Here is a 57,671-nt window from a genome sequence, read left to right as displayed (position 1 = left end):
CGCCGGCAAGGCCTTTGGCTGCTCACGCCGTCAATTGCTCTCGCGCATTGAACTGCCCTACGCCATGCCGAGCATTGCCGCCGGCATTACCCAATGCATCATGCTCTCGTTATCGATGGTGGTGATCGCCGCCCTGGTGGGCGCGGACGGCCTCGGCAAGCCCGTGGTCAACGCGTTGAACACCGCCGACATTTCGCTGGGCTTTGAAGCCGGCCTGGCGATCGTGCTGCTGGCCATCATGCTCGACCGCATTTGCAAACAACCCGATGCCAAAGTAGGGGGTGATGCATGAGCATTATCCGATTCGACAATGTCGACGTGATCTTTTCCAAAGACCCACGCGAAGCGCTCAGCCTGTTGGACCAAGGCCTGAGCCGCAATGAAATCCTGAAAAAGACCGGGCAGATTGTCGGCGTGGAAAACGCCAGCCTGGATGTCGAGAAAGGCGAGATCTGCGTGCTGATGGGCCTGTCGGGTTCCGGCAAGTCGAGCCTGTTGCGCTGCATCAACGGCCTCAACACCGTCAGCCGTGGCCAGCTGTTTGTCGAGCACGAAGGTCGACAGATCGACATCGCCTCGTGCACCCCGGCGGAGCTGAAAATGATGCGCACCAAACGCATCGCCATGGTGTTTCAGAAGTTCGCCCTGATGCCGTGGCTGACGGTGCGTGACAACATCAGCTTTGGCCTGGAAATGCAGGGTCGCCCCGAGAAGGAGCGGCGCAAGCTGGTGGATGAAAAGCTTGAATTGGTCGGCCTGTCCCAGTGGCGCAACAAGCGGCCTGACGAACTCTCCGGCGGCATGCAACAGCGCGTCGGACTGGCGCGCGCACTGGCAATGGACGCCGACATTCTGTTGATGGACGAGCCCTTCTCGGCCCTCGACCCGTTGATCCGCCAAGGTTTGCAGGATGAACTGCTGGAGCTGCAGCGCAAGCTGAGCAAGACCATTGTCTTCGTCAGCCACGACCTGGACGAAGCGCTGAAACTGGGCAGTCGTATTGCAATCATGAAAGACGGCAAGATCATCCAGTACAGCGTGCCGGAAGAGATCGTGCTGAACCCGGCCGATGAGTATGTGCGCACCTTTGTCGCGCATACCAACCCCTTGAACGTACTGTGCGGCCGCAGCCTGATGCGCACCTTGGACAACTGCAAGCGGGTCAACGGTTCGGTATGCCTGGATCCGGGTGACGATTCCTGGCTGGACCTGGCCGAGGGCAACACTATCAAGGGTGCCCGACAGAATGGCATGCCGATGAACCTGCAAAACTGGGCACCGGGGCAAACCGTGGAAGGCCTGGGCCGCGTACCGACGCTGGTGGATTCGAATATCGGCATGCGCGATGCGTTGCAGATTCGCTACCAGACAGGCAACAAGCTGGTGCTGCATGACAACAACAAGGTGGTGGGGATCTTGGGAGACAGTGAGCTCTACCATGCTCTCCTAGGTAAAAACCTGGGCTAGCCCTTGATCGTCCGCCCATCACTGTAGGAGCGAGCGTGCTCGCGAGAAACGAATAAGCGACACGGGCTGCCAGATATCGCTGCGTTATCGTTGACGTTTTTCGCGAGCAAGCTCGCGCCTACAGTGAAGCGGTGGTGTCAGGGAGACACCACCGGCGTTTCGATTATCAGCTATACACCCGGCCGAGGAGTTGCCGATGGCTTTCAAACTGATCGAGTACATCCCGGGTAATCTGTTCCGGGGTGAAGCCCATCAGGTCGTATTCCTGAGGCCCGTTGTACAGGTAGACCTCGGCGCGGTAGTAACGGCTGCGTTCTTCCTCAGGCAGATCGCCAGGCGCCGCCGTGTAGCCATCCAGGCTCACTTCATAAACAAACGGATTGCCTTCCTGCATCTCGATCCGCACACCAATGCAACGCTTGGACTTACCCAACAAGGTCTGCACTTCCAGCCCTTGGTCCCGCAACGTAACAGCCGCTTCTTCCAACGCTGGAGTGACCTTCTTGTCCATGAAGCGCTGCACGATAGCCTGACTCGGTTGCAACTCCAGCGCGGTCAAACGCTCACTGAAACCACGCCGACCACGTTCAGCCAGTTGCGCTTGCTCCTGTTCGATCGCCACATCCTGGCGCATGGCCTTGTGCAGGCCGAACATGAAGCAGATCAGTACCACCGAGAACGGCAGTCCGGCCAGCACCACCATGGTTTGCATGGCTTCAAAGTTACCGGCAAACAGCAGGCCGACGGTCACCAGGGTGATCACCGCCGACCAGAAAATCCGCAGCCAGTGCGGCGCATCCTCGTCAACACTACCGCCCTTGCAGGACAGGTTCGCCATCATCACCGCGCCAGAATCCGCAGGCGTCAGGAACAATACAAAACCGACAAAGATCGAAACACCGATCACTACTTTCGACGCGGGGTAATACTCCAGCAACTGGTAAATCGCCATGGATGGCTGTTCCAGCGCCGTCTTGCCCAACTCCACCGCGCCATGGTTGAGCACCAGGTCCAGGGCCGAGTTACCGAAGATCGACAGCCACGCCAGGGTAAAGCCCAGCGGGATCAGCAGCACGCCGGCCACCAGCTCACGCACGGTACGACCACGGGAAATACGGGCGATGAACATCCCCACGAATGGCGCCCAGGAAATCCACCAGGCCCAGTAGAACAGGGTCCACAAGCCCATCCAGCGCTCGGATGCCTCTCCGTCGCCTGCGTACACATACAAGTCGAAGGTTTTCAGCACGAGGCCGTTCATGTAGTCGCCGATGTTCTGCACGAAGCCGTTGAGCAGATGCAGGGTCGGTCCGAACAGCAGCACGAAAATCAGCAGGCCACTGAACAACACGATGTTGAGGTTGGACAGGCGACGAATGCCGTTTTCCACCCCCGACACCGCCGCGATGGTCGCCACGCTACTCATCACGATGATCACGATCAACAGGTTGGTGTTGCTGTGTGCCATGCCGAACAGGTTCTCGAGCCCCGACGACACTTGCATCGCGCCGATTCCCAGGTTGGTCACCAGGCCCAACAAGGTCACGAACATGCCGAAGCCGTCCACCGCGTGACCGGCGGCGCCCTTGACCCAGCGCTCGCCCACCAGCGGGTACAGCGCCGAACGCAACGCCAGCGGCTGGTTATGACGGTAGGCAAAGTACGCCACGGCCAGGCCGACCAGCGCGTAGATCGCCCAGCCATGCAGGCCCCAATGCAGGAACGTCAGTTGCAGGGCCTGGCGCGCGGCCATCTGGGTCGCGGCCGCGCCTTCGGGCGGGTTGTAGTAGTGGTCCAGCGGTTCGGATGCACCGAAGTACAACAGCGAAATACCGATCCCAGACGAGAACAACATGCCGGCCCAGGCACCGTAGCTGAAGTCCGGTGTGTCGTCCTTGCTGCCCAGCTTCAACTTGCCATAGGACGAAAACGCCAGCCCCACCACGAATACCAGGTAGGTGGCGATGACCACCATGTAATACCAGCCAAAGCTTTTCGAGAGCCAGGTCTGGGCCACGCCAAGCAGCCTGCCGGCCTCTTGCGGGGCCACAATCAAAATCGCAGTCAACAGCAGAACCAGCGCGGTAGAGGTGTAGAACACCCAACCGTTGACCCGTACCTTTTCCGGCGGGGTCTTTATAAGAGAGGCAGAACTCATGGCACAGATGCTCCAGGCAGTGCGAGAGAGGAACGCAAGACAGCGCTTGACCCATGCCATCGTTTTTTCGGCAGCCGACGGACGGGTGATATAAAGACACCCCGAAAATCGTTGAGCCCCAGCGAAGCTGTGACTTCGGGCGTTTCAAAGGTTTTTCAGGTGTCAGATGTCGCCGTCCGCGGGTAGGCAATACCTGCAGGCAGCGACCATTTGTCGCAGATCTTATTCTTTGTTGATTGAACGTTCAATCAAAACAAAATAGACTGGCCCACAAGCCGACGGACGTTTATCGCTCGTCGCCAGGCCTAAGGAGACGTGCTACATGCCCAAGGTCGGTATGCAACCCATACGCCGCCAACAGTTGATTGAAGCCACATTGACGGCCATCGATCAGGTTGGGATGGGAGATGCCAGCATTGCGCTGATCGCCCGTCTGGCCGGTGTTTCGAACGGCATCATCAGTCACTACTTTCAGGACAAGAATGGCCTGATCGCCGCCACGATGCGGTACCTGATGAATGTGCTGATCGAGAACGTCCACGAACGACGGCGTGACCTGAGAGATAGCAGCCCACGGGCGCATCTTCAGGTGATTATCGGAGGCAACTTCGACGCGAGCCAGGTCAACGGCCCGACGATGAAAACCTGGTTGGCCTTCTGGGCCGCCAGCATGCACCACCCGTCTTTGCACAGGTTGCAGCGGATCAACGATCACCGTCTGTATTCCAACCTGTGTTGCCAGTTCCGCCGCGTGTTGCCACTGGCCGATGCACGCAGCGCTGCCCGCGGCCTGGCGGCCCTGATTGACGGTTTGTGGTTGCGCGGCGCCCTGTCGGGAGACGCTTTCGACACGGAGCAGGCGCAACGGATCGCGTACGAATACATGGATTTCCAATTGGCCAAGCAGGTGAGTTAGAGCACACATAAACGCTCACCCCCCTGAACATCCGCCGATCAGTGCTGCCACCACACAATGGCCCACTTTTCAGCGGGTAACGCCAACCACTTATGCACTTGCGAGGACTTTATGGCCCGTTTCGAACTGCAAAAACTCTACATTGACGGCGGCTACAGCGACGCTAGCAGCGATGCCACCTTCGAAGCCATCAACCCGGCTAACGGTGAAGTTCTCGCCAACGTGCAACGCGCCACCTTCGATGACGTTGAGCGTGCCGTGGCCAGCGCCGAAAAGGGCCAGAAAATCTGGGCCGCGATGACCGCCATGGAACGTTCGCGCATCCTGCGTCGCGCCGTCGACATCCTGCGCGAGCGCAACGATGAACTCGCCGCGCTGGAAACCCTGGACACCGGCAAGGCGTTCTCCGAAACCAAATATGTCGACATCGTCACCGGCGCCGACGTGCTGGAATACTACGCAGGCCTGGTGCCCGCCATCGAAGGCGAGCAAATCCCGCTGCGTGACACCTCCTTCGTCTACACCCGTCGCGAACCGCTGGGCGTGGTCGCCGGTATCGGCGCCTGGAACTACCCGATCCAGATCGCTCTGTGGAAATCCGCGCCAGCCCTGGCGGCCGGTAACGCGATGATCTTCAAGCCAAGCGAAGTCACATCCCTGACCACCCTGAAACTGGCCGAGATCTACACCCAGGCCGGCGTTCCAGCAGGTGTGTTCAACGTCCTGACCGGCAGCGGCCGTGAAGTCGGCACTTGGCTGACCGAGCACCCGCGCATCGAAAAAGTCTCCTTCACCGGCGGCACCGACACCGGCAAGAAAGTCATGGCCAGCGCTTCGAGTTCCTCGCTCAAGGAAGTGACCATGGAACTGGGCGGCAAGTCGCCACTGATCATCTTCGACGACGCCGACCTGGATCGCGCCGCCGATATTGCGATGATGGCCAACTTCTACAGCTCCGGTCAGGTCTGCACCAACGGCACCCGCGTCTTCGTGCCCAAGCATCTGCAAGCGGCGTTCGAGGCCAAGATCGTTGAACGCGTTGCGCGCATCCGCGTCGGCGACCCGCAAGACGACAACACCAACTTCGGCCCGCTGGTCAGCTTCGCCCACATGGAAAGCGTGCTCGGCTACATCGCCAAAGGTAAGGAGCAAGGCGCACGCCTGCTGTGTGGCGGCAACCGCCTGACCGACGGCGATTTCGCCAAGGGCGCATTCGTGGCACCGACCGTGTTCACCGACTGCACCGACGAGATGACCATCGTGCGTGAAGAAATCTTCGGCCCGGTGATGAGCATCCTCACTTACGAAACCGAAGAAGAAGTGATCCGCCGCGCCAACGACACGGACTTCGGCCTGGCTGCCGGCCTGGTGACCAAGGACCTGAATCGCGCCCACCGCGTGATTCATCAACTGGAAGCCGGTATCTGCTGGATCAACGCCTGGGGCGAGTCCGACGCGAAGATGCCGGTTGGCGGTTACAAGCAGTCGGGTGTTGGCCGTGAGAACGGGATCAGCTCGCTGAACAACTTCACGCGCATCAAATCGGTACAGGTCGAGCTGGGCGATTACGCCTCGGTGTTCTAAAGCCGAGCCTTGCGTTGCCTGCGAGGCCGCCATCGCGAGCAAGCCCGCTCCCACATTTTGAGCGTATGAACCCGATCAAATGTAGAAGCTGGCTTGCCTGCGATCGAGTGCGAAGCACTCGCCAGACCTGACCAAATTTCAAAGAGGGTGCATTTATGTCCCAAGAATATGACTACATCATTGTTGGCGCGGGATCGGCCGGTAACACCCTGGCCACCCGTCTGACCGAAGACGAAGGCGTCACCGTCCTGCTGCTGGAAGCCGGCGGCCCGGACTACCGTCTGGATTTCCGTACCCAGATGCCAGCCGCCCTGGCGTTCCCGCTGCAAGGTCGTCGCTACAACTGGGCCTACGAAACCGATCCAGAGCCACACATGGATGGCCGCCGGATGGAATGCGGTCGTGGCAAGGGCCTGGGTGGCTCTTCGCTGATCAACGGCATGTGCTACATCCGTGGCAATGCCATGGACTACGACAACTGGTCGAAACTGCCCGGCCTGGAAGACTGGAGCTATCTGGACTGCCTGCCGTATTTCAGAAAAGCTGAAACCCGTGACATCGGTCCCAACGACTACCACGGTGGCGACGGCCCGGTCAGCGTGACCACGCCTAAAGCCGGAAACAACCCGCTGTTCCACGCCATGGTTGAAGCCGGCGTGCAAGCCGGTTACCCGCGTACCGAAGACCTGAACAGCTACCAGCAAGAAGGCTTCGGCCCAATGGACCGCACCGTGACGCCGAACGGCCGTCGCGCCAGTACCGCGCGCGGCTACCTGGACGTGGCCAAGAAGCGTTCGACGCTGACCATCGTCACTCACGCGCTGACGGACAAAGTCTTGTTCGAAGGCAAGCGTGCCGTGGGTGTGCGCTACCTCATCGGTGCTGCCGAAGAGCGCGTCGAGGCCCGTGCCCGCAAAGAAGTGCTGGTGTGCAGCGGCGCTATCGCTTCGCCGCAACTGCTGCAACGCTCCGGCGTTGGCCCGGCCAAGCTGCTGGAAAGCCTCGACATCCCGGTGGTCCATGACCTGGCAGGCGTCGGCGAAAACCTGCAGGATCACCTTGAGCTGTACCTGCAATACGCCTGCACCCAGCCAGTCTCGCTGTACCCGTCGCTGCTCTGGTACAACCAACCGGCCATCGGTGCCGAGTGGCTGTTCAACGGCACCGGTATCGGCGCCAGCAACCAGTTCGAAGCCGGCGGGTTCATCCGCACCCGTGAAGACTTCGAGTGGCCGAACATCCAATACCACTTCCTGCCGGTCGCGATTAACTACAACGGCAGCAACGGTGTGAAAGAGCACGGTTTCCAGGCGCACATGGGTTCCATGCGCTCGCCAAGCCGTGGCCGCGTGCAACTGAAGTCGAAGAACCCTCGCGACTACCCGAGCATCCTCTTCAACTACATGGCGACGGAACAGGACTGGCAGGAGTTTCGCGACGGCATCCGCCTGACCCGTGAAATCATGCAACAGCCGGCACTGGACCCATTCCGTGGCCGCGAAATCAGCCCGGGCATCGAAGTGCAGACCGACGAGCAACTGGATAAATTTATCCGCGAGCACGCCGAAACCGCGTTCCACCCGTCCTGCTCGTGCAAGATGGGCACCGACGAGATGGCCGTGGTCGATGGCGAAGGTCGTGTGCATGGCATGCAGGGCCTGCGGGTGGTCGATGCCTCGATCATGCCAATCATCACCACCGGCAACCTGAACGCGCCGACGATCATGATCGCCGAAAAAATCGCCGACAAGATCCGTGGCCGCCAGTCACTGCCACGCAGCACAGCCGACTACTATGTGGCGGGCGACGCGCCAGTGCGTGGCAAGCCGATGCGGGAAGTAGGTCCTACTCTGTAAGAGCGAGCTTGCTCGCGAAGCACCTTGGAACACCGCGGGGCACCTGATGCCCCGCGTTATCGTTAACGCCTTTCGCGAGCAAGCTCGCTCCTCATAACCCGCACTACCCTTGATCCCATCCCCCGCGACGGCCTACTCTAATGGTCGCGCAAACGTTTCACCTACCCATCGACCCGCCGGCACTTGCCTGGCCACGAGGCTTTCTCATGTTTGATGTCGTTTCTTCGAGCAAATGGCCTACCGGCTTTCTGATCAATCCAAATGTTGAACCGCTGGACCCGAAATGGCTGAAGGAATTCAGCAAGATCCCGGCCGCTGCTGTCAGCGATTGCCTGGGGCGTAACGTCGGTGGCCTGGGCCTCAAGGCCTTCCATGGCAACGCTCCGATGCTCGGCAGCGCGCTGACCGTGCGCGTGCGTCCAGGTGACAACCTGATGATTCTCAAAGCCATGCAGATGGCCCGTCCGGGTGATGTGCTGGTGATCGACGGCAGCGCCGACCTGACCCGCGCGGTGTTCGGCGGCATCATGCGCGCCATGGCCTTGAAGGCCGGCATCGTCGGCGTGGTGATCAACGGCGCCTTGCGCGACCTCGACGAATGGCAGACCGGCGAACTGCCAGCGTATGCCATCGGCGGCGTACACCGTGGCCCGAGCACCGACGGCGGCGGCGAAATCAACGTACCAATTTCCTGTGCCGGCATGCTGGTGATGCCCGGTGACCTGATGATCGGTGATGGCGACGGCGTGGTGGCCGCGTCCCGCAGCGAACTGCCGGAGTTGCTGGTGCGCTGCCACGACCTGCTGGCCCGCGAGCAGGCTACACTCGCGGCCATCGAAGCCGGCACCCTGGACCCTGATCGTTTTGACGCGATCCTGCGCGCCAAGGGTTGCCCGGTTTAACCCTGTAGGAGCGAGGGGACGCCTAGTTCTTGCTGACGAAAATCGCCAACGATGACGCGGGCATTCTGGAGGCACGCGATGCTCTCTGGCTTTTCGCGAGCAAGAACTAGGCGTCCCCCTCGCGCCTACAGCGATAGGGCCCTCCAGGCCACCACCGCCCACCAGGAAGGCCCTATGTTCGACGCTCACCCGCAACTCAAAAAACACTTCGCGGCCCTGCGCACCACCGCCGAATTCTTCTCTTTGCGCTACGTGCGCGAATCCGGCCAGTTTCTGTCAGTGCGCAAAAACGTCGCCGAACCGCCACACCTGAGCCAGGACCAAGGCGCCATGCTCACGGTGCGCCTCAACGGTGTCGAAGCCTACGCCGCGACCCACGATATTTCCCTGCCCGGTCTGCAAGCCGCGCTGGAGCGCGCCGAACAGCAAGCGCGGCGGATCAAACCGCATGCCCTGCTCGACCTGCGCGAGCAGCCAGTGTCCAGCGAAGTCGCTGATTATTTGTCGCCAGACCTGGATCAGCCCTTCCCGTCCCTGAGCGAGTGCTACCAACGCCTGGGCGCCGAGTCTGCCACCGTGCCCAAGGATGAGCGCTTGGTGAGTTGGGAAGTCAGCCTCGGTACTACCCTCGTCGAACAGATCTACCTCAACAGCGCCGGGGCCGTCCTGCGTCAGGCCCAGCGCTTTGTGTTCCCGGGCATCAACGTGACCGCTTATGACGGCAACGACAGCCAGACCCGGACCTTGGGTGGCAGCAACTTCGGCCAGCAAGGTGGCTTCGAGGTGGTCAAGCGTTTCGGCCTGATGGGCGCCGCCACGGAAATTGCCGATCAGGCATTGCAACTGCTGCTGGCACCGAATACGCCTCAAGGTCCGCGTGACCTGCTGCTGATGCCTGACCAAATGATCCTGCAGATCCACGAGTCCATCGGGCATCCGCTGGAGTTGGACCGCATCCTGGGTGACGAGCGCAATTACGCGGGTACCAGCTTCGTCAAGACCAGCGACTTCGGCCAGCTGCAATACGGCTCCAGACTGCTGAACGTGACGTTCGACCCCGATATTCCCGAGCAACTGGCCAGTTACGGCCATGACGACGACGGCACGCCCGCCCGTAAACAATTCCTGATTCGCGAGGGATTGTTGCTCAAGCCTTTGGGCGGTGCGTTGTCGCAATATCGGGCAGGTTTGGGTGGTGTCGCCAACAGTCGCGCCTGTAGCTGGAACCGCGCGCCCATCGACCGCATGGCCAACCTCAATATCGAGGCCGGCGACCAGAGTCTGGCGCAACTGATCGGTGGCATCGAGCACGGCATTCTGATGTCGAACAATCGCTCCTGGTCCATCGACGATGCGCGCAACAAATTCCAGTTCGGCTGCGAATGGGGCCAATTGATTGAGGACGGCGAACTCAAGGGCGTGGTGAAGAACCCCAACTACCGGGCTATTTCCGCGCAGTTCTGGCGCAAGCTCAGCGCCGTTGGTGACGCCAGCACCTTCAAAGTGTTGGGCACGCCCAACTGTGGCAAGGGCGAACCCAATCAGGTAATCCGTGTCGGCCATGCCGCGCCGGCTTGTGTATTCAGCGATGTCGATGTGTTTGGAGGAGATGCCTGATGCAGGCGTTCAAGGGATTGGTGGATTGGCTGAAGCAGGCCATCACCGAAGAGGAACAGTTTCATCTCGGTTACGCGGCGGAGTCATCCGAATTCGTGCGCTTCAACCATGCGCGCGTGCGTCAGGCTGGCCAGGTGCAACAGGCCAGCGTGAACTTGAAGCTGATCAACAACGGCCGCCATGCCGACCTCGGCATCACCCTGGCCGGGCCCCCCGAACTTGACCGCCAGCGCTTGGCCGAAGGCCTGCAACAGTTGCGCGAAACCTTGCCACTTCTGCAACGCGATCCTTATCTGCTGCTCAACCACAGCGCCTGGCAAAGCCACAACACACAGCTTCAGCCACTGCCGGAGCTGGATCAGGTGCTGACGGACATCAGCCTCGCCGCGAAAGACACCGACCTGGTCGGATTTTATGCTGCGGGCCCCATAAGCCGCGGCTTCGCCAGCTCATCGGGAGCGTTTGGCTGGCATCAGGCGAACAGCTTCAACTTCGACTTCAGCCTGTTCCATGCCAACGGTGAAGCGGTCAAGGCCAGTTATGCCGGCGATGCCTGGAACAGCGCGGCGTTTGCCCAGCGCTTTCAACAAGCCCGCGAGCAACTGGCGTTCCTGGGCCGGCCACTGCATCCACTGACGCCGGGCGAATACCGGGCGTACCTGGCGCCGGCGGCCATGGAAGAGATCATCGGCATGCTCGCCTGGGGCGGTTTTTCTGCCCAGTCCATCGCCAGCAAAAGCAGCCCGTTGCAGCGTTTGTATACCGGCGATCAAACGCTGAGCCCGTTGGTGGGCATGAATGAACAGGTCAGCGGCTCCCTGAGCCCGGCGTTTTCCCGGGACGGTTATCCGCGTAGCGACGTGACCCTGATCAACGCCGGCATGGCCGAGGGCCGCCTGGTCAGTTCGCGCAGCGCCGCCGAATACGGGTTGAGCGCTAATGGTGCCGACAGCGACGAATCTCCCAGCGCCTTTCAGATGGCGGCGGGTGATCTGGCCCAGGCCGACATCCTCGAGCAATTGGGCACAGGCTTGTATATCAGCAACCTGTGGTACCTGAACTACTCTGACCAGCCGGCGGCCCGCCTGACCGGCATGACCCGCTTCGCCACGTTCTGGGTGGAAGACGGCAAGATCAAGGCGCCGGTCAGCACCATGCGCTTTGATGACAGCGTCTACCATCTGCTGGGTTCACAGCTGGAGGCGTTGACGGCCGAACGCGAGTTGCTGCTGTCGGCCAGCACCTATGGCCAGCGCGACACCTCGTCCAACTTATTGCCCGGCGCGCTGATCAAGCGCCTCACCCTGACCTTGTAGGCACCTTAATCCCGGCGATGCTGCGTTGGGTTTTGTGGAGACGCCAAGACACGTCTCCTACAGAGGAATGCCCCGCGTCTTGATGAACCTTCCTTTACAGCAGCCCATTGATTGATGGGTTGTTGTCGCCCGCCAAAAACCTCGATATAAACGTTAGTGGCGTCCCGCCACCCTTCAACCCACTTGCCGCCAAGTGAGGCATGACCTCGCCTGGGAAAGGCGAGCCGGAGCGTTGACATGCACCAAGGAAGTTTTGTCATTGAGAAGCTGTTCAAGCACTACAACGTTCACGTAGAGCGACTCGGCAACGACCCGCAGAGAAAGACCGTGCTGCTGGTCAACGGCGCGCTGTCTACCACCCGCTCGTTTGCCCGCACCAGCAGGTGCCTGGCCGGGCACTTCAATGTGCTGATGTTCGACCTGCCGTTCTCCGGCTACTCGCGCCCCCACAACACCGATCTCGACCTGGTGACCAAGGACGACGAAGTGGAAATCCTCAGGGCGCTGGTGGAACGCTTCGAAGTCAACCACCTGGTATCGGCCTCCTGGGGCGGCATCTCGACGCTGCTGACCCTGGCCCGCAACCCGCCCTCCATCGAAAGCTCGGTGGTGATGGCCCTGGCGCCTCACCTCAACCAGCCCATGCTCGAATACGTGGAGCGCGTGCGGGTACTGATCGAGGCCGACGATAAATCCGCCGTCGGCCACCTGCTCAACGAAACCGTCGGTAAATTTCTCTCGTCCCGGCTCAAGCGCAATAACCACCGTCATCTGTCGAACATGGCCACCACCGAGTACCGGCAGGCGCGCTTTCATATTCATCAGGTGCTGGCCTTGGGCGATGGCAACTACTTGCCGCAATTGCGCCAGATCAAAACCCCTGTGCACTTTCTCAACGGTGCGCTGGACGAATACACCCCCGCCATTGAGGCGCAGTCGTTCAAGCAGTATGTAGGGCGCAGCAGCTTCGCCACCGCCGAACACACCGGGCACTTGCTAGACCTAGAATCCCGCGAAGCAGCGGTCGCCGTGCATCGGATACTGATCGATTTCCTGGTGGGCAAAAACGTCCCGCTCTCCGATATAGACCAACCGCCAATGGGAAATGAGGCAGTGGATGGCGCATAATCGGCACCCCATCGCCAGCTGAGAAAAGGGACCTCATGCCCAATCGTGTCGAGCTAGATGCCAAGACTGCCCGCTGGATTCCTTGGGTGGTGGCAATTGCCTTTTTCATGCAGTCGCTCGACGGGACGATTCTAAATACAGCACTGCCCGCCATGGCGCAGGACCTGGCGGAAAACCCACTGCGCATGCAAGGCGTGATCATCGCCTACATGCTCACCGTGGCGTTGCTGATCCCGGCGTCGGGCTGGATCGCCGATCGCTTCGGTACCAAGAACATCTTCTTCAGCGCCATCCTGCTGTTCAGTCTCGGCTCATTGCTCTGCGCGCTGTCCAACAGCCTGTCGATGCTGATCGGCGCGCGGGTGATCCAGGGCCTTGGAGGCGCGCTGATGTTGCCGGTGGGCCGACTGGTGGTGCTGCGCGCCTACCCGCGTTCGGAGCTGGTGCGAATCATGGGGTTCATCACGATTCCCGGCCTGCTCGGCCCGTTGCTCGGGCCGACCATGGGTGGCTGGATGGTGCAGTACCTGACGTGGCACTGGATCTTCCTGATCAACCTGCCCGTGGGACTGATCGGTTGCTACGCCGTGTGGAAGTTCATCCCCGACCTGCGCGGCAGCGAACGCACGCGCTTCGACAGCCTGGGATTCCTGTTGTTTGGCGCGGCGATGATGTTCATCACCATCGCCATGGAAGGCCTCGGCGAACTGCACTTGCCGCACCTGCGCGTGATGTTGCTGCTGTTCGGCGGCATGGCGTGCCTGGCGGCCTATTGGCTGCGGGCCGGGCACATCGAAAACCCGCTGTTCTCGCCGCGGCTGTTCAAGACCCGGACATTTGCCGTGGGCATTCTCGGCAACCTGTTCGCGCGCCTGGGCAGCGGCGCCCTGCCGTTCCTGGTGCCGTTGCTGCTACAGCTTGCCCTGGGTTACTCGCCCTCCCAGGCCGGGATGAGCATGCTGCCCCTGGCGGCCGCGGCGATGGTCGCCAAGTCCCTCGCACGGCCGCTGATCGAGCGTCTGGGTTATCGCATCGTCCTGACCGGTAACACGCTGGCATTGGGGTTGATGTTGGCGAGCATGGGCCTGGTCAGCGAGCAGACACCTTATCCGTTGTTGCTAGCCATGCTGGCGGTGCTCGGGGCGATCAACTCGCTGCAGTTTACCGCGATGAACACCGTGACCCTGATCGACCTCGATGACGCCCAGGCCAGCAGCGGCAACAGCCTGTTGTCGGTGGTGGCGCAACTGGCCCTGAGCCTGGGGGTGGCCTGTGCCGGCGCCTTGCTCGGCGGCTTTACCGCCGAACCCGGCAACGATGGCGTCAACACCGTGCTGGGAGCGTTCCAATTGACCTTCCTCACCGTGGGCATCATGGCGATGCTGGCGGCGGCGATTTTCCTGCAACTGTCGCCCAAGGATGGCAAACGCGTGGTCAATCGCGAGCACGATGTGGAGCACTAGGGACAGCTACCAGCTTCAAGCTTATGGCTGCCCTCCTCCCCTCGTCAGAACATGCGGGGAATTCCACAGGGGGCTGTTACACTACGCGACATTTTGTTTTGCAGAGCCAGTCCCGTGACCACCATCGCCACCGCTTTTAGTACTTTGCCGCTGTCCGCCGCCATGCTGGCGAACCTCGACTCTCTGGGTTATGCCGAGATGACGCCGATCCAGGCGCAAAGCTTGCCGGTGATCCTCAAGGGACTGGACCTGATCGCCCAGGCTAAGACCGGCAGCGGCAAGACCGCCGCCTTCGGCATCGGCCTGCTGAACCCGATCAACCCGCGCTATTTCGGCTGCCAGGCCCTGGTAATGTGCCCGACCCGCGAGCTGGCCGACCAGGTCGCCAAGGAAATCCGCCGCCTGGCCCGCGCCGAAGACAACATCAAAGTGCTGACGCTCTGCGGTGGCGTGTCCCTCGGCCCACAGATCGCTTCGCTGGAGCACGGCGCGCACGTCATCGTCGGCACGCCGGGACGCATCCAACAACACCTGCGCAAGGGCTCGCTGGTGCTCGACGGCCTGAACACGCTGATCCTCGACGAAGCCGACCGCATGCTCGACATGGGCTTCTATGACGCCATCGAAGACATCATCAGCAAGACCCCGGCGCGCCGTCAGACGTTGCTGTTCTCGGCCACCTACCCGGTCAGCATCAAGCAACTGGCGTCCAAGTTCATGCGCGCGCCGCAGCAAGTGAAGGCCGAGGCGTTCCACTCGGACGAACAGATCGAACAGCGCTTCTACGAAATTTCCCCGGAAGAGCGCATGGACGCCGTGACCAAGGTGCTGTCGCACTTCCGCCCGGCCTCCTGCGTGGCGTTCTGCTTTACCAAGCAGCAAGTGCAGGAAACCGTCGACCACCTGACGGCCAAGGGGATTTCCGCGGTCGGCCTGCATGGCGATCTGGAACAGCGCGATCGCGACCAGGTGCTGGCGATGTTCGCCAACCGCAGTACCTCGGTCCTGGTAGCTACCGACGTTGCCGCTCGCGGCCTGGACATTGACGCACTGGATATGGTGATCAACGTCGAACTGGCCCGCGACTCGGAAATCCACATTCACCGCGTTGGCCGTACCGGTCGTGCCGGTGAAACCGGGATTGCCATCAGCCTGGTGGCACCGTCCGAAGCTCACCGTGCCCAGGCCATCGAGCAACTGCAGAAGTCGCCGCTGAACTGGGACCAACTGGACAACCTCAAGCCGCAAAGCGGTGGTCCGCTGCTGCCACAGATGAGCACCTTGTGCATCGCCGCTGGCCGTAAAGACAAGGTTCGCCCGGGCGATATCCTTGGCGCACTGACCGGCGATGCCGGGATTCCGGGCGCGCAGGTGGGCAAGATCGCGATCTTTGATTTCCAGGCCTATGTGGCCGTGGAACGCGGCATCGCCAAGCAGGCATTGCAGCGCTTGAATGACGGCAAGATCAAGGGTCGTTCGCTGCGCGTGCGAATCCTGTAAAGACACCGCTCGCCCCTGTAGGAGCGAGCTTGCTCGCGAAAAACCTGAGCGCGCGGCGTCAAGCCAGACAGCACGCGTTATCGTTGACGTTTTTCGCGAGCAAGCTCACTCCTACAGGGTCGTATCGATTCCTGTATGAGGACACCGTTTTGCGCTCGACCGAAGTTGTGATCATTGGCGCCGGCGCCGCAGGCTTGATGTGCGCGCTGACCGCCGCGGGGCGTGGGCGCACGGTGATGTTGATCGACCATGCGAACAAGGCCGGCAAGAAGATCCTGATGTCTGGCGGTGGTCGCTGCAATTTCACCAATATGTACACCGAGCCGGCCAACTTCCTGTCGCAGAACGCACACTTCTGCAAGTCGGCGCTGGCCCGCTATACCCAGTGGGATTTCATTGGATTGGTGGCCAAGCACGGCGTGCCGTACCACGAGAAAAAACTCGGCCAGCTGTTCTGCGACAACAAATCCAGCGACATTCTCGGTATGTTGCTGGACGAGTGCATCCAGACCGGCGTGAACCTGCACCTGGACACATCGATCCAGCAGATCGACAAACTCGAATCGGGTTATCAGCTCCAGACCACCCTGGGCGAGCTGCGATGCGAATCCCTGGTGATCGCCACTGGCGGGTTGTCGATTCCTACGCTGGGCGCCACCGGGTTCGGCTATCAAGTGGCCAGACAGTTCGGCCATGAACTGCTGCCGACCCGTGCCGGCCTGGTGCCGTTCACCATCACCGATCAGCTCAGGGAACTGTGCACCGAGCTGTCCGGCACTTCGGTGGATTGCCTGGTGAGCTGCAATGACCAGAGTTTTCGCGAAAACATTCTGTTTACCCATCGTGGCTTGAGCGGGCCGGCGATCTTGCAGATTTCCTCCTATTGGGAGTCCGGCGATACCGTCGAAATCAATCTGCTGCCAGACCATGACGCCCACGCCTGGCTGCAACAGCAACAAGCCGAACGGCCCAACAGCGAACTGAAAACCCTGCTCGGGGAGATTTTCACCAAGAAGATGGCCAATCTGCTGGCAGAACAGTGGTTTGTTTCCAAGCCGATGAAACAGTACACCCATGCAGAATTGGCGGAGATCGCCCACACGCTGGGAAGCTGGCAGTTGATTCCGGCGGGCACCGAGGGTTATCGCACGGCGGAAGTGACCTTGGGGGGCGTGGATACGCGGGAGGTGTCGTCCAAGACCATGGAGTCGTTGAAAAGCCCTGGCTTGTATTTCATCGGCGAAGTGCTGGATGTGACCGGTCACCTGGGCGGGTTCAATTTCCAGTGGGCCTGGGCTTCGGGCTACGCGGCGGCGCAATACGTCTGATCGGAGGTTAGAACCAGCGGGCTCAAGGTGCTTGAAAAGTCCGTGGTATCGGGTTGGTACGCGCTGTCGAGGTCTGTTGGCGAAGTGGGCTTTGTGGTGAATGCTGCGGCGGGCAGTACGATAGGTGGCCGGCTTGAGATCCGCCCCTAACCCTCTCCCGGAGGGAGAGGGGACCGATCGGGGGATATTGGCGGTTTACATCGACCTGAAAAATCGGCTGTGAATCCGCAATCGAAACGGTTTTTCAGATCGCCGATTTTCTTGGCACACTTCGGTCAGTTCCCTCTCCCTCCGGGAGAGGGTTAGGGTGAGGGGCGGATCTCAAGCTCAACACAAAAGAACCATCCACCTCAGATCAAAACAGCTCTTCAGCGTGCTGAGTGACCTCAAAAACCTTGAAAAGGCTTCGCCATCCGGACGAAACTGCAATTAGCCGTAGCCGCGACCCCAAATATGCACCCGCCCCCGCCCCTCTCAAAAACCAGATTGGAATAAAATGTGCTCCTGGATGTGATCGTCACGCTTGCCGTAACGTCATTACTGGCTCAATTTAGCGACATTGTCCCGGAAGACCCCAGACTTCATGTCATCGACCTCGTTCAAGCAGTCCATGCGCCGCCTTTGGGCACTGGATAAGTTCAGTTACAGCGTACGGGTATTCATCGCCCTCACCGGCAGCATGACGCTGTGCTGGTATCAGGATGAAATGACGCTGTTGATTCCGCTGTTCCTGGGGATTATCGCCAGCGCCCTGGCCGAGACCGATGACAGCTGGCAAGGCCGCCTCAACGCCCTGGCAGTCACGCTGGTGTGTTTCAGCGTGGCGGCGCTGTCGGTGGAGCTGCTGTTTCCCTATCCCTGGGTTTTCGCCATCGCCCTGGCCCTGGCCAGTTTCAGCCTGACCATGCTCGGCGCGTTGGGTGAGCGCTATGGCGCGATTGCCTCGGCCACCTTGATTCTGTCGGTCTACACCATGATCGCCGTGGACCAGCGCGGCGGCGCTGTCACCGACTTCTGGCACGAGCCGTTGCTGTTGGTGGCCGGTGCCGCCTGGTACGGCGCGCTCTCGGTGTTGTGGCAGTTGCTGTTTTCCAATCAGCCGGTGCAACAGAGTCTGGCACGGCTGTTTCGCGAGCTGGGGCGCTACCTCAAGCTCAAGTCATCGCTGTTCGAGCCCATTCGCCAGCTGGATGTAGAAGCGCGGCGCCTGGAACTGGCCCAACAGAACGGGCGTGTCGTGGCCGCGTTGAACGCTGCGAAGGAAATCATCTTGCACCGTGTGGGCAATGGTCGACCGGGTTCGAAAGTCAGCCGCTACCTCAAGCTCTACTTCCTGGCCCAGGACATCCACGAGCGCGCCAGTTCCTCCCACTATCCCTACAACGCCCTGGCTGAAGCCTTCTTCCACAGCGACGTGCTGTTCCGTTGCCAGCGCCTGTTGCGCCAGCAAGGCAAAGCCTGCCAGACGCTTGCCGAATCGATCCAACTGCGCCAACCGTTCGTGTATGACGCCAGCTTCGCCGAGGCCCTGGGCGACCTGAATGCGTCCCTGGAACACCTGCGCATCCAGAGCAACCCGGCTTGGCGCGGCCTGCTGCGCTCGCTGCGGGCCCTGGCCGCCAACCTCTCGACGCTGGACCGCTTGCTCAGCGACGCGAGCAATCCCGACAGCCTGGCAGAGGCCAGCGACAGCAATCTGCTGGATCGCTCGCCACGCAACCTCAACGAAATGTGGACCCGCTTGCGCACTCAACTGACGCCCACATCGTTGCTGTTCCGGCATGCGTTGCGCTTGTCTCTGGCACTGAGCGTCGGCTATTTCATGGTGCATCTGATCCATCCGTCCCAGGGTTACTGGATCATCCTCACCACACTGTTTGTCTGCCAACCGAACTACGGCGCCACCCGGCGCAAGCTCGGCCAGCGGATCATCGGCACAGCCATTGGTCTGACGGTGGCCTGGGCGCTGTTTGATCTGTTCCCCAGCCCCTTGGTGCAGTCGATGTTCGCGATCGCCGCCGGGCTGGTGTTCTTTATCAACCGCACCACCCGCTACACCCTGGCCACCGCGGCGATTACGCTGATGGTGCTGTTCTGCTTCAATCAGGTGGGCGACGGCTATGGACTGTTCCTGCCACGCTTGTTCGATACCCTGCTGGGCAGCCTGATCGCCGGGCTGGCGGTGTTCCTGTTTCTACCGGATTGGCAAGGTCGACGCCTGAACAAGGTGCTGGCCAATACCCTGACGTGCAACAGCATCTATCTGCGGCAAATCATGCAGCAATACGCGGCCGGCAAGCGCGACGACCTGGCTTACCGACTGGCGCGGCGCAATGCCCACAACGCCGATGCCGCGCTGTCCACCACCCTGGCGAATATGCTGATGGAGCCGGGACACTTCCGCAAGGAAGCCGACGTTGGCTTCCGCTTTCTGGTGCTGTCCCACACCTTGCTCAGCTACCTCTCGGGGCTCGGCGCTCACCGCGAAACCCAACTGCCATCTGAAGTCCGTGAACACTTGATCGAAGGCGCCGGCAAGAGCCTCGCAGCGAGCATCGACGAGATCGCTGCGGGACTGGCCAACAAGCAACCGATCGCCATTCAGAGCGATGCCGAAGAAGCCTTGGCGGTGGATCTGGAACAGATGCCCGATGAGATCGATGAAGGACAACGCTTGGTACAGACGCAGTTGGCGTTGATCTGTCGGCAGCTCGGACCGCTGCGGACCTTGGCCGCGCACTTGATGAAGGGCTAGAGAGCGCTGCGCCCTACATCCCATGCCGCTTCAGCAGACGCGCATAACTGCCATCTGCCTTCATCCGGGCAATCTCCCGATCAAACCCGGCGACGATCTGCTCATGCTTCGGGTTTTTCAGGCTGACGAGGATATGCAGGCTGTTTTCACTCAAGGTCTTGGGCAAGAACTCCAGCGCGTTACGCACCCGCGGTGACTCCCGCGCCAGGTAATAGCGCGCGACATACTCATCTTCCACCGTCAACCTTACCCGTTCAGCCGCAAGCATGCGCACCGCCATGGCAAAGTTATGCACCGGAATTTTCTGCAACCCGGGCTCCGCGTCGAAGTCCGTCGAATAAGCATAACCACGCACCACGGCAATGGGATAAGCCTGCAGCTGCTGCAGGTTCTGGAACTCCACGGGATCGTCCCGACGCTTGAGGAAACGCACGCGGTTAAGCAAATACTCGGCGGAAAACTGCCCCAACTGCTTACGCGTATCGTCGTACCAGGCATTGATCAGCACGTCATAACGACCGTCCCCCACTCCCATCAACGCCCTGGCCCATGGCACTTGCTTGAAATCACTGGGATAGCCGGCGCGCGCCAGGGCCGTGGTGACGATGTCGGTGGCCAATCCACCATTAAGCAGCGTGACATCGGTAAACGGTGGCCACGCGTCAGCGACCAGGCGCAAGCGTTCCGCTGCCGCTGCCGGGGCCAGCGTCAGCAGTACGAGCACAGCAACGGCACGAGACAATCGCAACATGCTTAATGTCCTTGCACAGCGGGCAGATTGTTGCGGGCGGTGACGCCGGGCCGAAGGGCGGCCAGACTCTGACTGTAGCTTATCGCTCGCACTGTGCAGCAGCTTACACAAAGAGGTCAGCGGTGAAAGTAACCAGTGATATCAATTTGCCTCTATTCACACAATAGTCGATTTCCAGCTGTTTGCACGGCGCCCAAGACAGGCCTCGGTCACGGGCATTACTATCCAGAACAGATTTTTACGCGAGCGGGAACAATGACAATTGACTGGGTTTGCAAACATCACACACAGCTGGGCAAGGAACAGTTGTACGCCATCCTGCGCCTGCGCCAGGAAGTGTTTGTGATTGAGCAGAAATGCCTCTATCAAGACATCGACGACCAGGACCTGGTGGGTGACACCCATCACCTGACGGGCTGGAAAGATCAGCAACTGGTGGCCTACCTGCGGCTGCTCGACCCGACCTCCCACAACGGTGACGTGGTGATCGGGCGAGTGATCGTCGCACCGGTGGCACGAGGCACCGGGCTAGGCCATCAGATGATGGAAGAAACGCTCAGGCAGATCGACGTCATCTGGCCCGAAACGCCGATCTTTCTCTCAGCCCAGGCACATTTGCAGGGGTATTACGCAGGCTATGGATTTGTGGCTGTGGGCGAGGAATACCTCGAAGATGGTATTGCGCACATCGGCATGCGTCGTCAGGGATAATCCAAGACCCGCTTGATCTGCGCCAGATTGCCTTCAATCCAGCGCGGATCGATCGCCCCCCAGCTGCGAATGCGATAGCGTCCGGCATGATTGCGGGCACCGTCTTCCTGCTCGAACTCACACACGATATCCAGGTCCGCCAACGCACCAATCGTGTCCTGTGCCGTGCGGCGCGGCATGCCGGTGATATCGGTCAGGGCCGGGACGCTGCTGGCTAACTGGCGGTCGATCAGATACGCCACATACAGACGCCGGTAGAAACTGCTCTTGGTCTTGCTGACATCCATGCTGCCGTCCTCTTGGGTTATTCCCGCGCCTTGCCTGCCAGGTCCCGATACGTCAGGTAAACCCGCAGGTCAAACTCCACCTGATGATAACCGGGCAACATGTGCTCGCAGAGTTTATAGAACGCTTTGTTGTGGTCCGATTCCTTGAAGTGCGCCAGCTCGTGGACCACGATCATTTTCAGGAACTGCGGCGCAGCCTCCTTGAACAAGGCGGCGATACGGATCTCTTTCTTCGATTTGAGGTTGCCACCCTGCACCCGGGAAATGCTGGTGTGCAGGCCCAGGGCGCGGTGAGTCAGGTCAAGACGATTATCGAACAGTACCTTGTCGATGGCCGGCGCATTGCGCAGATGTTCCTGCTTCAATGCCAGGGCATAGCTGTACAGCGCCTTATCGCTTTGCACGTCATGGCGCTCGGGGTAACGCTGTTGCAGATACTCGCCCAGTTGATCCTTGGCGATCAATTGGCGCACTTGGTCTTGCAAGGCAGCGGGATAAGCCTGGAGGTATTTCAGCGCGGTCATGGGCTCGGACGACGGGGGTGGAATGGTCGCCAGTGTAACCAATTCAGCAAGGGCCTGCGCACAGCTCGAAAGGCTGCGGCCAGAGGCTGATCTCCTCGGCAATCAACGGCAGGGCGATGATCGGCCCCTGGATCAGTTGGCAACCATGGGCCTTCAACCACTGGCATTGCTCCAGGGTTTCAACGCCTTGGGCAATCACCAACAAATCGAAATGCCCACACAACTCGATAATGCTGCGAGCCATCGCCGCATCCCGACGCGAGCCCGGCAGGCGGGCAATCAGTTGGGGCGCGAGTTTGACGGTATCGAACGCGAGGTTTCGCAGATGCGCCAAGGAACAGTGACCTGCCCCGAAATCGTCCAGGGCGAGACGCACACCCACGCGCCGCAACAACTTCAGCTGTTTGGTGGATTGCTCGAGGTTTTGCATCAGGCTTTCTTCGGATATTTCGACTTCCAGTTGCCGGCCGTGCAACCCATGTCGCTCCAGCACCTGCTGCAGTTGGTCGGCCAGATTGGGCATATTGAACTGACTGCTGCTCAGACTCACACTGAGCACCCAGTCATCGCGCATGATCCGCGCCCACGCAGCCCGTTGGGCGGCCACCTGCTGGTAAATCCAACTGCTGAGTTGGCTGATCAATCGCGCCCCTTCAAGCAACGGCAGGAACAACCCTGGCGGCACATCACCGACGCTCGGGTGCTGCCAGCGCAGTAACGCTTCGACGCCTCTTAAATGACCATCCTCGAGGGACACCTGGGGTTGATACACCAACGTGACATCTTTGTTGTCGATCGCTGTGCCCACGCTGTTTTCAAGCATCAGCCGCGAGCGGGCGCGGCCGTTCATCTCCTGATCGTAATAGCGATATTGCTGACGGCCCGCTCGCTTGGCTTCGTACATCGCAATGTCCGCCGCATGCAGCAAGCCGTCCAGATCGTTGCCGCAGTCGGGGAACGTCGCAATGCCGATGCTGGCACCCAGCATGACGTCCAGACCATCGACTTGCTGGCAGATGGATACCCGCTCGATGAGTTTCTCGGCGATTTTTGCCGCCTGCTCCGGATACTCCAGCTCCAGTAATGCGGTGAATTCATCACCGCCCATGCGCCCGAGAATGTCGTAGCCGCGCAGGCAGGTTTTCAATTGCGCCGAGACCCAGCCCAGCATCTGGTCGCCAGCCTCGTGCCCAAGGGAGTCGTTGATCCGTTTGAAACCGTCCAGATCCAGGTACAGCAGTACTAACGTGTGCTCGTTGCGCTCGTTACGTTCGTGGTGCTGTAACACGGTTTCCACGGCCTGATAGAAGCCACGCCGATTGAGCAGCCCCGTCAGCGGATCGGTCACCGCCTGGAACTCCAGTTGCTCGTGCAAATGGCGCACTTCAGACATATCCAGCACGGTGACCACCATTGCCTTCTGCTCATCCGGCAAGGGTGCGCATGACATCGCCACGGGCAGTTGTTGGCCGGGTACGGTGCGCAAAATGGCGTCATGCAAGCGCCAGGTCTCGCCTCGACGATAGCCGGCGTATAACTCGGACTCGCGCCAGTCAGGCACGTGAGGTTTTTGCAGGAAACTCAGCAGCGTCTGGCCTTGCAACTCGCCAACCGGCGCATTGAGCAATCGCGAAATCGCCGGGTTGGCGTAGCTGATGACGCCGTCCTCGCCCACCACCAGAATGCCCTCGGCGGCATTCTCGAGCACCGAGGCATTAAAGGCCCTCGCCAGCTCCAGGTCGTGGCTCAGACGCTGCAACGCCCGTCGGTTGTGCTGATGCTCCAACAGGGCCTGAACCTTGGGCTTGAGAATGAGCGGGTCGAACGGCTTGAGCAGGTAGTCGATACCACCGCTGGCGTAGCCTTCAAGTACCGCCGTCGGAGAATGTGCGCTGGCGCTCAAGAAAATGATCGGCGTCATGCAGGTACGCTGGCTGCCACGCATCATCCGAGCCACTTCAAAACCATCCATACCGGGCATTTTTACATCCAGCAATACCAGGTCTACGTCATGTTCCAGCAGTAACGCCAAGGCTTCGAGACCGGACGCTGCGGTGACCACTTGCCAATCCTCGCACTGCAGAAGCGCGCGCATGCTGATCAGGTTTTCCGGGTAGTCATCGACCACCAGGAGTACCGAAGAGGCTTCGCCGTGCTGGGTTGGAACGCATTCCATGCTGCTTCTTATCCTTGAAGATGTATTCCGGTCACTTTTGAGAGAAAAAGCCGGACAGATCGTGAGGTCTCACTCTAGCCTTGGATCCTGTAAAGCAGAAGTGACGACGGTGCCATCGTTGTGCCAAAGATCACTGAGCCGACTAACGGTCAAGCGCCACAGGCCCCCTGTCATGGGAAAGATGGCTTTTTGACAGACTCTTGACGCCAATAAATCGCCTTAAAGTGATTAACAAACGTTTACCAGCCGCTTATAACGAATAGGCGAACACGCGGGCCAAAGCCTTTTGGCTCTTCTTACGTTTTTAAAAGGCGCACCTCATGATCGACCTGTCCACCTGGAACCTGAGCATTCCCGTCGGAACCCCACCTGCCACAATTAACACTCCCAAGCTGCTCAGTGGTTTCAACGGCAAATACTTCCAGGCCAAAGGCAGCAGCGTGCAATTCTGGACACCCGTTACCGGTACCCGCACCGAAAATGCCATCTATCCACGCAGCGAGCTGCGAGAAACCTACACCGATGGGCGGCTACGCAATTGGACCTATACCGAAGCCGACAACTTCCTGCGCGCCACCTTGGCCGTCAACCAGGTGCCGTCCTCCGGCAAGATCGTGATCGGCCAGATTCACGCCTATGACAGTCAGAAGCCGTTGTTGAAAGTCGAGTACCAGTACAAGGAGAAAACCCAGAGCGGCAACATCGTCGCCAAGGTCCGCATGCGCCCGGATGACAGCGAAGGCCGGGTAATCATCGTCGCCGAAAATGTTCCGCTGGAGCGAAACTTCACCTACGTCATCAATTTGAACAAGGCCGGGCTCTTGAGCGTCCGGGCGGCCAGCGGGCAATGGAATGAACGCATCGGCGCGGCCTGGGGCAAGAAGCCGTTGTACTTCAAGGCCGGGGTCTACGTTCAGGACAACAAGGGCGACAGTAAGGAAGGTGGCAAAGTGACGTTTGCCAAACTGGATATTGATCACGACTGACGTACACCCTGGGCTGCCGTATTTGTTATTGCCGCTGTGCGTGGGAGGCCTTCGGGTCTGTCGGGTCTTAACGCCTCGGTCTGCGAACCCGCGTACAGTTGCCACCCCATTTGTTTCGCAGCAAACGGTGGCCATTCTTCTCTTGAGTGAAGGATTTGCCATGAAGGCACAACTACGCATTCTGGTTCAGGACGTGAGCGATGTGTTCCGGGTCATTGAGCGCCAAGTCACCAGCATTCCATCTCGCGAAAACGAAGCAAATTCCGGCCGAAAAAAAGCCCGCATCGCTGCGGGCTTTTTAAACACCTAAGGCTCAGTTCACCTTGGCGTTCAACTCACCTTTCAAATAACGCTGGTACATCGCCTCCAACGAAATCGGCTTGATCTTCGAGGCGTTGCCCGCCGTGCCAAAGGCTTCATAACGCGCGATACACACGTCACGCATGGCGGTGACGGTGGCGCCGAAGAATTTGCGCGGATCGAATTCGCTCGGGTTGGTGGCCATCAGGCGACGCATCGCGCCGGTGGACGCCAGGCGCAGGTCGGTGTCGATGTTGACCTTGCGCACGCCGTGCTTGATACCTTCGACGATTTCTTCAACCGGTACGCCATAGGTTTCTTTGATATCGCCGCCGTACTGGTTGATGATCGCCAGCCACTCTTGCGGTACCGAGGAAGAACCGTGCATCACCAGGTGGGTGTTAGGGATGCGCTTGTGGATTTCCTTGATGCGGTCGATGGCAAGCACGTCGCCGGTAGGCGGCTTGGTGAACTTGTAGGCGCCGTGGCTGGTGCCGATGGCGATGGCCAGGGCATCCACCTGGGTGCGCTTGACGAAGTCAGCGGCTTCTTCCGGATCGGTCAGCATCTGGCTGTGATCCAGCACGCCTTCGGCACCGATGCCGTCTTCTTCGCCGGCCATACCGGTTTCCAGCGAACCCAGGCAACCCAGCTCGCCTTCCACCGATACGCCGCAGGCGTGAGCCATGGCCACGGTTTGTTGGGTGACGCGCACGTTGTAGTCGTAGTCGGTCGGGGTCTTGCCGTCTTCGCCCAGGGAGCCGTCCATCATCACCGAGGAAAAGCCCAGCTGGATCGAGCGCTGGCAGACGTCAGGGCTGGTGCCGTGGTCCTGGTGCATGCACACCGGGATGTGCGGGAATTCTTCGATGGCCGCCAGGATCAGGTGACGCAGGAATGGGGCGCCAGCGTATTTACGCGCACCGGCCGAAGCCTGGACGATCACTGGAGAGTCAGTCTTGTCAGCGGCTTCCATGATGGCGCGCATTTGCTCAAGGTTGTTGACGTTAAAGGCTGGTACGCCGTAGCCGAACTCGGCTGCGTGGTCCAGCATTTGACGCATGCTGATAAGTGCCATTGTCTCTCTCTCCCGGTCGAGGGTCGTTAATCGTGCAAGCCTGCCGTAGCGGCGACTGCTATTCAAGTTATTGCAGGTCAGGGTTTGCCTAGCTGCCCTGCTGAATCGTTTTTTGTGTATCCGGTTCAACACCGATATCACTTTTGAAACCGAATCAGGTGTGGGAGCGAGCAAGCCCGCTCCCACCCTTGGATCTCATCTATTTTGAAATCGTCTGCTTACTGGGCTTTGCAACCCCGGCCGATCAAATCGTCGGTGGCAACCCAGTAAACCAGGCCTTCCTCACCCTTTGTGTGAAACGCCAGCTGGTCGTTGCTGTACAGCGCCCCCGAGGCGGCCACATCCTGTTTGAGACGATAGACCTGCTCCGCCCCACCCAGGCGTACATCCACCTGGCTGCGGCTGTCATCGACAAACCGCCAGATCACTTGTGCCCGGCTGTCACAGGTCCAGGTCGTCCATGTGTCCTGCGGTTCAGCCTGGTTGCCGAACATGTCCAGGTTGCTGCAGCCGGCCAATAACGCCAGGGCCACCAGGGCGATAACGCCTTTCATTGCCACTCCTCGAACGGCGGCACGAAGCCGCCACTGCTGTCGGTTAGTGAATCAGACCCATCAAGGGCAACCCTGTTCCTTACCTTTGGGCGGAGAATCGTATTTCTCCAGCCTATCAGGCCCTATGCGCTTACTGATCACCGGCAGGGTTTCGGCCTGCCACTCAGATTGATAGCAGCCCGTTTCCGGCTCCGCGCTCTCAGCTTCGGGTGCCGCCTTCGGCGCGCTGCCACAGCCAGCCAACAGGCCCGCCGCGATCACCAGCGCAAACGACTTGATCATGGGAATACTCCTTTTCCAGACCGTGAGCCTTAGCCTTTGGCCCGGCTTTCCAGCACTTCAACCGCGGGCAGGACCTTGCCTTCAACAAACTCAAGGAACGCGCCACCACCGGTAGAAATGTAGGAGATTTGATCGCTGACGCCATATTTATCGATGGCAGCCAAGGTGTCGCCGCCGCCTGCGATGGAGAACGCCGAGCTTTGCGCGATCGCCTGGGCCAGCACTTTGGTGCCATTGCCGAACTGGTCGAACTCGAACACGCCGACCGGGCCGTTCCACAGGATGGTCCGGGACGCTTTCAGCAGTTCGGCGAAGTTGGCCGCAGTTTGCGGGCCAATATCCAGGATCATGTCGTCAGCCGCGACATCCGCAATCAGCTTGACGGTGGCTTCGGCGCTTTCGGCGAATTCTTTGGCGACCACTACATCGACCGGCAGCGGCACGCTGACTTTGCCGGCGATGGCGCGGGCGGTGTCCAGCAGGTCCGGTTCGTACAGGGATTTGCCCACCGGGTGACCGGCAGCCGCCAGGAACGTATTGGCAATGCCGCCACCGACGATCAATTGGTTACAGATCTGGCTCAAGCTGTTGAGCACGTCGAGCTTGGTGGAAACCTTCGAGCCGGCCACGATGGCCGCCATCGGCTGGTCCGGCGCACCCAGCGCTTTGCCCAGGGCCTCGAGTTCTGCGGCCAGCAATGGACCTGCCGCGGCGACTTTAGCGAACTTGGCGACGCCATGGGTCGAACCCTCGGCGCGGTGAGCGGTGCCGAAAGCGTCCATCACGAATACGTCGCACAGGGCCGCATATTGCTGGGCCAGTTCGTCACTGTTGTTTTTCTCGCCCTTGTTGAAGCGCACGTTTTCGAACAACACGATGTCGCCCGCCTTGACGTCAATGCCGCCCAAGTAGTTCGCCACCAGCGGCACTTCACGGCCCAACGCCTTGCTCAGGTAATCGGCTACCGGCTTGAGGCTGTTTTCGGCCGAGAACTCACCTTCGGTCGGACGACCCAAGTGCGAGCAGACCATCACGGCCGCGCCTTTTTCCAGGGCCAGCTTGATGGTCGGCAGCGAAGCCAGGATTCGCGCATCGCTGCTGACAACACCGTCCTTGACTGGGACGTTGAGGTCTTCGCGAATCAGTACGCGCTTACCTTGCAGATCGAGGTCGGTCATCTTCAACACGGTCATGGGTCGCATTTCCTGAGTTACTATTTGTGAGAGACAGAAAGGGCTGAAGCGGTTTGCAGATAATGTTCTGCAACATCCAGCATTCGGTTGGCAAACCCCCATTCGTTGTCGAACCAGGCCAGGATGTTCACCAGCCGTGGGCCGGAAACACGGGTCTGACTGGCATCGACAATTGCCGAATGTGGGTCGTGGTTGAAATCACAACTGGCGTGGGGCAACTCGGTGTAGGCCAACAAGCCTTTGAGCGGGCCGTGGGTAGCGGCTTCGCGCAGGATCCGGTTGACCTCGCTGGCGTCGGTGTCGCTGACAGTCTGCATCGTAATGTCCAGACACGACACGTTCACGGTTGGCACACGCACTGCTTTGGCCTGGATTCGCCCGGCAAGTTCCGGCAGCAAGCGTTCGATACCGCGAGCCAGGCCGGTGGACACCGGAATCACCGACTGGAAGGCCGAGCGCGTACGGCGCAAGTCTTCATGATGATAAGCGTCGATCACCGGCTGGTCGTTCATCGCCGAGTGGATGGTGGTGATCGACACATACTCCAAGCCAATCGCCTGATCCAGCAAGCGCAGCAGCGGCACACCGCAGTTGGTGGTGCAAGAAGCGTTGGACACCAGCAGTTCGGCACCGCTCAGGCAATCCTGGTTGACGCCGTAGACGATGGTGGCGTCGACATCCGCCTCGCTGGCCATCGGCTGGGAAAACAGCACGCGCGGTGCGCCGGCGTCGAGAAAGCGCTGGCCGTCGGCACGCGTGTTGTAGGCACCGGAGCATTCCAACACCAGGTCGACGTCCAGCGTCGCCCAGTCGATGCCCTCGGGCGTGGCACTGCGCAGGACTTTCACGCAGTCGCCATTGATATGCAGACAATCGCCGTCGACCCGCACTTCGCCGGGGAACCGGCCGTGGGTGGAGTCAAAGCGTGTCAGGTATTCGATGCTGGCCATGTCGGCCAGATCATTGATCGCGACAATCTCAAAGCCCGCCGCCGCCCCTCGTTCGAACAGAGCCCGCAGGACGCAACGACCAATCCGGCCGTAGCCGTTGAGTGCAACTTTGTAGCGACGCGGTTGAGGCATGGGGTTCTCGATTACCGTGGTTATAGGGTGAATGTGCCGCCGCCTTCGCGAGCAAGCCCGCTCCCACATTTGGATCGCGATCTAATGTGGGAGCGGGCTTGCTCGCGATGAGGCCAGTACAGCCACCCCAATCTACAGCCTTAGTCTTCCAGCAGCTCTTCAGCCTGGCCCAGGATATTTTCCAGGGTGAAACCGAACTCCTCGAACAGCGCTGGCGCTGGCGCCGACTCACCGTAGGTGGTCATGCCGATCACGCGGCCTTCCAGGCCCACGTACTTGTACCAGTAGTCGGCATGCGCGGCTTCGATGGCGATACGCGCACTGACCTGCAACGGCAGGACCGATTGCTTGTAACCGGCATCCTGGGCTTCGAAGACGCTGGTGCACGGCATCGAAACCACACGCACTTTACGACCCTGCTCGGTCAGCTTGTCGTAGGCCTGGACGGTCAGGCCCACTTCGGAACCGGTGGAGATCAGGATCAGCTCCGGCTCGCCAGCGCAGTCCTTGAGCACGTAGCCGCCACGGCTGATATCGGCGATCTGCGCGTCGCTGCGAACCTGATGTTGCAGGTTCTGACGGGAGAAGATCAGCGCCGAAGGGCCGTCCTTGCGCTCGATCGCGTGCTTCCAGGCCACGGCCGATTCAACCGCGTCGGCTGGGCGCCAGCAATCGAGGTTAGGCGTGGTGCGCAGGCTGGTCAGTTGTTCGACCGGCTGGTGCGTCGGGCCGTCTTCACCCAGGCCGATGGAATCGTGGGTGTATACATGGATCACGCGCTTCTTCATCAGCGCGGCCATGCGTACGGCGTTGCGGGCGTATTCCATGAACATCAGGAAGGTTGCACCGTAAGGCACCAGGCCACCGTGCAGGGCAACGCCGTTCATGATCGCGCTCATGCCGAACTCACGCACGCCGTAGTACATGTAGTTGCCGCTGGCGTCTTCAGCCGATACGCCTTTACAGCCCTTCCACAAGGTCAGGTTGGAGCCGGCCAGGTCAGCCGAACCACCGAGGATCTCAGGCAGCAGCGGACCGAAGGCGTTCAGGGTGTTCTGGCTGGCTTTACGGCTGGCAATGGTCTCGCCCTTGGCCGCGACTTCGGCGATGTAGGCCGAGGCTTTCTCCGAGAAATCGGCAGGCAGGTCACCGGCAAGGCGACGCACCAGCTCGTTGGCCAACTCAGGGAACTCGGCAGAATAGGCGGCGAAACGCTGGTCCCACTCCGCCTCGGCGGCACGACCGGTTTCCTTGGCGTCCCACTCGGCGTAGATGTCAGCCGGAATTTCGAACGGGCCATGGTTCCACTTCAGCGCTTCACGGGTCAGGGCGATTTCCGCGTCACCCAGCGGGGCGCCGTGACAATCTTCCTTGCCCTGCTTGTTCGGCGAACCGAAACCGATGGTGGTCTTGCAGCAGATCAGGGTCGGCTGCTCGCTCTTGCGCGCGGTTTCGATGGCGATCTTGATCTCTTCCGGATCGTGGCCGTCGACGTTGCGGATCACCTGCCAGTTGTAGGCTTCGAAACGCTTTGGCGTATCGTCGGTGAACCAGCCTTCGACTTCGCCGTCGATGGAGATGCCGTTGTCATCGTAGAAAGCGATCAGCTTGCCCAGGCCCAGGGTACCGGCCAGGGAGCTCACTTCGTGGGAAATGCCTTCCATCATGCAGCCATCACCCAGGAACACATAGGTGTGGTGGTCGACGACGTTATGCCCCGGACGGTTGAACTGCGCCGCCAGGACTTTTTCAGCCAGGGCAAAACCCACGGCGTTGGCCAGGCCCTGGCCCAGGGGACCGGTGGTGGTCTCCACGCCTGGGGTGTAGCCGAATTCCGGGTGGCCCGGGGTGCGGCTGTGCAACTGGCGGAAGCTCTTGAGGTCATCAATGGTGACGTCGTAGCCGGTCAGGTGCAGCAGCGAATAGATCAACATCGAGCCGTGGCCGTTGGACAGCACGAAGCGGTCGCGGTCGGCGAACGAAGGGTTGCTCGGGTTGTGTTTCAGGTAGTCACGCCAAAGTACCTCGGCGATATCCGCCATGCCCATCGGGGCACCGGGATGGCCGCTGTTGGCTTTTTGCACGGCATCCATGCTGAGGGCACGAATGGCGTTGGCACGCTCACGACGGCTGGGCATCGCTGATCTCCTGAGGATTGTTGAATCGATAGTGAATAGAAGAAACGGAAAAAGGACCGGCATTTTCCCTCAGCCACGGCCCTCGGGGCAATGACAGATAGTGACTTATGCGGGTTTTTCCTGTGGTTTGGACTGCATTCCCTTCGAGAACACTTCCCGCCGTTCGTCTAAAGGTTATTGAGGGTGCTTATAACCATCACGCCGAAATCAATATCAAAACTTTTTGATATTGGCCTTGCGAGGATTTAAACCCATCACTAGACTGCTGACCCTATGAACTTACCTGCGCCCTCCATTCGCCCCGACGATTGCGACGAGCTGGCAGCCTTGTGCAAGGCCGGCGGCGATCCGTTGCGCCTGAATGTATTGCGCGCGCTGGCCAACGATTCGTTCGGCGTGTTGGAGCTGGCGCGAATCTTCGCCATCGGTCAGTCCGGCATGAGCCACCATTTGAAGGTGCTGGCCCAGGCCGATCTGGTGGCGACCCGCCGCGAAGGCAACGCGATTTTTTATCGCCGTGCCCTGCCTCACACCGAGCAGTTGGGTGGCAAGCTGCACGCGGCGCTGCTGGAAGAAGTGGATAGCCTGGCCCTGCCGGCTGATGTGCAGTCGCGGATCGCGCAGGTACATGGACTGCGCGCCGCCGCCAGCCAGGATTTTTTCTCACGGGTCGCGGACAAGTTTCGCGCCCAGCAAGACTTGATCGCCGGATTGGCGCAATACCGCGAAAGCGTGCTGGCCCTGCTCGACAAACTGAGCTTCAACGCCCACGCCACGGCGCTGGAAGTCGGTCCGGGCGATGGTGGTTTCCTGCCCGAGCTGGCGCGACGCTTCGAGCAGGTCACGGCGCTGGACAACAGCCCGGCCATGCTGGAACTGGCGCGCCAGGTGTGTGAACGCGAATGCCTGGGCAATGTCCATCTGCAACTGGCCGATGCCCTGAATGATGTGGGCCTGCAAGCCGATTGCGTGGTGCTGAACATGGTCCTGCACCATTTCGCTGCGCCGGCCGAAGCCCTCAAGCAAATGGCCAGTTTGCTGCAACCGGGCGGCAGCCTGCTGGTAACAGATTTATGCAGCCACAACCAGAGTTGGGCCAGGGAGGCCTGCGGTGATCTATGGTTGGGTTTTGAACAGGACGATCTGGCCCGTTGGGCCACCGCTGCGGGACTCGTTCCCGGGGAAAGCCTCTACGTAGGCTTACGTAATGGTTTCCAGATTCAGGTCCGCCACTTTCAGCGACCGACTGGCGACACTCACCATCGGTAAATATCAGGAAAACATCGAGATGAGCGAATACTCCCTTTTCACCTCCGAGTCCGTGTCTGAAGGGCATCCGGACAAAATCGCCGACCAGATCTCTGATGCGGTGCTGGACGCCATCATTGCTGAAGACAAGTTCGCCCGTGTGGCGTGCGAGACTCTGGTGAAAACGGGCGTGGCGATCATCGCTGGCGAAGTCACCACTTCGGCCTGGGTCGACCTGGAGCAGATTGTCCGTGACGTGATCACCGACATCGGCTACACCAGCTCCGACGTCGGCTTCGACGGCGCGACCTGCGGCGTGATGAACATCATCGGCAAGCAATCGCCAGACATCAACCAAGGCGTTGATCGTGCCAAGCCCGAAGATCAGGGTGCCGGCGACCAGGGCCTGATGTTCGGCTACGCCAGCAACGAAACCGAAGTGCTGATGCCTGCACCGATCACCTTCTCGCACCAATTAGTCAAGCGCCAGGCCGAAGCCCGCAAGTCCGGCCTGCTGCCTTGGCTGCGCCCGGACGCCAAGTCCCAGGTGACCTGCCGTTATGAAGGCGGCAAAGTCGTCGGCATCGACGCGGTTGTGCTGTCGACCCAGCACAACCCAGAAGTCTCCTACAAAGACCTGCGCGAAGGCGTGATGGAGCTGATCGTCAAGCACGTGCTGCCTGCCGAACTGCTGACCAAGGACACCCAGTTCCACATCAACCCGACCGGCCAGTTCATCATTGGCGGCCCGGTGGGCGACTGCGGCCTCACCGGGCGCAAGATCATCGTCGACAGCTACGGCGGCATGGCCCGTCACGGCGGTGGCGCGTTCTCCGGCAAGGATCCCTCCAAGGTCGACCGTTCCGCAGCCTATGCCGGTCGCTACGTGGCCAAGAACATCGTCGCCGCCGGCTTGGCCGAGCGTTGTGAGATTCAGGTGTCCTACGCCATCGGTGTCGCCCAGCCGACATCGATTTCGCTGAATACCTTCGGCACCGGCCGCATCAGTGACGACAAGATCGTCAAGCTGGTGCGCGAAGTGTTTGATCTGCGCCCTTACGCGATCACCACCATGCTCGACCTGCTGCACCCGATGTACCAGGAAACCGCGGCCTACGGCCACTTCGGTCGTACCCCTGAACAGAAGACCGTTGGCGACGACACCTTCACCACGTTCACCTGGGAAAAAACCGACCGCGCCAACGACCTGCGTACCGCTGCCGGCCTGTAATCGTTGTCGGCCTGTCCAAGGCCGACACCCGTCTCGGGTGGCCTGTTCCAGTAAGCAGACACACCCGGTAAAAAGCCTCGCGCCCGCGGGGCTTTTTTATGCCCGCTCGCTTGCCTTAGGCTGGACACCCTTTCCGAGCAAGGATGCTCATGATGACCTCGCGACTGTTGATCTATCTGCTGCTTTTGCTGTGCCCCACCCTCGCCTGGAGCGATGAATGCCCGGCCTGGCCACCCGCGCAGGCCAAGGACGAAATAACGGCGCTGCAGCGCCAGATCACCCTCTGGAATGACCACTACCATCGGCTCGGCCGCTCATTGATCAGCGACGAGCTTTACGATCAGGCCCGCCAACGCCTGGGCCAATGGCGCGAGTGCTTTGCCCAGGAAACTCCGCCCGCCGACCATCCGCTGGCCAGTTCTCGCGGGAGCTTGCGCCATCCGGTCCCGCACACGGGCCTGGAGAAACTCGCCAGTCAGTCGGCGGTGGAGGACTGGATCCGGGCGCGCGACGGCCTGTGGGTCCAACCCAAGGTCGATGGCGTGGCCGTGACCTTGATCTACCGGGCTGGTCACCTGGTCAAGGCCATCAGTCGCGGCGACGGCGTGTTTGGCCAGGACTGGTCCGCCTCGGCGCGCAAGATTCCGGGGATTGTGCAAAAACTGCCCGAGCCCATCGATCTGCTGTTGCAGGGCGAGCTTTATTGGCGCCTGGACAATCACGTCCAGGGCACACACGGTGGCATGAATGCCCGCAGTAGAGTGTCCGGGCTGATGAACCGCCAGCACCTCAGCGACGTCGACGCCGCCGGCATTGGCTTGTTTGTCTGGGCCTGGCCCCAAGGGCCGGCGGACCTCAAGGAGCAACTCGACACACTGGCACGCTGGGGCTTCAGCGACAGTCGGCGGTATAGCCAACCCATCGGCAACCTCGAGGACGCACGTAACTGGCGCGTTTTCTGGCACAACCATCCGCTGCCCTTCGCCACAGACGGCATCGTGCTGCACCAGAACCAACGTGCACCGGCCAACCGTTGGCAGGCCAGCGCGCCGTACTGGTCCGCCGCCTGGAAGTACCCGGCTACCAAAGCCCTGGCGCAGGTAAAAAAAGTGAATTTCAACATCGGCCGCACGGGCCGTATAACGCCAATCCTGGAGTTGGACCCGGTGCTGCTGGACGACCGCCAGATCCGGCGAGTCAGCCTCGGCTCCTTGAAACACTGGCAGGAGCTGGATATCCGTCCCGGTGATCAGGTTTCCATCAGCCTCGCCGGTCAAGTGATCCCAAGGTTTGAGCACGTCATCCTGCGCAGCCACACACGGGTCGAGGTCGAGGTGCCAGTGGCGAGCGACTTTCACCCTCTAAGCTGCTGGCAATTGACCCCGGGCTGCGAGGAGCAGCTACTTGCGCGCTTGACCTGGCTGAGTAGCAATCAGGGGCTGGACCTCTCGCATATTGGCCGCGAGACCTGGAGCACACTGATCCAGGCCGGCCAAATCCATGGCTTGGTCGATTGGTTGAACCTTGATGAGGCAGAGCTTGCTAACATTGACGGCCTCGGTGATCGAAGCAGTGAACGCCTGCTTGCCAGTTTGCGCAGTGCCCGGCAGCGACCGTTCGCACAATGGTTGAGTGCTCTGGGTGTTCCGCCCACTGCTCGCAATAACCTGGAAGGCGGCTGGAATGCCTTGACCACTCGGGATGCTCAAGCCTGGCAAACCGAAGCGGGAATCGGCCCGGGACGCGCAGTACAATTGAGCGCGTTTTTCCACGACCCACAGGTCGTGGCCATCGGCGAAACATTACGTGCCATTGGGATAGACGGTTTCTAGCGCCCTATCAGCCAGATTAACCGGTGCCGGCAGAAACCATCCTGCCCACCTTACAGCGACCTTGTTTACCCTGGAGTCTTTATGAAATTTCTTGCACCGCTCGCCCTCTTGACCGCCGCCTTCGTGAGCACACCGCTGCTGGCCGACGAAGCCGCATCGCAACTGACCGGCTGTGCCGCCAAGCGCCAGGCCATCACGACTCAGATCGAGCAGGCAAAAGCCCACGGCAACGATGCGCAGCAAGCCGGCCTGGAAAAGGCCCTGAGCGAAGTCACCACCCATTGCACCGATGCCTCCCTGAAAAAGGAGCGTGAAAACAAGGTCCTCGATGCCAAGCACGAAGTCAGCCAGCGTCAGGCAGACCTCGACAAGGCCATGAAAAAGGGTGACTCCGAGAAGATCAACAAGCGTAAAGACAAGCTCGCCGAGTCCCGCAAGGAATTGCAGGACGCCTTGAACGAGTTGGACAAGTAAGACGCAGACGCTCTTCTTGTGCGGACCGACTCAGTGATTGCGGAACTGTTTATGGCAGGCGCTGCAGGCATCTTCGACTTTCTGCACCGCCGGCCCCAGGTTACTGGCCTTGTACGGCTGCACCTGACTGACGATCACCAACTCAGCGGTGGCCGTCTCAAGATTGCGCGCCAGTTCCTGGAAAAGCGCCTGCTTTTGCCAGACATCGTCCGTGGCGCTGGTGTGATCTTCTTCGCGCACCTTCGGGAAATGTTTCCAGGGCTCATGGGACAGTTTGTCCAGCGCAACCGCGCCCTCGGAAAATCTTGCCCCATCGAATGGCACCCGTCCACGCAGCATGCCACCCAGGTCTTCACTGGTTTTGAGCATCTGCTTGAAAATCGCCTTGCGCTGGCCCAACGGCGAATCGGGATCAACCCCACCGCAAGCAGACAAGGTCAGGCAGGCCAGCAGTACAAGCGTCAGTTTTTTAAAAGTCATGGTGGCTCAGTCACGGAAAACGGCGGCCAGTATCCCCGTCCCGACCTCAAAGACCAATAGCCCTATTAATAATATGGATTGCCGGAGCCGCCACTGACTCGGGTGATCATCTCAGGAATTGCATACATGAATGTCCCGCTGAACCCCTGGAGCCGCCGCCTGGCGTGGGCTCTTCCGATGATCGCGCTGCTCGCCGGTTGCGACGGCGGCAACACCCCGGAACCAAAACCAGAAGCCGAAAAGCCCCACGCCATTGCGACCTATGTCAGCACCCCATGGGACGCCTTGCCGGCGGTATCCGACAGCGATCTGCAAGCTGGTTTCGAATCCTGGCGCAGCGCCTGTCAACGGCTCAAGAACGACCCGATCTGGGGGGCCACCTGCGCAGCGGCCACCAACGTTCCAGCGACCGCCAACGATATTCGCCGGTTCCTGAAGGAGCAACTGGATGTCTACAGCCTGCGCTCGAGGGACGATACACCGAATGGCTTGATCACCGGTTACTACGAGCCAGTGTATCCGGGCAGCCTGACCGAGACTGAAACCGCTCACGTCCCCGTGTTCGGGGTACCTGACGACCTGATCATCGTCAACCTGGAGAGCATCTATCCGGAACTCAAGGGCAAACGTCTGCGCGGACGCCTGGAAGGACGCGTGCTAAAGCCCTATGACGATGCCGGTACCATCAACCAGCAAGGCTCCAGTGCCAAGCCCATCGCCTGGTTGACCAACCCGATGGATCTGCAATTCCTGCAAATCCAGGGCTCTGGTCGCATCCAGCTGGCCGACGGTCGTCAACTGCGCGTGGGCTATGGCGATCAGAACGGCTTTCCCTATCGCCCTATCGGCCGTTGGCTGGTGGAACAAGACGAGCTGAAAAAAGCCGACGTAACCATGGGCACCATCAGCGCCTGGGCCAAGGCTCATCCCGAGCGTATTCCGCAACTGCTGGCGAGCAATCCCAGCTACGTGTTTTTCAGCGCCCGGCCCGACAGCAATGAAGGCCCGCGCGGTTCGCTGAACGTGCCGCTGACCGCGGGCTACAGCGTGGCGGTGGATCGCAAGGTGATTCCGCTGGGCAGCCTGCTATGGCTGTCGACCACGCGCCCCGACGGCGCGCCGATCGTCAGGCCAGTGGCGGCCCAGGATACCGGTGGCGCAATTACCGGCGAGGTCCGCGCCGACCTGTTCTGGGGCACCGGCGATGCAGCGGGTGAGCTGGCCGGAAACATGAAACAACAAGGCCAGATCTGGATGCTGTGGCCCAAAGGCGCGGTGCTGCCCAAAGTGCCGGATGCGCCTGCAGGAAGCTGAAGAGCAAATCCGGGAGCGGCGGTGTGACTTGCCGCTCCCAGACTGAACCGCGTCCAGACCTTACATCGATACGAAAAAGAAACTCGCAATCAGCGCCATGCCCACAAACCACACCAGCGAACGCAATATTGCCCAATCCGCCAGGTAGCAAATGATGTAGAGCAAGCGACTGGTGATGAACAGCACCGCCAGCACGTTGATGGTCACCAGTTCCGCGTTGCCCGCCATGTGCGCAATGATCACGGCCGCGGCAAACGCCGGGGTCACTTCAAAGCTGTTGAGCTGCGCGCTGTGGGCACGCCTGGCAAACCCCTCGAGCGTTTCCAGGAAGGCTCGGGGATCATGGTTTTGCCGTGGCCCGAACTTGCCCTCACTGAACTTGGCGACGCCGGTACACACGTACGGCAGAAAAATTGCGATCAACACACACCAGAAAGCGACTGTCATCACTCATTCCTTTTTTGGTTTTATTCGACGCTCAGAACTTCATCACGCACATGCCGATCAGTTCCCGCCCACAGGCTATGAGGCGCGGCCGGCCGAAAGGTTCTTCCGGTATCACCTAATTGACAACTTACCCGGATCATTCAGTCATCCCACAGTGCGGCAGCTGAGACATTAGCTCACTTGCAGGGAACACGCTGCATGTGCGCCTTGCGTCTCGCTTCACGGCGCCTTCTTGGACCGCTGCGCTTGCCGTGGCTCCGCCGCTGGCTTGGGTACGCTGCTTTCACTGCGAACCTGCGCATGACTGATCAGGGCGAAGATAAAGCTGCCACCGATAATGTTGCCGGCAAGTGTCGGACCGGCAAACACCAGCCAGAAATCTTCCCACGGCAACTCGCCGGCGAACACCAGATAAGAGACTTCCGCCGAACCTACGACAATATGGGTGAAGTCACCCAGCGCCATGAGGTAGGTGATCAGAATAATGATCCAGAACTTCGCGCTTTCCATCGACGGGATCATCCACACCATGGTGGCAATCATCCACCCGGAGACAATGCCCTTGGCAAACATCTGGCCGCTGTCGTTCTCCATGACCTTGCGCCCGATATCCAGAAAAGCCAGGTCGGTCTTGGCATCGAAAAGTGGCAAATGCAAAATCACATAAGCCACCAGCAAAGTGCCGCACAGGTTACCCACCAGCACCACCGTCCATAACCGCAGCAGTCGTCCGGCGTTGGCCAGCGTCGGCTTGCTCATTACCGGCAATACCGCGGTCAGGGTGTTTTCGGTGAACAATTGCTGGCGCGCCAGAATCACCGCCAAAAAGCCTGCGCAGTAACCAAAGCTGCTGATGACCTTGAAGGTTTCCGCGTCCGGCAGGCGTGCGGTGAGCAAACCCATGGCCATCAGTGAAAGGCCCATGCTCAGGCCAGCGGCCAGCGCCGACCACCACAGCGCGGCAACGCTGCGCTCCAGCTCCTGATCCCCCTGGGTGCGAATGATTTCATGCAGAACCGCCGCCCGAGGCGGCTGATTTTTGTCCACATCCTGCTGTTCTTCAGCGGAGAGGTCGGCGGTCTTGTCGTCTGTTTGGGTGACCATAATATTCCTGAATCCAGAGGAGGCCTGTAGCTACGACAGACTGGATCCGGCGCTGTTCACTGCAGCGTTGCTCAAGCCCGCATGCGCCAGGCCTTGGCCATTTCCACGGTGGTGGAGTGCTGCACTTTTTTCCAGGGCCGATTGCGGGCCACGTAGTGCTCGGCGATGCCATCGAGCACTTGATTGACTTGAGAAGCCGTGGTGGCCCGCGCCAGGTTATGCTCGGCGCGCCGCAGCAAGGCGATGTTGCCATCCGGCTGTCCGGTGCGAAACAGCGACGGATAGATCACCTCCCGCGTGAAGTTATCGGCAATCACCGCGATGTCGCGTCTGCGCATTTCGGCCACCGCGCTGGCCATGACATGGGACACAGCCGTCGGTTGCACAGCACTGAATTGCAATAATTGCTGATAGTTGCGGTTATCCGCGGTATTGAGCCTTTGACCCAACCATTCGACCTGTTCCGGACAACTGGCAAGCGCATCCAGATTACGCAACGCCCGCGCCAACCCGGGTGTCAGCAGCAGCGGTGGTGTCGCGTTGGCTTGGACGATGGCGGATTCCACGGCCTGCAGCGCCAGCGACGCGTCGCGCCGGAACCGCAGCACTTCAGTGCATGCCCCGCTGTCCCCCAGTCTATTCAACGCTTGGGCCAACAGGTGGTCATCCATGGCCAGTACCGCAGCGTCCAGCGATTCGAACAGATGCCGTTCACGCACACTGGCGCGCGCCTGCAAATGCGTGTCGACGGCGCGGCGGGAGAGCTCTTGCAAATGGTCTTTCACCGCGCCGGGCATCGTGAAATTGACCGTGCCATTGAGCCAGCCTCGAAAATCACCCTTTTCACCGTTCAACGGCAGCGTCACGATCTGGTCAGCGAAGGCTTTCAGCCTGGCGCGTTTCAGCTCGCTGGCCGCCGTACAGGGAACGCCGCTGATGCAGTCGGTCAGGCTGCTGGCAAATCCGACCCGCACCACCGGTTTCAACGGCACTTCGGACTCGAACTTGATAATCAACTGTTCAGTGCGGTTCAACCGGCTTTCGGCGAAAGATCGCTGGAACAACTCCGTGACCGGTGTATTGAGGAGCATGCCGCCGTCTTGAAAGGCCACTTTTTCGGTCGCCGCCTGAAATGGCTGGCCTTGTTCAACCGGCGGGCTGAACAGGATCGGCAGCGCGCCCGAGATATGAGCGGCATGGGCGATATCCATGTCAGGTGTGAGGTCTGCATTGAACACCACCAACTGTGGCCGTCCGTCGAACATCCCGGTGCCGGTGATACTGAGTTGCTTGATCGCCGGAATATGCCGACTCAACACCTGCAGGTCGCGGAAAGTGGTGGCGCCGCCTGCTGCCAGCCTGCCATCGATGGCGACTATCTCAGCCGCACGGCGGTTTTCGGGAAGGCGGGCGATATGGGCCTGCACGGCGTGGCGCGATTCAGTGCGCACCAGGGTTTCGAGGGGCGCGGCATCTGACTGCAGGCGCGGCAGCAGGGTCAGCAGCAACTGCGAGTAGCTGCCCACCGGACCCGGCAGGCGCCCCAGCACTTTGCCGAGGCTCGAGCCGGCATTTTGCAGCCAGGCGACAACCGGGGTTTTACTGTTCAACAGCTTGGGCAGCTCAATAGTGTCCGATAACGTATCGAACGCTTCGGCGCCCATGCCACTGGCCAGCAGCGCAGCTGAAATCCCCCCCGCAGACGAACCGATAATCACCTGGACGCCCTCTAGCGCGTGCTTATCCTCAAGCGCCTGGGCCACCCCGGGAAACGCGATACCCTTGGCGCCGCCGCCACTGAGCACCAAGCGCGAAACGGCCGGTGGCGATACCTGCAGTTCCACCACGCCATTGCTGTATCGACTGAGATCCAGCTTGCGCTCGCCCACGCCTTCCAACAACGAGGTTTTTGGGCCCCGAGGACAAGCAAGCGCACTTATCGGACTGCCGAGCAGCGGCACCGCCAGTCCCGCGCCGAGGACATCTTGGCTGTCTACAGCTGAACATTGCGGCCCCGGCGGCGGAACATGAGTTGGGGCGAGGACCTTCATAAACACGCGCTCTCCGTAAGGGGTAGCCCTAAGTGTGGTGAGCACGTGCGGGAATGATCCGCGCAGAATCATCCAGTAGCAAAAAACCGATGCCGTCCCTTACTGGCCGAGCGCCTCGTCCTGAAACTGATCCTTGACGTATTTGATCTCGGTACGCCCATGGGGCGCGGGCAGGCCATCTTCACCCAGGTTGACGAAGACCATTTTTTCCACCGTCAGAATGCTCTTGCGGGTGATCTTGTTGCGCACTTCACACGTCAGCGTGATGGAGGTGCGACCGAACTCGGTGGCGGTAATGCCCAGCTCGATGATGTCGCCCTGGCGCGAGGCACTGACAAAATTGATTTCGGAGATGTACTTGGTCACCACGCGCTGGTTGCCCAGCTGGACAATCGCATAGATCGCTGCTTCTTCATCGATCCAGCGCAGCAGGCTGCCGCCGAACAGGGTGCCGTTGGGGTTGAGGTCTTCGGGTTTTACCCATTTGCGGGTGTGGAAGTTCATGGTCACTCCAAAGCGTCTGGTGAAATGCTGGACAACATCATGGCAGAGCCCGGGCCCAAGCTCTATGAGCCATTGCCTATCAACCCCATGAGCGAACTTCATGCCGCCGACAGAAAGGCTTGGGAAGTACCGCGTACACGGCTATAATCGCCCCCGTTTTATAACGGTCATCGTCGATTGATACCGTTCTCCCGCCACCTGTCCGAGGGGCGCTGCAGCAGGCTTGGCCTGTCAGGCTCGGATGGGGCGTTGTCCGGCCTGGTTGTCCTGGCTGGATACTAAACGCACAACGGCGCCCATTCGCACACTACGAATGGAGGCTCTTCATGAGCGCTGTAAACACGCCTGCAGATTTCAACGACTATAAAGTCGCCGACATGTCCCTCGCCGCCTGGGGCCGTCGCGAAACCTTTATCGCCGAATCCGAAATGCCGGCCCTGATGGGTCTGCGCCGCAAATATGCCGCTGAGCAGCCGCTCAAGGGCGCGAAGATTCTCGGCTGCATCCACATGACCATTCAGACTGCCGTGCTGATCGAAACCCTGGTGGCCCTGGGTGCCGAAGTGCGCTGGTCGTCCTGCAACATTTTCTCGACGCAAGACCAGGCCGCTGCCGCCATCGCCGCTGCCGGCATTCCCGTTTTCGCCTGGAAAGGCGAGACCGAAGAAGAGTACGAGTGGTGCCTGGAGCAAACCATCCTCAAGGATGGCGCGCCGTGGGATGCCAACATGATCCTCGACGACGGCGGCGACCTGACCGAGCTGCTGCACAAAAAGTACCCGCAGATCCTCGACCGCGTCCACGGCGTGACCGAAGAAACCACCACTGGCGTACACCGTCTGTTGGACATGCTGGCCAAGGGCGAGCTGAAGATCCCGGCCATCAACGTCAATGACTCGGTGACCAAGAGCAAGAACGACAACAAATACGGCTGCCGTCACAGCCTGAACGATGCAATCAAGCGCGGTACCGACCACTTGCTCTCGGGCAAGCAAGCGCTGGTGATCGGCTACGGTGACGTGGGCAAGGGTTCGTCCCAGTCGCTGCGTCAGGAAGGCATGATCGTCAAGGTCTCCGAAGTTGACCCGATCTGCGCTATGCAAGCCTGCATGGACGGCTTCGAAGTGGTTTCGCCGTTCATCGACGGCGTCAATGACGGCACCTCCGCCAGCATCGACGCGGCCCTGCTGGGCAAGATCGACTTGATCGTGACCACCACCGGTAACGTCAATGTCTGCGACGCCAACATGCTCAAGGCCCTGAAAAAGCGCGCCGTGGTGTGCAACATCGGTCACTTCGACAACGAAATCGACACCGCTTTCATGCGCAAGAACTGGGCATGGGAAGAAGTGAAGCCGCAGGTACACAAGGTTCACCGTACCGGCGCGGGCGATTTCGACCCTCAGAACGATGACTACCTGATCCTGCTGGCCGAAGGCCGCCTGGTAAACCTGGGTAACGCCACCGGCCACCCAAGCCGCATCATGGATGGCTCGTTCGCCAACCAGGTCCTGGCCCAAATCTTCCTGTTCGAGCAGAAATACGCCGACCTGTCGCCTGCCCAGAAAGCCGAGCGCCTGACCGTGGAAGTACTGCCGAAGAAACTCGACGAAGAAGTGGCCCTGGAAATGGTCCGTGGCTTCGGCGGTGTGGTAACGCAACTGACCAAGACTCAGGCCGACTATATCGGCGTGACCGTTGAAGGCCCGTTCAAGCCGCACGCCTACCGCTACTAAAATCAGTTCCACCTGCTTCACCTGTAGGAGCGAGCTTGCTCGCGAAAAACTCAAGGGCACCGCGTATATCCTGTTTTTACGCGTTATCGTTGATGTTCTTCGTGAGCAAGCTCGCTCCTACAGTGCAGGTGGGTTGCACCGTCGGCTTCTGAGTTTCAAAGGGTATTACCATGTCCCAAGACCGTCGCTACAGCTTCGAGTTTTTCCCGACCAAGACCGATGCTGGGCATGAAAAACTGATGGCAACTGCGAAGCAGTTGGCCAGCTACCACCCCGATTTCTTCTCCTGCACCTACGGCGCGGGTGGCTCGACCCGTGATCGCACGATCAACACCGTGTTGCAGCTGGAAAGCGAAGTCAAAATCCCGGCTGCACCACATTTGTCATGCGTGGGCGACAGCAAGGACGACCTGCGCGGCCTGCTAGCCCAGTACAAGGCTGCCGGCATCAAGCGCATCGTCGCCCTGCGCGGTGACCTGCCATCCGGCATGGGCATGGCCAGCGGCGAGTTGCGCTACGCCAATGACCTGGTGAGTTTCATTCGTGAAGAGACCGGTGATCACTTCCATATCGAAGTGGCCGCTTATCCGGAGATGCACCCGCAGGCACGCAATTTCGAAAACGACCTGCAGAATTTCGTGCGCAAGGTCAATGCCGGTGCCGACAGCGCGATCACCCAATACTTCTTCAACGCCGACAGCTACTTCTACTTCGTCGAGCGTGTGCAGGCCATGGGTGTGAGCATTCCAGTGGTCCCGGGCATCATGCCGATCACCAACTACAGCAAACTGGCGCGTTTCTCCGACGCCTGCGGCGCGGAAATCCCGCGCTGGGTGCGTAAACAACTGGAAGCCTACGGTGACGATGTCAAAAGCATCCAGGCATTCGGCGAACAGGTTATCAGCGAAATGTGTGAAACTTTGCTGCAAGGTGGCGCACCAGGGTTGCACTTCTATACCCTGAACCAGGCCGAACCGAGCCTGGCCGTCTGGAACAACCTCAAGCTGCCACGCTAAAGGTCGTTTTGCGCTGTACCCAGGCCCTCTTGATACGAGGGCCTTTGTCGTTTTACATGCCAACGGAAACCCGCAGTCCATGAATACAGCGCCCTCGACTCCCCGCCCGCAGCTAGTTTATTTGGTGTTCGGCGCCGAGACTTATCATCAGGAGGCGGTATTCAGCATCGCCAGCGCCTTGGCCAACCTGCGGGACACACCGGACGCAGTCCTCGATATCCAGGTTTTCAGCGACAACCCCGAGCCCTACCGACTGTTGCCGGTGCACGTCCGAGCGCTGGACGAAGCCACCCGCAAACGCTGGAGCGAGCCCCACGGTTATCACTTCCGTACCAAGCACGTGGTGCTGCGCCAAGTGCTTGCCGAGTCGGAACTGGGACTGCTGATCGACACCGACACTTTTTTCCATCACTCGCCCATGGCGCTGTTCGAGCGAGTCCAGCCGGGCACCCTGCTGTGCAACGCCTTCTACACCAAGTACGGCGATAACCACGAAAGCATCCTGTACAGCGCGTTGCGTCAACGCCTGCTGGACATGGGCGTGGCCGACGACGAGATGATGACCCTCAATTCCGGGGTCATGGGCCTGACGCAACAGGACGCACATATCCTCGACCGTTCCATCGAGCTGATGGACGAACTCTTCCCCCATGCCCAAGGGGCGTACACCCTGGAAGAGTTCTGTCTGTCCATCGCCGCCTACCGCACGCTCAACGTGCGCGAATGTCCGGATTTGATTCACCATTACTGGAGCCGCAAGCAACTGTTCCGCGCCAAGGTCAAGGCCTGGATCGCCAAGCACGCCGCCGACCCCACTTGCTCCGCGGCGCTGGACGACACCCGCGAGGTCTCCGCCCACCTGCCGCGTCCACCGCGCCTGCAACGCATGATGTATAAGCTGATCACCCTGGTATTGCCCAAGCATCAGCAGCAGTTCATCCGCGAAATCCTGTATGGCTGCTATGAACATGAAAATGAGTTCGACCAAGCCTGTGGCCCGGTCTGGTGGGACAAGGCGCGCCAGAACCAGGAAGAGCGCCAGGGCCGCCCAATCGACGCCCATCTGCTGGAGCACTGGTTCGCCAACCCCGTCGTGCGTCTGATCCTCGGGGAGCGCCGCCGCGCCATTTATGAACACCTGATGAAGTCTTCTTCACACTGAAGATTCACCAGCGCTCGCTGAAGATACCCATGCCAGAGCTTCTCTTTAACCGGAGAGCGTCGTAACCTCAGGACATGCCCGTCATTTTCCGGTTGTTGCCCGCTGTTCTCTTCGCTTGCCTGAGCCTCACCGCCCAAGGCGAACAGTTGCGTATTGTCACGGAACCCTGGGCACCTTACGTCTACGAAGAAAATGGCCACATGCGCGGGCTCGATTACGAGACCACCGTGATTATCTTCCAGCGCTTGGGGATCGACGTGCAATGGCAGTTCCTGCCCTGGAAACGTTGCCTGGCGATGCTTGAACAAGGTAATGCCGACGGCGCGCTGGATATTTTTCAAAGCCACGAACGAGACAATCTACTGCTTTACCCCAGCGAACCGCTGTCCCAGGTCGAGTTCGTGATGTTCTACGCCAACGCGCGCCCTCACCCGTTCCAGACGCTGGATGATCTGTGGGGGCTGACGATCGGCACCTCGCCCGGCTACCTCTACAGCGCCGAATTCCGCGAGTCCAGGCTCTTCACCCGCGAGCCGGCCCCCAGCCATGAGGCCAACTTCGGTAAGCTGGCCCGTGGCCGGATCGACCTGCTGATCACCGATCGCCGGGTCGGCCAGCATGCGATAAAAATGCTTGGGCTAGAGAACCAGATCAGTCAGGCACCGAAGGTGATCAGTAGCCAGCAACAGTTCCTCGCCGTACGCCGTGGAGCCGGCATGGACCTGTTGATCCAGCGCTTTGGCGCCGAACTCAAGCGTTTCAAGCAAACCGCCGCCTACGCAGCCTTGAGCGAAAAATACGCCGGTGCCAGTGCCAAAAAGACTTTATCAATGCCTTTGGAGCAAACCGTTGAGCAGCAGGAAAGCAGCGCACGCTGATTGCTCTGTTATACTCCGGCCTTTCCGCCAGGCTTACGCCCGGACGTTGGGTCGACAAAACGCCCCCCCGATGCAGCTACGGCGCAGCTTTCACAGCCCGCGCGAGCCTTCGAGGTGCCGTCAGCCCCAGCTGGACCGGACGGGATTGCGTTCCTCTAAACGCCATTCACTCCCGGCAAGATTATCCCTTTGGGCCAAGCCCTAACTAAAACAGGATTACTCATGTCCTTTGCTTCCCTCGGTCTCTCCGAGGCTTTAGTCCGCGCCATCGAGGCAGCGGGCTATACCGAGCCTACTCCGGTGCAACAGCGGGCCATCCCCGCCGTGTTGCAAGGTCGCGACCTGATGGTTGCGGCGCAGACAGGTACTGGTAAAACCGGCGGTTTCGCCCTCCCTATCCTGGAGCGGTTGTTCCCTGGCGGTCACCCGGACAAGTCCCAACGTCACGGCCCACGCCAACCCCGCGTACTGGTCCTGACCCCAACCCGCGAACTTGCCGCCCAAGTGCATGACAGCTTCAAGCTGTATGCCCGCGACTTGAAGTTCGTCAGCGCCTGCATCTTCGGCGGCGTCGGCATGAACCCACAGGTTCAGGCCATGTCTCGTGGTGTGGATGTGCTGGTGGCCTGCCCGGGTCGCCTGCTCGACCTGTGCGGCCAAGGCAGCGTGGATTTGTCTCACGTGGAAATCCTCGTGCTCGACGAAGCCGACCGCATGCTCGACATGGGTTTTGTGCACGACGTGAAGAAAGTTCTCGCGCGCCTGCCGGCCAAACGTCAGAACCTGCTGTTCTCGGCAACGTTCTCCAACGACATCACCGCGCTGGCGGGCAAGTTGTTGCATAACCCCGAGCGCATCGAAGTCACGCCACCGAACACCACGGTCGAGCGTATCGAGCAGCGGGTGTTCCGTCTCCCGGCGAGCCACAAGCGTGCGTTGCTGGCTCACTTGATCACCGCCGGTGCCTGGGAACAGGTGTTGGTCTTTACCCGCACCAAGCACGGCGCCAACCGCCTGGCCGAGTACCTGGACAAGCATGGCCTCACCGCTGTGGCGATCCACGGCAACAAGAGCCAGAATGCGCGGACCAAAGCCCTGGCCGATTTCAAGGCTGGCAGCGTACGCATCCTGGTCGCCACCGATATCGCCGCACGCGGCCTGGATATCGACCAATTGCCGCACGTGGTCAACTTCGAGCTGCCGAACGTCGACGAAGATTATGTGCACCGCATCGGTCGTACCGGGCGTGCCGGGCGTTCGGGCGAGGCCATTTCCCTGGTCGCGCCGGACGAAGAAAAGCTGCTGAAAAGCATTGAACGCATGACCAAGCAGAAAATCGCCGACGGCGACCTGATGGGCTTCGATGCCAGCGCCGTGGAAGCCGAAAAACCGGAAGTACGCGAGCGTCCCGATGTGCGTAACCCGCGCAACCCACGCGGACCGAAGGGCGATGGCCCGAACGGCGGCGGTGGTGGCGGTGGTCGCCGTGACAAGGGCAAGGACAAGGGCGGCAAGGACAAGGCTTCGACCAACAGCCGTGGCGAACGCCCGGCCCGTGAGCAGAAGCCCCGCGAAGGCACCCCGGCCCGCGAACAGCGCCAGCCAAGCCAGCCGCCACGCGCCGCCGCTGACCGTGCCCCGGACGAGTTCCTTGACGACGATATCGATAACTTCGGTAACCGCGTGGACTACGTGCCCCAGGCCAAGCCGGCCCAGGGTCGCGGTCGCCGTCCAGGCGCTCCGGCACAGGGCGCGGGTTCAGGCGCGCCGCGTAACGGTCAGCCGCAAGGTCGCCAGAACGGCCCACGCAGCAGCAACGGCAGCACCACCGGTACGCCGCCAGCCAAGCGCAATGGTCCACGTAACGGTGCTCCACGTGATGGCCAGGCCCGTCGCGAAGACTCGCGCAACCGCCGCCCGGCACGCGATGATCAGCCACGTTCATCCGAGCCGGCCGTGCAGAACCCGCGTGGCGGTCCTGCGCCGAAGATCATCCACAAGGAATCGAAAGCCGACCGCTTTCCGACCCCTGAGCAGTTGGATCAACTGCCGGGCCGTCCGCGTGGTGAAAAGCCAGCGTTGCTGACCCGCAACCGCTGATTTTCAAGGCGTCATAAAAAATGCCCCGCATCGAAAGATGCGGGGCATTTTTGTGTGCCGGACGAAAGTTACTTCGTCTTGACACCTTCCAGCGTGATGTCCAGATCCAGCGTCTGCGACGTCGGGCCTGGGCCCTTGATGCCGAAGTCGTTCAGGTCAAGCGTGGTCTTGGCGTTGAAGCCTGCACGCTCGCCGCCCCATGGATCCTTGCCTTCACCGTTGAACACAGCCTTGAACACCACAGGTTTGGTCACACCGTGCAGGGTCAGGTCGCCAGTGACATCAGCGGTTTTTTCGCCGGTGGATTTGACACTGGTGGAGACGAACTTGGCTTCTGGATACTTCTTCACATCCAGGAAGTCAGCGCTGGCAATGTGCTTGTCACGTTCGGCGTGGTTAGACCACAAGCTGGCGGTTTTCAGGTCGACCGCGATTTTGCTGGCTTCCGGCTTGGCGGAATCCCAAGTGAACGTACCGTCAAAGTCCTTGAACGTACCGTTGATGAAGCTGTAGCCCAAGTGGCTGATTTTCCAATCGACAAAGGCGTGTTGACCTTCTTTGTCGATTTTGTAGTCAGCCGCCATCACCTGACCGGCAGACAACAGAGCGGTACCGATTGCCAGAGCGGCGAGAGTCTTTTTCAACATGCTTTCTATTCCTTGTGAGTCGAGGTTGAACATCAGGCTTTGCGCCCCAGCATACGAGCCAGGGTCGCATCACGATCGATAAAGTGGTGTTTCAGGGCCGCCACGCCATGCAGACCGGCGAAGATCACCAGTACCCAGGCCAGGTAGAAATGCACCTCGCCGGCGACATCGGCCTGGTCCGGTAGACCGGAAACCACGGCGGGAATTTCAAACAAGCCAAACACCGGGATCCCCGCACCGTCGGCGGTGGAAATCAGGTAGCCGGCAATCATCACTGCAAACAGCCCGAGATACAGCAACGCATGGCCAAACGCCGCGCCGATACGGGTCATGCGGCTATAGCTGGCCAGCGCTGGTGGCGGAGGGCTGAGCAAGCGCCAGACAATGCGCAGCAGCATCACGGCGAACAACGTAATCCCAATGCTTTTATGCAAGTCAGGCCCTTCTTTGCGCCAGGCGCTGTAATAGTCGAGACCGACCATCCACAGGCCCAACGCGAACAAGCCGAATACCACCAAGGCCACACCCCAGTGCATAACAATGCTGATCCAACCGTAGCGAGCCGATGAATTTCGTAGTTGCATTACCCATGTCCCCAAAAGCCGTACTAAAGACTAACGCTATATCTATCGATATAAAGCGGAAAATTTTGCTTTGAAGTATCGAGAAATACGATCTTGAGCCTAGAAACAATAAATTAACCAGAGATTAAGGACTATCCGGGCTAAACGTGACAGACCGTCCTGCTACAGCATCCAATTCACCTGCAATGGGTTGTGACACCGCTGCGCATTGCATAGGCTTGCGCGATTGTTTCGCCCGCGCGCGGCGCGACCTGCTTCGAGGAGAATGAACATGGGTTTGAATAATCAGTGGATGCAACGCGACCTCGCGGTGCTCTGGCATCCCTGCACCCAGATGAAAGACCACCAGCAACTGCCACTGGTCCCGATCAAGCGTGGCGAAGGCGTGTGGCTGGAAGACTTTGAAGGCAAGCGCTATCTCGACGCCGTCAGTTCCTGGTGGGTCAACGTGTTCGGCCACGCCAACCCGCGCATCAATCAGCGCATCAAGGATCAGGTGGATCAACTGGAACATGTGATCCTGGCCGGTTTCAGCCATCAGCCGGTGATCGAACTGTCCGAGCGCCTGGTGCAGATGACGCCAGAAGGCCTGACCCGGTGCTTCTACGCCGACAACGGTTCATCGTGCATCGAAGTCGCGTTGAAAATGAGCTTCCATTATTGGCTCAACCGTGGTCTGCCGAACAAGAAACGCTTCGTTACGTTGACCAACAGCTACCACGGCGAAACCATCGCCGCGATGTCGGTGGGCGATGTGCCGCTGTTCACCGAGACCTACAAGGCCTTGCTGCTGGACACGCTGAAAGTGCCGAGCCCGGACTGCTACCTGCGTCCCGAGGGCATGAGCTGGGAAGAGCACTCGCGCCACATGTTCCAAGCCATGGAACAAACCCTGGCAGACCACCACGAGAGCGTTGCGGCGGTGATCGTCGAGCCGCTGATCCAGGGCGCTGGCGGCATGCGCATGTATCACCCGGTCTATCTCAAGTTGCTGCGCGAGGCCTGCGATCGCTATGGCGTGCACCTGATCCACGACGAAATCGCCGTCGGCTTCGGCCGCACCGGCAGCATGTTTGCCTGTGAGCAGGCCGGGATTCGTCCGGACTTTCTCTGCCTGTCCAAGGCGCTGACCGGCGGCTACCTGCCGTTGGCCGCCGTGGTCACCACCGAGGACGTCTACAGCGCGTTCTACGACGACTACCCGACCCTGCGCGCCTTCCTACATTCCCACAGCTACACCGGCAATCCGCTGGCGTGCGCGGCGGCCCTGGCGACACTGGATATCTTCGAAGAAGACAACGTCATCGAAAACAACAAGGCCCTCGCCACACGCATGGCCACCGCCACCGAACACTTGGTAGAGCATCCGCATGTCTCGGAAGTACGCCAGACCGGTATGGTGCTGGCCATCGAGATGGTCCAGGACAAAGCCAGCAAAACCGCCTATCCCTGGCAAGAACGCCGCGGCCTGAAAGTGTTTGAGCATGCCCTGGAGCGCGGCGCGTTGCTGCGGCCGTTGGGCAGCGTGGTGTATTTCCTGCCGCCCTATGTGATCACCCCGGAGCAGATCGACTTCCTGGCCGAGGTGGCCACTGAAGGCATCGATATCGCCACCAGCAGCACAGTCAGCGTGTCAGTACCAAAAGACTTCCACCCAGGCTTCCGCGATCCTGGCTGATTCCCCAGAATCCTGTAGGAGCGCGGGCTAGGCCGCCCTCCCTCCGACCTAAACCTGTTCAGAGAACCGAAATGAGACTGTCCCGTTTTTTTGTCGACGCGCCGCTGAGCATTGGCGACCACCCGTTGCCTGAAGCCCAGGCCCATTACATCAGCCGCGTACTGCGCATGGGTGAAGGCGATGCCGTGCAATTGTTCGACGGCTCCGGGCAGGAGTTTCGTGGCTCGTTGCTGGAGGTCGGCAAAAAGCACGTCACCGTGCAACTGACGGAACGCTTCGCCGGCCAGGCCGAATCGCCCTTGCACATCCACCTCGGCCAGGGCTTGTCCCGGGGTGAGCGGATGGACTGGGCGATCCAGAAAGCCACGGAACTTGGCGTCATGCAAATCACCCCGATCTTCAGCGACCGTTGCGAAGTACGTCTCAAGGACGAACGCGCCGACAAACGCCTGCTGCACTGGCGCCAGGTCGCAATCAGCGCCTGCGAGCAATGCGGGCGTTCGACAGTACCGGTGATTCATCCACCGCTGTTGCTGGCGGATTGGTTGAAGCAAACCGAGGCTGACCTGAAGTTGGTGCTGCACCCGGTGGCCGAGCCGCTGGTCAGTCATGCCAAGCCGTCGAGCCTGGCATTCTTGATCGGCCCTGAAGGAGGCTTGACCGACCACGAAGTCGAGACTGCTCAAGGCGCAGGCTTCCAAGCCGCCCGCCTCGGCCCACGGGTGTTGCGTACCGAGACCGCGCCCGTAGTCGCACTCTCCGTCGCCCAACAGTTGTGGGGCGACTTCTAACCCGCCGTGTAAACCCAATCAAAAAAATGTGGGAGCGGGCTTGCTCGCTCCCACATTTGGATTGAGTGTTTATTCCACCGGATCACTCACCGGTTTGGCAATGATCGCTTTCAGCTCGCGGGTCATCGGGAACTCCAGGTTCAAGCCTTTGGGGGGGATTGGCTGTTCGAACCAGCGCTGGTAGATACCGTTGATTTCCCCCGATCGGTACAGATCGGCCAGGGTATCGTTGACCACCGCCAGGAACTGCGGATCGTCCTTGCGCACCATGCAGCTGTAGATTTCCCGCGATTGCTCCTCGCCCACCACGACCCAGTTGTGTGGGTCCCTGGCCTTGGCGCGTTCGCCGTAGAGCAACGCGTCATCCATATAGAAAGCCTCCGCGCGGCCGCTCTCCAGCATCGTGAACGCTTCGCCGTGGTCCTTGGCGCTGACCACAGACATATTGAGCTTGTGCTCGAAGTTATAGCGCTTGAGAAAACGTTCGTTGGTGGTACCGGCGGTGGTCACCACGTTCTTGTCCTTGAGGTCAGCGAAGCTTGTGATGCCGCTGTCCTTGGCGGTCAGCAACTGGCCCTTCACGTAGATAAAACCGTAGGAAAACGCTACCTGTTTCTGGCGCTCGGCGGTCACGCCAGTAGAGCCGCATTCCAAGTCGACAGTGCCGTTCTGCACCAGCGCAATACGGGTCTGGGAGGTCACCAGGTTGTATTTCACATTGAGCTGGGGCAGTCCGGTCTTTTGTTGGATGCGCTCGACAATCTTGCTGGCCAGGTCCACCGAGTAACCCATGGGTTTACCGCTGTGATCGCCGATATAGGAAAACGGCACCGATGCATCGCGGTAACCGAGGGTGATGCTCCTGGCGTCGGCAATCTTGCCCAAGGTGCCGTCCAATGGCGCCTCGGCTGCCTGGGCTTGAGCGCACAGCAACAGTGCCAGTGCGCCGCCTAAAATTCGCCTGCTACACAGTCCGCCGGGGGCGATACGGCGATCCGGTAAATTCCTTAGCCACACTTTGTGCATTGTCTTTCTCCGTGGTTTTTTTGTCATCAACGGCGCGCAGGTGGCCATTGCTGTTGATTCGGACAAGGGTCATGGATCTGTCCTAGGCGGCGCGAGGCGCAAGGCCCTGCATGTCGATGGACGTCGTGTGCTGGCCAATCAGTTCAGCCAAGACTTGGCCGCTGCCGCAGGCCAGGGTAAAGCCGAGCGCGCCATGACCAAGGTTGAGCCACAGGTTGCGATAGACACTCGCACCGATCAGCGGCACGCCGCTGGGGGTGGCCGGGCGCATGCCGGCCCATTCGGTGGCCTGGGCATAATCGCCGGCCAACGGAAAAGTTTCGCAGGCCTGGCGCTTGATCAATGCCAGGCGCTTGGGCTCAAGGCGGGTGTCGAAGCCAACAATGTCAACCATCGCCGCCACCCGCAGCTGCATACCGATACGAGCATAGACAACTTTGCGGTCGTAGTCGGTGATGCTGATCGCCGGCGCCCGATGCTGCGCGCCAATCGGCACACTCAAGCTGTAGCCCTTGAGGGGATATAGCGGCAGCGCCATGCCCGGCAACGCCAGCTCCGGGCTGCGCACCCCCGCGGCCAACACCAGGTGCTCGACCGGCATGACTTCACCGGCCAGTTCAATGGCCTGCACCGCACCGTGGGCGTGACGGATGCCGGTGACCTTGCGCCCCAGCAAAAAAGTACAGCGCCCCGAGGCTTGCAACCGCGCCGCCAGTTGCTGGCAAAAGCCATGACAGTCCGCCACTTCCTCATTGGGTGTGTAGATCCCGCCGACAAAACGCGCAGCGCCAAGGGTCGGCTCCAGCCGGGTGCAATCGGCCGCCGACAACACCTGCTGTTGCAGGCGATCGAACACTTTGTCTCGCGCATGCGCGAATGTGTGATGGCTACGGAACGTCACCAGTTTGCCGTTGCGCTGCCAGTCGAAACCGTCCAGCCGATCCTCGTCGCGCCATTGCTGCAAGGTGTTTTGACTCAATGACGCCAGACGCAACAGGTGGCCGGCATTGCGCTTGTTGACCGACGTGCGGCAGGCGCCAAGAAAGGCCGCCATCCAGCGCCATTGCGCAGGGTCCAGGCGCGGCCGCAGTTTCAACGGCGAATCGCCGCGCAACAGCCAGCCGATAGCTTGCAACGGCACGCCCTTGTCGGCCAGCGGCGCGACGTAGCGATAGGAAAGCTGGCCGCCATTCGCAAAACTGGTCTCACTGGCCAGGCTTTCACGCGCCTCGATCACGGTCACGTCCATGCCGGCGCGCACCAGCGCATAGGCACTCGCCAGACCGATGACCCCACCTCCAATGATGCACACCCGCTGCGCCATGTCGTTCCCGCTCGTTGTATTCAGTGCCCAAGCGTAGCGGCAGGTGACAGGCGCCAGACAATGAATAAAGATGGACCACCTATAAGCAAAGGTTATGGACTCGTCATGCGCTTGCGTCATATCGAAATTTTCCAGGCCATTCGCCAGACCGGTTCGATCAGTGCCGCCGCTCAGTTGTTGCACGTCTCGCAACCCGCGGTGACCAAAGTGCTGCAACACGCCGAGCTGCAGCTGGGTTTCCCGCTGTTTCTGCGAATACGCGGCAAGTTGCAGCCGACCCCGGAAGCGCTGGCCCTGGAACGCGAAGTCGATAAGGTCAGCGAAAGCCTGCAAGGCGTCAGGCGGCTGGCGCATAACCTGCGGCGTGAGCCCGGTCAGAGCCTGCGGATCGGCGCCACGCCGGCCTTGGCGTTATCGCTGTTGCCACCGGCAATCGGTGAATGGACCCAGCGCTATCCGAACATTGCCTGTGAATTGTCCAGCGCCCACAGCCGTGAGCTGGTGCAGAGCCTGTTGATGCGCGAGATGGACGTCGCATTGACGCTCAAGTCCCCGGACCATCCCGGACTCAAGGCCCAGGCGCTGGCCCACGGCGTACTGGTGGCGCTGGCGCCGCGAGGTTATTGGCCGCAGGCGGAACTGGCCAAGCCGTTGCCCTTGAGAGGGCTGGCGGGGGCGCCGTTGATTGGTCTGTCCAGCGCCGACCCGCTGTCGGCACGGCTCGACAGTTACCTGGAAGCCGTCGAGCCGCCGCCTCGGGTGCGTATTTCGGTACAGACTTATTCACTGGCCCGCGCCATGGTGGAATCCGGCGCCGGGTTGGCGGTGATCGACCCGTTCACGGCGCTGGGCGCGTCGACAACGGCGACCTGCATTCGTCCGCTGGCGCCGCCGCTGCCCATCACGTTGTACGCCCTGACCCGCGTCGATGAACCGCCGCCGCATATGCTCGCCAGTCTGCTGGAAATCTTCGGCAACCGGGCGCAGGAACAGTTGGATCGGTTGTAAACCCACCTCGTCAAAACACCACAAATCCAATCTGGGCTTGCCTAATGTGGTTGAGTTTTTTGTAGGAGCGAGCTTGCTCGCGAAAAACTCATAGGCGCCGCGTTATTCAGGAAACACGCGTTATCGTTGACGTTCTTCGCGAGCAAGCTCGCTCCTACAAAAAGCTCAACGGTATTAGCCCACATACGCCAGCTCTCACAGTTTTAATTCCTGTGTCGGTTAGAGCACATACCGCATGATCGCCACAAAATGCAGCAGGCTGCCGCCGATCACAAACAAATGCCAGATCCCGTGGGAATGCCGCAAACGGTCCTCCAGGGCAAAAAACAGGATACCCACGGTGTACAACACGCCGCCTGACGCCAGCCAGATGAACCCCGTCGTGCCCAGCGCAGCGATCAGCGGCTGGACCGCCACCAACACGATCCAGCCCATCACCGCATAGATCACAATCGACAGGATCCGCGCTTCGGAGCGCGGCTTGATCTCCTGCAAAATGCCGATCACCGCCAGCCCCCAGACAATCCCGAACAGCGTCCAGCCCCAGGGCCCGCGCAGGGTCACCAGGCAGAACGGGGTGTAGCTCCCGGCAATCAACAGGTAGATGGAAAAGTGGTCGACCTTCTGCATGATCTGTTTTCTGCGCCCGCGCACGCTGTGATAAACCGTCGAGGCGCTGTACAGCACCAGCAGCGTAAACCCGTAGATCGCCACGCTGACGATCTTCCAGGGACTGCCATCCAGACTCGCCACCACCAACATCCACACTGCACCGGTAAATGCCGCGATGGCACCGAGCAAATGGCTCCAGGCGTTGAATCGTTCCCCGTGGTACATCTGTGCGTCATCTCCCGTGACCGTTACCGATTGGCTGGCAAGCCTCCAGCCTTGCGCATAAGAGTGCAAGGCTAATGTGATGTTCCGGGGACAGCGCTGGGAGCCCGGCGGTTTTGCGGGCACAATCGAGGGCATTCGAACAAGAGT

The 57,671-nt window shown here is 60.3% G+C and carries 50 protein-coding genes and 1 riboswitch (1 of these 51 only partly in view); of the genes, 29 read left to right on the top strand and 21 right to left on the bottom strand.

The genetic code is table 11. The features are described 5' to 3' along the window. Both choW and choV read left to right on the top strand, forming a co-directional pair. Positions 1–292, top strand: partial view of a choline ABC transporter permease subunit gene (gene choW, locus BLU75_RS25045; RefSeq protein WP_084378488.1) — the final stretch only. Its footprint begins 554 nt before the window's first position; only the last 292 of its 846 coding nucleotides appear in the window; its start codon lies beyond the left edge, outside the window; its stop codon occupies positions 290–292. Then, positions 289–1,467: a choline ABC transporter ATP-binding protein gene (choV, locus tag BLU75_RS25040; RefSeq protein ID WP_084378489.1), complete on the top strand. Its 1,179-nt coding sequence runs from the start codon at positions 289–291 to the stop codon at positions 1,465–1,467. Before choW ends, choV begins: the two co-directional genes overlap by 4 nt. A gap of 166 nt (positions 1,468–1,633) precedes the next feature. Here the strand turns inward: choV and BLU75_RS25035 are convergent, their stop codons facing one another. Beyond that, positions 1,634–3,568 (bottom strand): BCCT family transporter, encoded by a 1,935-nt coding sequence (locus BLU75_RS25035; protein ID WP_231982693.1) that lies wholly within the window; start codon positions 3,566–3,568, stop codon positions 1,634–1,636. A gap of 379 nt (positions 3,569–3,947) precedes the next feature. Between BLU75_RS25035 and betI the strand changes: the two genes are divergently transcribed. The 11 genes from betI to yccS all read left to right on the top strand — a co-directional run bounded on the left by betI (position 3,948) and on the right by yccS (position 19,990). Then, complete coding sequence (betI, locus tag BLU75_RS25030; RefSeq protein WP_090221584.1) at positions 3,948–4,541, top strand: transcriptional regulator BetI; 594 nt, start codon at positions 3,948–3,950, stop codon at positions 4,539–4,541. 111 nt (positions 4,542–4,652) lie between these two features. After that, positions 4,653–6,125, top strand: coding sequence for a betaine-aldehyde dehydrogenase (gene betB, locus BLU75_RS25025; RefSeq protein ID WP_084378492.1), 1,473 nt, complete (start codon positions 4,653–4,655; stop codon positions 6,123–6,125). A gap of 155 nt (positions 6,126–6,280) precedes the next feature. Further along, entirely contained in the window at positions 6,281–7,981 is a 1,701-nt protein-coding gene (gene betA / locus BLU75_RS25020; protein ID WP_084378493.1) for a choline dehydrogenase, read from the top strand. A 206-nt stretch (positions 7,982–8,187) separates the two neighbouring features. Beyond that, a complete protein-coding gene (locus BLU75_RS25015; RefSeq protein WP_084378494.1) occupies positions 8,188–8,883 on the top strand; it encodes an RraA family protein in 696 nt (231 codons plus the stop codon). Positions 8,884–9,057: 174 nt separating this feature from the next. Continuing rightward, positions 9,058–10,500, top strand: coding sequence for a TldD/PmbA family protein (locus tag BLU75_RS25010; RefSeq protein WP_084378495.1), 1,443 nt, complete (start codon positions 9,058–9,060; stop codon positions 10,498–10,500). Next, positions 10,500–11,816 carry a TldD/PmbA family protein gene (locus tag BLU75_RS25005; protein ID WP_084378496.1) on the top strand — a complete coding sequence of 439 codons (1,317 nt, stop codon included), beginning with the start codon at positions 10,500–10,502 and terminating at the stop codon, positions 11,814–11,816. The genes BLU75_RS25010 and BLU75_RS25005 overlap by 1 nt, the downstream gene beginning before the upstream one ends. A 237-nt stretch (positions 11,817–12,053) precedes the next feature. Further along, entirely contained in the window at positions 12,054–12,944 is an 891-nt protein-coding gene (locus tag BLU75_RS25000) for an alpha/beta fold hydrolase (RefSeq protein WP_084378497.1), read from the top strand. A gap of 35 nt (positions 12,945–12,979) precedes the next feature. Next, on the top strand, positions 12,980–14,407 hold the full coding sequence (gene mdtD / locus BLU75_RS24995; RefSeq protein ID WP_084378498.1) for a multidrug transporter subunit MdtD: 1,428 nt from the start codon (positions 12,980–12,982) through the stop codon (positions 14,405–14,407). A gap of 162 nt (positions 14,408–14,569) precedes the next feature. Then, the gene (gene dbpA / locus BLU75_RS24990) at positions 14,570–15,907 is read left to right on the top strand and encodes an ATP-dependent RNA helicase DbpA (protein ID WP_231982692.1); all 1,338 of its coding nucleotides are present in this window, start codon (positions 14,570–14,572) and stop codon (positions 15,905–15,907) included. Positions 15,908–16,056: 149 nt separating this feature from the next. Beyond that, positions 16,057–17,235: a BaiN/RdsA family NAD(P)/FAD-dependent oxidoreductase gene (locus BLU75_RS24985; protein WP_084378500.1), complete on the top strand. Its 1,179-nt coding sequence runs from the start codon at positions 16,057–16,059 to the stop codon at positions 17,233–17,235. Positions 17,236–17,818: 583 nt separating this feature from the next. Next, on the top strand, positions 17,819–19,990 hold the full coding sequence (gene yccS / locus BLU75_RS24980) for a YccS family putative transporter (protein WP_084378501.1): 2,172 nt from the start codon (positions 17,819–17,821) through the stop codon (positions 19,988–19,990). A gap of 13 nt (positions 19,991–20,003) precedes the next feature. Here yccS and BLU75_RS24975 read toward each other — a convergent pair whose 3' ends face one another. Next, positions 20,004–20,741 (bottom strand): substrate-binding periplasmic protein, encoded by a 738-nt coding sequence (locus BLU75_RS24975; protein ID WP_084378502.1) that lies wholly within the window; start codon positions 20,739–20,741, stop codon positions 20,004–20,006. Positions 20,742–20,996: 255 nt separating this feature from the next. On the opposite strand from BLU75_RS24975, the gene BLU75_RS24970 reads away from it, so the two are divergent. Beyond that, positions 20,997–21,452, top strand: coding sequence for a GNAT family N-acetyltransferase (locus tag BLU75_RS24970; protein ID WP_084378503.1), 456 nt, complete (start codon positions 20,997–20,999; stop codon positions 21,450–21,452). Here BLU75_RS24970 and BLU75_RS24965 read toward each other — a convergent pair. The 3 genes from BLU75_RS24965 to BLU75_RS24955 are packed head-to-tail and all read right to left on the bottom strand — an operon-like array spanning position 21,443 to position 24,439. Then, positions 21,443–21,739: a winged helix-turn-helix domain-containing protein gene (locus BLU75_RS24965; RefSeq protein ID WP_084378504.1), complete on the bottom strand. Its 297-nt coding sequence runs from the start codon at positions 21,737–21,739 to the stop codon at positions 21,443–21,445. The two genes, BLU75_RS24970 and BLU75_RS24965, sit on opposite strands and share 10 nt — an antisense overlap. 17 nt (positions 21,740–21,756) lie before the next feature. Continuing rightward, positions 21,757–22,263 (bottom strand): M48 metallopeptidase family protein, encoded by a 507-nt coding sequence (locus BLU75_RS24960; RefSeq protein ID WP_084378505.1) that lies wholly within the window; start codon positions 22,261–22,263, stop codon positions 21,757–21,759. 43 nt (positions 22,264–22,306) lie between these two features. After that, entirely contained in the window at positions 22,307–24,439 is a 2,133-nt protein-coding gene (locus BLU75_RS24955) for a putative bifunctional diguanylate cyclase/phosphodiesterase (RefSeq protein ID WP_084378506.1), read from the bottom strand. 320 nt (positions 24,440–24,759) lie between these two features. Here BLU75_RS24955 and BLU75_RS24950 point away from each other — a divergent pair, with 320 nt between their 5' ends. Continuing rightward, on the top strand, positions 24,760–25,425 hold the full coding sequence (locus BLU75_RS24950; protein ID WP_084378507.1) for a polysaccharide lyase family 7 protein: 666 nt from the start codon (positions 24,760–24,762) through the stop codon (positions 25,423–25,425). Between the two features lie 160 nt (positions 25,426–25,585). Then, entirely contained in the window at positions 25,586–25,735 is a 150-nt protein-coding gene (locus BLU75_RS27400) for a hypothetical protein (RefSeq protein WP_157720802.1), read from the top strand. 3 nt (positions 25,736–25,738) lie between these two features. On the opposite strand, the gene fba is transcribed toward BLU75_RS27400, so the two are convergent. The 6 genes from fba to tkt all read right to left on the bottom strand — a co-directional run bounded on the left by fba (position 25,739) and on the right by tkt (position 32,052). Beyond that, positions 25,739–26,803 (bottom strand): class II fructose-bisphosphate aldolase, encoded by a 1,065-nt coding sequence (fba, locus tag BLU75_RS24945; RefSeq protein ID WP_008081027.1) that lies wholly within the window; start codon positions 26,801–26,803, stop codon positions 25,739–25,741. 218 nt (positions 26,804–27,021) lie between these two features. After that, on the bottom strand, positions 27,022–27,357 hold the full coding sequence (locus BLU75_RS24940) for an MliC family protein (protein ID WP_084378508.1): 336 nt from the start codon (positions 27,355–27,357) through the stop codon (positions 27,022–27,024). A gap of 60 nt (positions 27,358–27,417) precedes the next feature. Further along, a complete protein-coding gene (locus BLU75_RS24935) occupies positions 27,418–27,639 on the bottom strand; it encodes a hypothetical protein (RefSeq protein ID WP_084378509.1) in 222 nt (73 codons plus the stop codon). A 29-nt stretch (positions 27,640–27,668) separates the two neighbouring features. Then, positions 27,669–28,832: a phosphoglycerate kinase gene (locus BLU75_RS24930; protein ID WP_084378510.1), complete on the bottom strand. Its 1,164-nt coding sequence runs from the start codon at positions 28,830–28,832 to the stop codon at positions 27,669–27,671. A gap of 20 nt (positions 28,833–28,852) precedes the next feature. Further along, positions 28,853–29,914 (bottom strand): erythrose-4-phosphate dehydrogenase, encoded by a 1,062-nt coding sequence (epd, locus tag BLU75_RS24925; RefSeq protein ID WP_084378511.1) that lies wholly within the window; start codon positions 29,912–29,914, stop codon positions 28,853–28,855. A gap of 140 nt (positions 29,915–30,054) precedes the next feature. Beyond that, positions 30,055–32,052, bottom strand: a complete 1,998-nt coding sequence (gene tkt, locus BLU75_RS24920; RefSeq protein WP_084378512.1) for a transketolase — start codon at positions 32,050–32,052, stop codon at positions 30,055–30,057. A gap of 273 nt (positions 32,053–32,325) precedes the next feature. Here tkt and BLU75_RS24915 point away from each other — a divergent pair, with 273 nt between their 5' ends. The 4 genes from BLU75_RS24915 (at position 32,326) to BLU75_RS24900 (ending at position 36,837) form a co-directional block, all read left to right on the top strand. Further along, complete coding sequence (locus tag BLU75_RS24915) at positions 32,326–33,321, top strand: ArsR/SmtB family transcription factor (RefSeq protein ID WP_084378513.1); 996 nt, start codon at positions 32,326–32,328, stop codon at positions 33,319–33,321. 19 nt (positions 33,322–33,340) lie between these two features. After that, positions 33,341–34,531, top strand: a complete 1,191-nt coding sequence (metK, locus tag BLU75_RS24910; protein ID WP_084378514.1) for a methionine adenosyltransferase — start codon at positions 33,341–33,343, stop codon at positions 34,529–34,531. A 149-nt stretch (positions 34,532–34,680) separates the two neighbouring features. Beyond that, positions 34,681–36,363 (top strand): NAD-dependent DNA ligase LigB, encoded by a 1,683-nt coding sequence (gene ligB / locus BLU75_RS24905; RefSeq protein ID WP_084378515.1) that lies wholly within the window; start codon positions 34,681–34,683, stop codon positions 36,361–36,363. 81 nt (positions 36,364–36,444) lie between these two features. After that, complete coding sequence (locus BLU75_RS24900; protein WP_084378516.1) at positions 36,445–36,837, top strand: DUF1090 domain-containing protein; 393 nt, start codon at positions 36,445–36,447, stop codon at positions 36,835–36,837. A 30-nt stretch (positions 36,838–36,867) separates the two neighbouring features. On the opposite strand, the gene BLU75_RS24895 is transcribed toward BLU75_RS24900, so the two are convergent. Then, entirely contained in the window at positions 36,868–37,317 is a 450-nt protein-coding gene (locus BLU75_RS24895; protein WP_084378517.1) for a c-type cytochrome, read from the bottom strand. Between the two features lie 126 nt (positions 37,318–37,443). Between BLU75_RS24895 and mltA the strand changes: the two genes are divergently transcribed. Further along, positions 37,444–38,631 (top strand): murein transglycosylase A, encoded by a 1,188-nt coding sequence (gene mltA, locus BLU75_RS24890; RefSeq protein ID WP_084378518.1) that lies wholly within the window; start codon positions 37,444–37,446, stop codon positions 38,629–38,631. 60 nt (positions 38,632–38,691) lie between these two features. Here mltA and BLU75_RS24885 read toward each other — a convergent pair whose 3' ends face one another. From BLU75_RS24885 to BLU75_RS24870, 4 genes are all read right to left on the bottom strand, one after another. Beyond that, positions 38,692–39,078, bottom strand: a complete 387-nt coding sequence (locus BLU75_RS24885; protein WP_084378519.1) for an MAPEG family protein — start codon at positions 39,076–39,078, stop codon at positions 38,692–38,694. A gap of 219 nt (positions 39,079–39,297) precedes the next feature. Then, positions 39,298–40,182 (bottom strand): formate/nitrite transporter family protein, encoded by an 885-nt coding sequence (locus tag BLU75_RS24880; RefSeq protein WP_084378520.1) that lies wholly within the window; start codon positions 40,180–40,182, stop codon positions 39,298–39,300. A gap of 71 nt (positions 40,183–40,253) precedes the next feature. Beyond that, on the bottom strand, positions 40,254–42,080 hold the full coding sequence (locus tag BLU75_RS24875) for a patatin-like phospholipase family protein (protein WP_414860576.1): 1,827 nt from the start codon (positions 42,078–42,080) through the stop codon (positions 40,254–40,256). A gap of 252 nt (positions 42,081–42,332) precedes the next feature. Then, on the bottom strand, positions 42,333–42,737 hold the full coding sequence (locus BLU75_RS24870) for an acyl-CoA thioesterase (protein WP_084378522.1): 405 nt from the start codon (positions 42,735–42,737) through the stop codon (positions 42,333–42,335). Positions 42,738–42,935: 198 nt separating this feature from the next. Beyond that, positions 42,936–43,042: riboswitch (S-adenosyl-L-homocysteine riboswitch) on the top strand. Between the two features lie 21 nt (positions 43,043–43,063). Between BLU75_RS24870 and ahcY the strand changes: the two genes are divergently transcribed. The 5 genes from ahcY (at position 43,064) to BLU75_RS24845 (ending at position 49,629) form a co-directional block, all read left to right on the top strand. Then, entirely contained in the window at positions 43,064–44,473 is a 1,410-nt protein-coding gene (gene ahcY, locus BLU75_RS24865) for an adenosylhomocysteinase (protein WP_084378523.1), read from the top strand. Positions 44,474–44,643: 170 nt separating this feature from the next. After that, on the top strand, positions 44,644–45,489 hold the full coding sequence (gene metF / locus BLU75_RS24860; protein ID WP_084378524.1) for a methylenetetrahydrofolate reductase [NAD(P)H]: 846 nt from the start codon (positions 44,644–44,646) through the stop codon (positions 45,487–45,489). 79 nt (positions 45,490–45,568) lie between these two features. Continuing rightward, on the top strand, positions 45,569–46,651 hold the full coding sequence (locus BLU75_RS24855; protein ID WP_084378525.1) for a hypothetical protein: 1,083 nt from the start codon (positions 45,569–45,571) through the stop codon (positions 46,649–46,651). Positions 46,652–46,725: 74 nt separating this feature from the next. Further along, positions 46,726–47,529: a substrate-binding periplasmic protein gene (locus BLU75_RS24850; protein ID WP_084378526.1), complete on the top strand. Its 804-nt coding sequence runs from the start codon at positions 46,726–46,728 to the stop codon at positions 47,527–47,529. A gap of 222 nt (positions 47,530–47,751) precedes the next feature. Beyond that, positions 47,752–49,629 carry a DEAD/DEAH box helicase gene (locus BLU75_RS24845; RefSeq protein ID WP_084378527.1) on the top strand — a complete coding sequence of 626 codons (1,878 nt, stop codon included), beginning with the start codon at positions 47,752–47,754 and terminating at the stop codon, positions 49,627–49,629. A 68-nt stretch (positions 49,630–49,697) separates the two neighbouring features. Here the strand turns inward: BLU75_RS24845 and BLU75_RS24840 are convergent, their stop codons facing one another. Together BLU75_RS24840 and BLU75_RS24835 are read right to left on the bottom strand one after the other, a co-directional pair. Beyond that, complete coding sequence (locus BLU75_RS24840) at positions 49,698–50,276, bottom strand: YceI family protein (RefSeq protein WP_084378528.1); 579 nt, start codon at positions 50,274–50,276, stop codon at positions 49,698–49,700. A 32-nt stretch (positions 50,277–50,308) separates the two neighbouring features. Continuing rightward, positions 50,309–50,860 carry a cytochrome b gene (locus BLU75_RS24835; RefSeq protein WP_084378529.1) on the bottom strand — a complete coding sequence of 184 codons (552 nt, stop codon included), beginning with the start codon at positions 50,858–50,860 and terminating at the stop codon, positions 50,309–50,311. Between the two features lie 271 nt (positions 50,861–51,131). Here BLU75_RS24835 and BLU75_RS24830 point away from each other — a divergent pair, with 271 nt between their 5' ends. Together BLU75_RS24830 and BLU75_RS24825 are read left to right on the top strand one after the other, a co-directional pair. After that, positions 51,132–52,538, top strand: coding sequence for an adenosylmethionine--8-amino-7-oxononanoate transaminase (locus BLU75_RS24830; RefSeq protein ID WP_084378530.1), 1,407 nt, complete (start codon positions 51,132–51,134; stop codon positions 52,536–52,538). 71 nt (positions 52,539–52,609) lie between these two features. Next, a complete protein-coding gene (locus BLU75_RS24825; RefSeq protein ID WP_084378531.1) occupies positions 52,610–53,329 on the top strand; it encodes a 16S rRNA (uracil(1498)-N(3))-methyltransferase in 720 nt (239 codons plus the stop codon). Between the two features lie 69 nt (positions 53,330–53,398). On the opposite strand, the gene BLU75_RS24820 is transcribed toward BLU75_RS24825, so the two are convergent. Both BLU75_RS24820 and BLU75_RS24815 read right to left on the bottom strand, forming a co-directional pair. Next, entirely contained in the window at positions 53,399–54,355 is a 957-nt protein-coding gene (locus BLU75_RS24820; RefSeq protein ID WP_084378532.1) for a transporter substrate-binding domain-containing protein, read from the bottom strand. Positions 54,356–54,437: 82 nt separating this feature from the next. After that, positions 54,438–55,679: a D-amino acid dehydrogenase gene (locus BLU75_RS24815; RefSeq protein WP_084378533.1), complete on the bottom strand. Its 1,242-nt coding sequence runs from the start codon at positions 55,677–55,679 to the stop codon at positions 54,438–54,440. Between the two features lie 105 nt (positions 55,680–55,784). Between BLU75_RS24815 and BLU75_RS24810 the strand changes: the two genes are divergently transcribed. Continuing rightward, the gene (locus BLU75_RS24810) at positions 55,785–56,687 is read left to right on the top strand and encodes a LysR family transcriptional regulator (RefSeq protein WP_084378534.1); all 903 of its coding nucleotides are present in this window, start codon (positions 55,785–55,787) and stop codon (positions 56,685–56,687) included. Between the two features lie 219 nt (positions 56,688–56,906). Here the strand turns inward: BLU75_RS24810 and trhA are convergent, their stop codons facing one another. Next, the gene (trhA, locus tag BLU75_RS24805) at positions 56,907–57,524 is read right to left on the bottom strand and encodes a PAQR family membrane homeostasis protein TrhA (protein WP_084378535.1); all 618 of its coding nucleotides are present in this window, start codon (positions 57,522–57,524) and stop codon (positions 56,907–56,909) included. Positions 57,525–57,671 lie beyond the last annotated feature (147 nt).

Source organism: Pseudomonas mucidolens (genome assembly GCF_900106045.1).
Classification (GTDB): Bacteria; Pseudomonadota; Gammaproteobacteria; order Pseudomonadales; family Pseudomonadaceae; genus Aquipseudomonas; species Aquipseudomonas mucidolens.
The sequence above is the reverse complement of the archived record's forward strand: the minus strand, read 5'-3'. Positions and strand labels throughout refer to the sequence as shown.

Coding starts and splice junctions, on each gene's coding strand:
- choV (WP_084378489.1), top strand. CDS start 289: ATGAGCATTATCCGATTCGACAATGTCGACGTGATCTTTTCCAAAGAC.
- betI (WP_090221584.1), top strand. CDS start 3,948: ATGCCCAAGGTCGGTATGCAACCCATACGCCGCCAACAGTTGATTGAA.
- betB (WP_084378492.1), top strand. CDS start 4,653: ATGGCCCGTTTCGAACTGCAAAAACTCTACATTGACGGCGGCTACAGC.
- betA (WP_084378493.1), top strand. CDS start 6,281: ATGTCCCAAGAATATGACTACATCATTGTTGGCGCGGGATCGGCCGGT.
- BLU75_RS25015 (WP_084378494.1), top strand. CDS start 8,188: ATGTTTGATGTCGTTTCTTCGAGCAAATGGCCTACCGGCTTTCTGATC.
- BLU75_RS25010 (WP_084378495.1), top strand. CDS start 9,058: ATGTTCGACGCTCACCCGCAACTCAAAAAACACTTCGCGGCCCTGCGC.
- BLU75_RS25005 (WP_084378496.1), top strand. CDS start 10,500: ATGCAGGCGTTCAAGGGATTGGTGGATTGGCTGAAGCAGGCCATCACC.
- BLU75_RS25000 (WP_084378497.1), top strand. CDS start 12,054: ATGCACCAAGGAAGTTTTGTCATTGAGAAGCTGTTCAAGCACTACAAC.
- mdtD (WP_084378498.1), top strand. CDS start 12,980: ATGCCCAATCGTGTCGAGCTAGATGCCAAGACTGCCCGCTGGATTCCT.
- dbpA (WP_231982692.1), top strand. CDS start 14,570: ATGCTGGCGAACCTCGACTCTCTGGGTTATGCCGAGATGACGCCGATC.
- yccS (WP_084378501.1), top strand. CDS start 17,819: ATGTCATCGACCTCGTTCAAGCAGTCCATGCGCCGCCTTTGGGCACTG.
- BLU75_RS24975 (WP_084378502.1), bottom strand. CDS start 20,741: ATGTTGCGATTGTCTCGTGCCGTTGCTGTGCTCGTACTGCTGACGCTG.
- BLU75_RS24970 (WP_084378503.1), top strand. CDS start 20,997: ATGACAATTGACTGGGTTTGCAAACATCACACACAGCTGGGCAAGGAA.
- BLU75_RS24965 (WP_084378504.1), bottom strand. CDS start 21,739: ATGGATGTCAGCAAGACCAAGAGCAGTTTCTACCGGCGTCTGTATGTG.
- BLU75_RS24960 (WP_084378505.1), bottom strand. CDS start 22,263: ATGACCGCGCTGAAATACCTCCAGGCTTATCCCGCTGCCTTGCAAGAC.
- BLU75_RS24955 (WP_084378506.1), bottom strand. CDS start 24,439: ATGGAATGCGTTCCAACCCAGCACGGCGAAGCCTCTTCGGTACTCCTG.
- BLU75_RS24950 (WP_084378507.1), top strand. CDS start 24,760: ATGATCGACCTGTCCACCTGGAACCTGAGCATTCCCGTCGGAACCCCA.
- BLU75_RS27400 (WP_157720802.1), top strand. CDS start 25,586: ATGAAGGCACAACTACGCATTCTGGTTCAGGACGTGAGCGATGTGTTC.
- fba (WP_008081027.1), bottom strand. CDS start 26,803: ATGGCACTTATCAGCATGCGTCAAATGCTGGACCACGCAGCCGAGTTC.
- BLU75_RS24940 (WP_084378508.1), bottom strand. CDS start 27,357: ATGAAAGGCGTTATCGCCCTGGTGGCCCTGGCGTTATTGGCCGGCTGC.
- BLU75_RS24935 (WP_084378509.1), bottom strand. CDS start 27,639: ATGATCAAGTCGTTTGCGCTGGTGATCGCGGCGGGCCTGTTGGCTGGC.
- BLU75_RS24930 (WP_084378510.1), bottom strand. CDS start 28,832: ATGACCGTGTTGAAGATGACCGACCTCGATCTGCAAGGTAAGCGCGTA.
- epd (WP_084378511.1), bottom strand. CDS start 29,914: ATGCCTCAACCGCGTCGCTACAAAGTTGCACTCAACGGCTACGGCCGG.
- tkt (WP_084378512.1), bottom strand. CDS start 32,052: ATGCCCAGCCGTCGTGAGCGTGCCAACGCCATTCGTGCCCTCAGCATG.
- BLU75_RS24915 (WP_084378513.1), top strand. CDS start 32,326: ATGAACTTACCTGCGCCCTCCATTCGCCCCGACGATTGCGACGAGCTG.
- metK (WP_084378514.1), top strand. CDS start 33,341: ATGAGCGAATACTCCCTTTTCACCTCCGAGTCCGTGTCTGAAGGGCAT.
- ligB (WP_084378515.1), top strand. CDS start 34,681: ATGATGACCTCGCGACTGTTGATCTATCTGCTGCTTTTGCTGTGCCCC.
- BLU75_RS24900 (WP_084378516.1), top strand. CDS start 36,445: ATGAAATTTCTTGCACCGCTCGCCCTCTTGACCGCCGCCTTCGTGAGC.
- BLU75_RS24895 (WP_084378517.1), bottom strand. CDS start 37,317: ATGACTTTTAAAAAACTGACGCTTGTACTGCTGGCCTGCCTGACCTTG.
- mltA (WP_084378518.1), top strand. CDS start 37,444: ATGAATGTCCCGCTGAACCCCTGGAGCCGCCGCCTGGCGTGGGCTCTT.
- BLU75_RS24885 (WP_084378519.1), bottom strand. CDS start 39,078: ATGACAGTCGCTTTCTGGTGTGTGTTGATCGCAATTTTTCTGCCGTAC.
- BLU75_RS24880 (WP_084378520.1), bottom strand. CDS start 40,182: ATGGTCACCCAAACAGACGACAAGACCGCCGACCTCTCCGCTGAAGAA.
- BLU75_RS24870 (WP_084378522.1), bottom strand. CDS start 42,737: ATGAACTTCCACACCCGCAAATGGGTAAAACCCGAAGACCTCAACCCC.
- ahcY (WP_084378523.1), top strand. CDS start 43,064: ATGAGCGCTGTAAACACGCCTGCAGATTTCAACGACTATAAAGTCGCC.
- metF (WP_084378524.1), top strand. CDS start 44,644: ATGTCCCAAGACCGTCGCTACAGCTTCGAGTTTTTCCCGACCAAGACC.
- BLU75_RS24855 (WP_084378525.1), top strand. CDS start 45,569: ATGAATACAGCGCCCTCGACTCCCCGCCCGCAGCTAGTTTATTTGGTG.
- BLU75_RS24850 (WP_084378526.1), top strand. CDS start 46,726: ATGCCCGTCATTTTCCGGTTGTTGCCCGCTGTTCTCTTCGCTTGCCTG.
- BLU75_RS24845 (WP_084378527.1), top strand. CDS start 47,752: ATGTCCTTTGCTTCCCTCGGTCTCTCCGAGGCTTTAGTCCGCGCCATC.
- BLU75_RS24840 (WP_084378528.1), bottom strand. CDS start 50,276: ATGTTGAAAAAGACTCTCGCCGCTCTGGCAATCGGTACCGCTCTGTTG.
- BLU75_RS24835 (WP_084378529.1), bottom strand. CDS start 50,860: ATGCAACTACGAAATTCATCGGCTCGCTACGGTTGGATCAGCATTGTT.
- BLU75_RS24830 (WP_084378530.1), top strand. CDS start 51,132: ATGGGTTTGAATAATCAGTGGATGCAACGCGACCTCGCGGTGCTCTGG.
- BLU75_RS24825 (WP_084378531.1), top strand. CDS start 52,610: ATGAGACTGTCCCGTTTTTTTGTCGACGCGCCGCTGAGCATTGGCGAC.
- BLU75_RS24820 (WP_084378532.1), bottom strand. CDS start 54,355: ATGCACAAAGTGTGGCTAAGGAATTTACCGGATCGCCGTATCGCCCCC.
- BLU75_RS24815 (WP_084378533.1), bottom strand. CDS start 55,679: ATGGCGCAGCGGGTGTGCATCATTGGAGGTGGGGTCATCGGTCTGGCG.
- BLU75_RS24810 (WP_084378534.1), top strand. CDS start 55,785: ATGCGCTTGCGTCATATCGAAATTTTCCAGGCCATTCGCCAGACCGGT.
- trhA (WP_084378535.1), bottom strand. CDS start 57,524: ATGTACCACGGGGAACGATTCAACGCCTGGAGCCATTTGCTCGGTGCC.